The organism is Nocardia cerradoensis NBRC 101014, from assembly GCF_000308535.1.
GTDB classification, from domain to species: Bacteria; Actinomycetota; Actinomycetes; order Mycobacteriales; family Mycobacteriaceae; genus Nocardia; species Nocardia cerradoensis.
Window position 1 is genome coordinate 1 of sequence record NZ_BAFW01000030.1, and the last position, 44,828, is coordinate 44,828.

Annotated in this window: 23 protein-coding genes and 1 pseudogene; 21 read left to right on the forward strand and 3 right to left on the reverse strand. The window is 69.8% G+C overall.

Going from position 1 to position 44,828, the window contains the following annotated elements:
• Both ON23_RS35745 and ON23_RS04295 read left to right on the forward strand, forming a co-directional pair.
• A pseudogene (locus ON23_RS35745) lies at nt 1-1,582 on the forward strand (hypothetical protein); the annotation flags it as partial.
• 10 nt (nt 1,583-1,592) lie between these two features.
• Nucleotides 1,593-2,381: an ESX secretion-associated protein EspG gene (locus tag ON23_RS04295; protein WP_051041974.1), complete on the forward strand. Its 789-nt coding sequence runs from the start codon at nt 1,593-1,595 to the stop codon at nt 2,379-2,381.
• 9 nt (nt 2,382-2,390) lie between these two features.
• On the opposite strand, the gene dtd is transcribed toward ON23_RS04295, so the two are convergent.
• Complete coding sequence (gene dtd, locus ON23_RS04300) at nt 2,391-2,834, reverse strand: D-aminoacyl-tRNA deacylase (RefSeq protein WP_039776518.1); 444 nt, start codon at nt 2,832-2,834, stop codon at nt 2,391-2,393.
• 163 nt (nt 2,835-2,997) lie between these two features.
• Between dtd and ON23_RS04305 the strand changes: the two genes are divergently transcribed.
• The 15 genes from ON23_RS04305 (at nt 2,998) to ON23_RS04375 (ending at nt 34,282) form a co-directional block, all read left to right on the forward strand.
• Nucleotides 2,998-3,318 carry a WXG100 family type VII secretion target gene (locus ON23_RS04305; protein ID WP_143859969.1) on the forward strand — a complete coding sequence of 107 codons (321 nt, stop codon included), beginning with the start codon at nt 2,998-3,000 and terminating at the stop codon, nt 3,316-3,318.
• Between the two features lie 25 nt (nt 3,319-3,343).
• Nucleotides 3,344-3,844 carry a YbaB/EbfC family nucleoid-associated protein gene (locus tag ON23_RS04310; RefSeq protein ID WP_039776521.1) on the forward strand — a complete coding sequence of 167 codons (501 nt, stop codon included), beginning with the start codon at nt 3,344-3,346 and terminating at the stop codon, nt 3,842-3,844.
• Between the two features lie 15 nt (nt 3,845-3,859).
• Nucleotides 3,860-24,172 (forward strand): WXG100-like domain-containing protein, encoded by a 20,313-nt coding sequence (locus ON23_RS04315; RefSeq protein WP_039776522.1) that lies wholly within the window; start codon nt 3,860-3,862, stop codon nt 24,170-24,172.
• Between the two features lie 100 nt (nt 24,173-24,272).
• Complete coding sequence (locus ON23_RS04320) at nt 24,273-25,877, forward strand: hypothetical protein (protein WP_223273396.1); 1,605 nt, start codon at nt 24,273-24,275, stop codon at nt 25,875-25,877.
• Nucleotides 25,878-26,073: 196 nt separating this feature from the next.
• The gene (locus ON23_RS37715; protein WP_039776523.1) at nt 26,074-28,029 is read left to right on the forward strand and encodes a hypothetical protein; all 1,956 of its coding nucleotides are present in this window, start codon (nt 26,074-26,076) and stop codon (nt 28,027-28,029) included.
• A complete protein-coding gene (locus tag ON23_RS04330; RefSeq protein WP_051041977.1) occupies nt 28,026-28,838 on the forward strand; it encodes an ESX secretion-associated protein EspG in 813 nt (270 codons plus the stop codon). The genes ON23_RS37715 and ON23_RS04330 overlap by 4 nt, the downstream gene beginning before the upstream one ends.
• Before the next feature lie 45 nt (nt 28,839-28,883).
• A complete protein-coding gene (locus ON23_RS04335; protein WP_039776524.1) occupies nt 28,884-29,204 on the forward strand; it encodes a hypothetical protein in 321 nt (106 codons plus the stop codon).
• On the forward strand, nt 29,198-29,584 hold the full coding sequence (locus ON23_RS04340; RefSeq protein ID WP_223273395.1) for a YbaB/EbfC family nucleoid-associated protein: 387 nt from the start codon (nt 29,198-29,200) through the stop codon (nt 29,582-29,584). The genes ON23_RS04335 and ON23_RS04340 overlap by 7 nt, the downstream gene beginning before the upstream one ends.
• A gap of 124 nt (nt 29,585-29,708) precedes the next feature.
• Nucleotides 29,709-30,023, forward strand: a complete 315-nt coding sequence (locus ON23_RS04345; RefSeq protein ID WP_030513423.1) for a type VII secretion target — start codon at nt 29,709-29,711, stop codon at nt 30,021-30,023.
• Entirely contained in the window at nt 30,020-31,405 is a 1,386-nt protein-coding gene (locus tag ON23_RS04350; protein WP_157170159.1) for a hypothetical protein, read from the forward strand. Before ON23_RS04345 ends, ON23_RS04350 begins: the two co-directional genes overlap by 4 nt.
• 9 nt (nt 31,406-31,414) lie before the next feature.
• Nucleotides 31,415-31,711 carry a PE family protein gene (locus ON23_RS04355; protein ID WP_039776526.1) on the forward strand — a complete coding sequence of 99 codons (297 nt, stop codon included), beginning with the start codon at nt 31,415-31,417 and terminating at the stop codon, nt 31,709-31,711.
• A gap of 15 nt (nt 31,712-31,726) precedes the next feature.
• The gene (locus ON23_RS04360; RefSeq protein WP_039776527.1) at nt 31,727-32,695 is read left to right on the forward strand and encodes a PPE domain-containing protein; all 969 of its coding nucleotides are present in this window, start codon (nt 31,727-31,729) and stop codon (nt 32,693-32,695) included.
• A gap of 8 nt (nt 32,696-32,703) precedes the next feature.
• Nucleotides 32,704-33,492, forward strand: coding sequence for an ESX secretion-associated protein EspG (locus ON23_RS04365; protein WP_039776528.1), 789 nt, complete (start codon nt 32,704-32,706; stop codon nt 33,490-33,492).
• 93 nt (nt 33,493-33,585) lie between these two features.
• Entirely contained in the window at nt 33,586-33,921 is a 336-nt protein-coding gene (locus tag ON23_RS04370; RefSeq protein ID WP_030513428.1) for a WXG100 family type VII secretion target, read from the forward strand.
• A 49-nt stretch (nt 33,922-33,970) separates the two neighbouring features.
• Nucleotides 33,971-34,282, forward strand: coding sequence for a WXG100 family type VII secretion target (locus ON23_RS04375; RefSeq protein WP_030513429.1), 312 nt, complete (start codon nt 33,971-33,973; stop codon nt 34,280-34,282).
• 74 nt (nt 34,283-34,356) lie between these two features.
• Here the strand turns inward: ON23_RS04375 and eccE are convergent, their stop codons facing one another.
• Nucleotides 34,357-36,114, reverse strand: coding sequence for a type VII secretion protein EccE (gene eccE, locus ON23_RS04380; RefSeq protein ID WP_051041979.1), 1,758 nt, complete (start codon nt 36,112-36,114; stop codon nt 34,357-34,359).
• Between the two features lie 117 nt (nt 36,115-36,231).
• Here eccE and eccB point away from each other — a divergent pair, with 117 nt between their 5' ends.
• Nucleotides 36,232-37,743, forward strand: coding sequence for a type VII secretion protein EccB (eccB, locus tag ON23_RS04385; protein WP_039776529.1), 1,512 nt, complete (start codon nt 36,232-36,234; stop codon nt 37,741-37,743).
• Nucleotides 37,744-37,791: 48 nt separating this feature from the next.
• Here the strand turns inward: eccB and eccA are convergent, their stop codons facing one another.
• Nucleotides 37,792-39,609: a type VII secretion AAA-ATPase EccA gene (gene eccA / locus ON23_RS04390; RefSeq protein WP_039776530.1), complete on the reverse strand. Its 1,818-nt coding sequence runs from the start codon at nt 39,607-39,609 to the stop codon at nt 37,792-37,794.
• Nucleotides 39,610-39,738: 129 nt separating this feature from the next.
• On the opposite strand from eccA, the gene eccD reads away from it, so the two are divergent.
• The 3 genes from eccD to eccCa all read left to right on the forward strand — a co-directional run.
• The gene (eccD, locus tag ON23_RS04395; RefSeq protein WP_039776531.1) at nt 39,739-41,208 is read left to right on the forward strand and encodes a type VII secretion integral membrane protein EccD; all 1,470 of its coding nucleotides are present in this window, start codon (nt 39,739-39,741) and stop codon (nt 41,206-41,208) included.
• Nucleotides 41,209-41,215: 7 nt separating this feature from the next.
• Nucleotides 41,216-42,709 (forward strand): type VII secretion-associated serine protease mycosin, encoded by a 1,494-nt coding sequence (mycP, locus tag ON23_RS04400; protein ID WP_083903692.1) that lies wholly within the window; start codon nt 41,216-41,218, stop codon nt 42,707-42,709.
• A 2-nt stretch (nt 42,710-42,711) separates the two neighbouring features.
• On the forward strand, nt 42,712-44,828 hold a 2,117-nt coding region (gene eccCa, locus ON23_RS04405), incomplete at its 3' end, for a type VII secretion protein EccCa (RefSeq protein ID WP_039776532.1).

The window sequence follows — 44,828 nt, forward strand, 5'->3', positions numbered from 1 at the left end:
TTCGGGTTCGGGGAGTGGTTCCGGCTACGGGGGCGGCTACGACAGTGGTTCGGGCTATGACAGTGGTTCCGGTTACGGCAGCGGCTCCGGCTACGGCAGCGGCCAGGGCTATGGAAGTGGCCAGGGTGATGGCAGCGGCCAAGGTTATGGGAGTGGCGAGGGTTACGGGGGCGGCGCGGACTACGGCAGCGGTTCCGACTACACGGGCTCGGGCTACGGAGGCGGCACGGGCGGCGGCTACGGCGGCGGATCCGGGGCGAGTTCGGGTTCCGGCCGGACGAGCAAGAGTTCACAGATCCCGAGCAACTACGACAGCATGCCGGGTAGCGGCGAGTCCAACCAGCAACTCCCGAATCTGAGCGACCTGCTCAATTCCGCCGGTCTCGGTGACACCGGGGGCTCCTCCGGCGGCAGTTCCGGTCCCAGCAGTACGCCGTACTCGGGTCCGAGCGGCAGCGGCACCGGTTCGTCGACCGGCACCGGATCCACCTCGGGGACGGGTTCGTCGGCGATTCCGTCGAATCTCGGCAAGACTCAGCAATCCGGGGCCGGTGCGGCCAAGAACGGCCAACAGCAACTGCCGTCGCTCGACGATCTCCTGTCCGGGCTTGCGGGAGAACAGAATACGGAAGCCGGAACCGGCACCACCGGCGACCGCCTCGGCCAGACGGTGCCGTCCTTCGGCGATTCGGCGACGACGGGAAGTTCGAACCCGCTGCAATCGCTACTCGGCGGCACAGGTACGACGAATCCGCTCGAATCGCTGCTCGGCGGGACCGCGGGGAGCTCCAACCCGCTCGAATCGCTGCTCTCGGGTGGCGAACAGGCGCTGAACCAGCTCGGGCAGACCGCTCACGACAGCCTGACCGGTCTGGGACAACTGCTGTCCGGCATTCCCGGATTCGATCAATTGCTGGCGAGCAATCCGGAGCTGAGTCATCTTCTGGCCGGTATCCCCGGTCTGGACCAGTTGGTGTCGGGCTCGACAGGGTTGGACCAGCTGCTATCCGGCAATCCGGATCTGAGTCATCTGCTCTCGGGCATTCCCGGTCTGGATCAACTGTTGTCGGGCACGGGCGCCACCGATCCGCTGCACTCGCTGGCGGAACGGCTGCGCGACCTCAGCCACACGCCGGGGATGGAGGGTCTGTCGGATATCGCGGCACAGCTCGACCCCGGTGGCGGAGGCGACAGCGCCGGTGGCGGAGGCGAGAGCGCCGGTGGCGGAGGCGCCGATGCCGGCGGGGGAGCAGGCGGTGGAGTCGGCGACGGTACCGGACCCGACGATGTCACGCCGCCTCGGCAACTCGACCAACCGCGGCAACCGGACAAGTTCCCGCGCGCATCGCTGCCGGCCGACGTCTCCTCCTACGGTGGGGGGCACCACGATTCGTACGACCAGCAGGCCGGCCAGCCCGGACAACCCGGTCAGCCGGGTATGGCGGGAACCCCGGCCTCGAGTGCGGGCAATTCCGGACCGCAGGGCCAGCATCGGCGCCCGAAGTATCTGACCTCCACGGACTGGCTGGACGACGCGATGGGCGACACCCCGTTCCGGGTCAAGCCGGTGATCGAACCATGAACGAGGACATGTGAACAGGTGGACTCTGACGGACCTGGAATACAAGGTGTTGTGCGACACCCGATTCTTCGGTCTGGTGCCGTCGATGTTCAGCATCACCAGCCGCATTCCGTATCTGGACGACTATGAACGCGAATGGCGCCGCACCCGAGCGGATTTGGAGAACCGCGGCGACAGCGCCTTCGAAGCGATCGTGGACACCATGGTGCTGCCGGAGGTGCTGGTCGGCGGGGAGGCATGGGAGGACTCGGATTTCGACAATCCGGCCAAGCGCGTGCGCTTCTACGCCGGGCGGCTCGGTTCCCGCGGGTTCGTGGTCGTTCAGTTGCCGGGTGAAACCCTCAAACATGCCGGAGGTTTCACCATTACCGCCTGTGATCCGCGGGCACTCGGTGAGACGGTCGTCGGTCTGCTGCCGGCGGCCGAACCGGGTCGGCGCGGACCGATCGAGATCGAGATCGGCGAAAGCGCGGCCCGGCCCACGGGCGGCGGTTCCATGGTCGCCGACGACGATGACGACTATCGCGGCCTCACCAGCGCGGCCTTCTTCGACATTCCCGCGACGCATACCGGAACCGTCCGATTGACGCAGGGCAGATCGAAATTCGGTCCGCGCGGGCGCATCTCGGTCGCCCGGCTGTGGCGGGACCTGCCCGGCGACGGTCGCTACGTGATTCCCCTGGAGGAACCGGCGCCGGTGGCTGTCGGGATGGGTTCGGCGGGGCTGATCGACTGGATCGATACCGAGGCCGAACACATCGTGCAGCGGATGAACGACTATCAGGAGGTGGACGAGTGAGCGCGGCGCTCACGCCTCGAGCAGCAGCGTGACCGGTCCGTCGTTCACCAGCGACACCTGCATGTGTGCCCCGAAGCGGCCCGTCGTGACGGTGGCGCCGAGGTCGCGCAGTGCGGTGGCGAATTCGTCGACGAGGGGTTCGGCGACGGATCCGGGCGCCGCGGCCGACCAGGAGGGCCGGCGGCCCTTCGCGGTATCGGCGTAGAGGGTGAACTGGCTGACCACCAGAATCGGCGCACCGAGATCGGCGGCCGAGCGCTCGCCCTCCAGAATGCGCAGACGAAACAGTTTGTCCGCCAAGCTTTTCGCGAGCGCGGCGGTGTCGGTGCCGGTGACACCCACGAGGGCGAGCAGGCCGTGTGGCACTCCCATCGCGGGCGGGTCGATCTGCCCCACCACCTCGTCGTCGACGGTGACCCGGGCCGAGCTGACGCGCTGTACCAGGATTCGCATGCCTCCATCATCGGATACCGGGCGCCGAGGCGGGTTTCGCGGTGGCTTCCGGGAGCGGCCACCGGGTGTTCACGTCGGCGCCACTGACGATTTTCCCGCGACTGCCATCGTCGAAGTCCAGCGTCGACGGGCGCCGGCCGGCAGTGCGATGGAGGGACGGACGATGGCGGACGAGATCGAGGTCGAGGTGGCGAAACTCCGCACGGCCGCCGGCAAGACGCAGGACGTGCGCGACCACATCGAACAGGTGCTGACGCGATTGCAGGGCAAGACCACCGCGTACGGAAACTGCTGGGGGGACGACAGTCTGGGCAAGCAGTTCGCCGGAACCGGCAGCGGCGACGGCTACCTCGCCGCGCACGACAACATGGTCACCGGCGCGCGCAACTTCTCCACCGCCTTCCAGAAGTTCTCCGACGGCCAGAACGACAGCGCCACCTACCTGGAGACCATGGAGCACGGCAACACCTACGGCTTCAAGTGATCGAGCGGCCGCGGATCGGGTGCCCATGACGAACGAGCATATGAAGGCCGAGCTGGCGGGAATCATCGGCGAGGCCAAACAGCAACTGCGCGTGATCGCCGAAATCCAGCGCGACCGTGCGGAATTGACCGGCACCGCATCGGTGCGCAAGAACCGGGTCACGGTCAGCGTGAATGCCGACGGCACCGTCATCGAGACCAGATTCGGCGCCGGAATCGAGGATCTGAGCTACTCCGAGATCGCGCGGGCGGTGACCGAGGCGGCCCAGCAGGCGTCGAAGAACCTGGCGCAGCGGCAACGCGAATTGATGGCGCCGCTGCAGGAACGCAGGGCCCGGTTGCCCAAGCTCACGGATCTGATCGAGGGCATGCCGGATATGCGGCTGCCGACGCCGCCGGAACCCTCACTGGCGCCGCCGGATTCGCCCGAGCGTACGGCTGCCTACGGCGAGGACGAGCTCCGGTTCGCGGATGCGGAGACCTACCCGGTCGAACCGGAAGGCCGGGTCACCGACTCCAGTTGGTGACCCGGGTAACGGCGCATGATCGAGTTCCCCAGCTGGCTCGAGTGGCTGGGTGCGGCCATCGGAATGGAATGGCCGCACGGCAACGAAGACGATATGTGGGCGCTGGCGGGCGACTGGCACACCGCCGCCGGCGAGCTGCGCGAAATTCTGAGCCTGATGGACGACGCCAAGTCCGCGACGCTGGCCGCCTATCCGTCCGGCGACGGCCGGCAGCAGATGATCGACACGTTCGACAGCATGCGCCACGGCAAGGATTCGCTGGAGGCGCTGGCGGGATACTTCGATCAGGTCGGCGATTCGGTCTACGGCGGCGGTACGCAGATCGAATACACCAAGCTGATGTTCTATTCGACGCTGGTGATCACCGCCGCCGATATCGCCGCGGTGTGGATCTTCCCGCCGACCGCGCCCGCGGAGGAAGCCGGCATCATCGTGGCGACCCGCGTCGCGGTGCGCATGATGATGCGCCGGGTGCTCGACGCGATGGCGGGATGGGCGGGCCGGCTGGCCGAGAATGCCTTGGTGCGCTTCATGTTCCGGCATGTGCTGCTGAATGCGGCCCTCGGCGCGCTCCAGGATTTCGCGGTGCAGCAGTGGCAGGTGTGGGAGGGGCATCGCAAGAGCATCGACTGGCAGCAACTCGAGGTCACCACCTTCGCCGCGGGTGTCGGTGGCGCGGCCGGGGGCGCCTTCGGCGAGGCGATGGGCAAGAAGTTCGGCAACGCCTTCCGTAACGAGGTCGGCGATGTCACCTCGAAGTGGGGCGTCAATCTGACCCGCGCGGGGATCGGTGCCGGATCGGGCCTGGTCAACTCGGTGGCGGCCTTCGGCGGCTCGGTCGGCTGGCAGTTCGCCTCCGATCTGGCACACGGTGATCTGGACACCGCGCTGAAGAACCTGAAGAACACCCATGTCGACTGGCGCATGTTCAGCGCCGGTGCGATCACGGGCGGGGCGTCGGCGCTGAATCACAATTTCGCGCACAGTCATTTCGAGAATTCACCGTTCTGGAAGTTGAACGCGCCGCGCGCCGATCTGGGCAATATCGGGGATCTGCACGGCTTCACCCACGACGGCACCGTGCCGAACGCGCACGTCGATCTGGTGAACGGCAACGGTGCTGTGCCACACGGTGATCCGACCGGTGGCGAGCGGGGAACTTCCGGGCCGGTGCGCGGTGGGCCGGTGACCAATGGTCACGACAGTCACGCGGGTGCGCCGACGACGACGGCGGGCACCCACGAACGTCCGGCAGCCGAGGCGGGTGGGGCGACGGAACAGGCTGCGCCACAGGGTCGTCCGGATGCCACGCAGGCCGGACCGCCGGCTTCCGTGTCGGACCGCTCCGGTGCGGAAGGCTCGAGTTCGCCGTCCGAATCCGCGACCTCCGGCGGACCGGTATCCGACTCGTCTCCGACTCCCGTGGCTCACAACGAAACACCGGGCGGCGCACACGATTCCACGACCACGGACACGGCGGCAGTCCAGAGCGGCGGTCCGCACGAAACCGCCGCGCCGGCAACGCCACCCGGTTCCGAATCGGCTCACCATGTGTCGGACGCCGGGTCAGCCGGAAGCGAAACGGCCGCCGGCCCTGCCGCGTCGTCCGGCCCTGCCGAGTCGGCGAGTTCCGCCGCCGCGGCGGGTCCGGCTGCGTCTGCCTCGGCCGAACCGGCGAGCCCTGCGGCTGGATCCGGTCCGGCGGCGTCTTCCGGCCCGAGTGCGTCGCCGGGTCCGAGCGCGACGTCGGGATCGAGCGCGACGTCGGGATCGAGCGCGACGTCGGGATCGAGCGCGACGTCGGGATCGAGCGCGACGTCGGGTCCCAGTGCGTCGTCGGGCCCGAGCGCGTCGAGCCCGGGAGCCTCGACAGGTTCCGGTGCGACAACCGGCGCATCGACGGGATCCACCTCCGCTTCCGGCGCCTCGCCGATCGACGCCCGCGGACCCGCGTCCGGCGGTGCCGAGACTCCCCGGCCCGGCGAGGTGCGCACTCCGGACGCCCGAACCGCCACCGACGGACGCGCCGCCTCCGATCTCGGTCGCGGTTCCGCCACCGACGCCCGGCCGCAGGGACGAGCCGGTGCCGCCGACGCGTCCGCGGCCCGCCCCGCCGCCGATCCGCGCGTACAGGCCAAGGTCGGCGACTCCGAGGGCCCGCGCGCCGCCGGCCGAGCCGGTGCTAGCGAGGGCGAGCGAGTCACCGCCAAACCGGACCGCGCGGACACCGCCCAGCCGCGAGACCGCGGAGAAACCACCCAGCCGCGCGACCGTGGGGAGACCGCCCAGCCACGGGACCGTGCCGGCGCCGGACCGCGCGCGGACCAGGGGCGCGGTACCGAACCGGCGCGCGGCACCGGCGAACGCCCCGAAACCACCCGCACGCCAACCAAACCCGAGCAACCCGCCGCGCAACGACCGGACCGAGCAGCAGCCCGCGACGAGATCCGAGCCCCCGACAACGAGTCCACGGCGCTGCGGGACCCGGAAGCGGCCGGAACACGCGACGAGGTCGGGACGCGTGACGAGGTCGAGACGCGTGGCGATGTCGGACCCCGTGACGAGGCCGGGACGCGCGACGAAGCCGCTGCCGGTGACGATGCCGCGACTCATGGCGAGGTCGGGACGCGAGGTGAGGCCGCAAACCGCGACGAGGTCGGGACACACGATGAACTCGGAATGCGTGACGAGGTCGGAGCGCGTGATGAACCCGGAACGCGTGACGACGTCGACACCCGCGACGAGACGACCGTGGGTGACGAGGCCGGGGCGCGGCGTGCCGACGAACCGGGGTCCGCTGAACATGATGCGGCACAGGAGGATCGGACCGCGCGTTCCGACGATCCGGCGGAGCAGTCCGCCGATCCCGCGCGCAGAGACGGCCAAGATCCGCGCGATTCGGCCGAGCCCGCACAACGGAACACCGAGCGGCGCGAGGCCGACACGTCGACACCGCGCGATCGGGACGAGGCGGTGCAGCGGGATCCCGAGCAGCGCGGCACCGACACGTCGACCCCGCGTGATACGGACAGCGCCGAGCCTCGGGCGTCCGAGCATGCCGGTCCGGGGGATGCCGAACATGTCGGTCCGCGTGATTCGCTCGCGCACGACGAACGTGTCCCGTCCCGCGAGTCCGACCGGGCCGGCCGAAGCGCAGACGAGCCCGTTATCGCCCGCGACGCCGACTCCTCGGTCCCCCGGGATGCCGATACCGCTGTTCCTCGCGACGCCGACTCGTCGGTCCCCCGGCATGCGGATACCGCTGTTCCTCGCGATGCCGACTCGTCGGTACCCCGCGACGCCGACTCGTCGGTACCCCACGACGCCGATGCGTCCGCACCACGCGATGTGGATGCGGGCCCGTCGAACCGCACGGACGAGCCGGGGGTGCGACACGATACAGCCGGCGACGCGGCGGGCACACCGCGCGACGACACCGTCGATCCGTCGCGAGACCAGTCCCACTCGGACCACTCGCGCGCGGAACATGATGGTGCGCAGGATAAATCGTTCGAGCCGGGTGGGCCGCGCCGGCGTCCGGCGGCCGATGCGAACCACGACGGTACGGTGCGCAAGCCGGTCCGCGACGAGACCGGCGAAGACGGCGCCCGGCACGACCGCGACGAGGCCGACGGCGCCCGGCCCGAAGATCAGCTGGTGCCGGGTGCTCCGCCCATGCCGGCGCCGGTCGGCGATCATCAGCCGGTGCGGTCCGGGCGGAGCGAGCAGCCCGAGCACACCGGTGCACCCGAAGCGGGGAAACCGGCCACTCCTCGTCCGGAGCCGACCCGCGGTCGCTGTGCCGAATTGGCGCTGAAGCTGATTCGCGATCTCACCGGCAGCAAGACGATCCGGCTGCCCGAGCGGGCGGTCGGGCCGGAAGGTATGACCGCCGCGCAGGTGCAGGCGGACGCCGGTGGCCGGATGGTGAAGGTCGGCGACCACGACGCGATCGCGCGGCGCCTCTCCCGGATGCGCAAGGGTGCGTCGGCACTGGTGGTCGACGGCTATCATGCCGGTCCGGGCCGCCGAGTCGTCGGTGCGCACGCCTACGTCATGGTCCACGAGGGCGGCGGGCGGATCGTGGTGCGCGATCCGAGTACGGGCGTGGTGACCGACCACCCGGCGAGCGTGCCGGCAGATCTGCACGACACCCACATGATTCTGTTCGACCACCGTGGGCGTCCCATCCATCCGCTCATCCCGGAACATCGCGAAGCCCTTGCGCGCCAGCAGGATCCGTCCGCCGTGCGGATTCGGCAGGCGCTCGACGACAATGTCGGCCGCGTCCACGAACTGCTGCTTCGAACATCCACCGGCAGAAGGATTCTCGGCGAACTCACCGATCGCCGCTATCGCGAGCACATCGATCAGGGATCGCACAGCGACGGCAGATCCGGTTCGTTCCGGCGCCGCGACATCACGGCGGTGCTGTACGCCGAGGGACGCGGCCAGATCGCCCAGGCACTCACTCTCGCGCACGAGAGCGTGCACGCCGAGCGTTATCTGAACGGCGAATCGCCCGCCGATCGGCCCCTCGAGCTGTCGCGCGACGACTATGTGCGGGAGATGGTGCACGAGGAGGCGATGGCCTCCGGACGCCGATTCCAGTTGGCGGCGGAGTTGCGCGAACTCGGCTACGACATCGCCGAACACCCCGCCGAGGTCGCGTACCGCCATGCCTACGAGCGCGCGCTGCGCGGACTCGACGGCCCGGGCGCGCACGAGATCGCGCACGAGGTGGCGGTCGATCATCTGCGCAACTACCTCGAACATATCCCGCCCAACGACAGCGGCCGGACCTACGCCGATCACTACCGCGATATCTGGGATCGCGCGCACGACGGCGCCCGCACGCCGACCGATCGGAGCATCCGCTACGTGCCGGACGATCCGGTGGTCCGCGACCGCATCCGCTCGGCCGCGCTCGAACGGCATATCGCCACCGTGCGGTTGAACGAGCATGCGCAGGAGCTGGCCCACGTCGCCGACCGGGTTGCCGATCGCATCCCCTACGACCCGACGATGCGCCGGGATATGCTGCAGCACTTGATTTCCGATCAGCTGCGCAGTATCGGCCGTGAACTCGGGCGCGACGGACTGCAGCCCGAGCGCCGCGCCGAGTTGCAGCGGCTGGCCCACGATCTGCGCCGGATGTCGGATCTCGTCGATCGCCATCACAACGCCCTGGCCGAGGTCGACCGGCTGCGGGCGAGCGCCGCGGCGGACGTCGCGCGGCGGCTGCTCGGCGACATGATCGCCGATGCCCCGGGTGCCGAATTGTTCGGTGATCACTTCGCGGTGATTCCCGGTGAGCCGGAACGGATCATGGTCGCCGCGGCCCCCGGTGATCACGAGCGGGTCATGCGGGCGGCGCCGCCCGAGATCGTGGAGCGATTGGCCCGCCCGGGGGTCGAGGCCGAACACCTGAACGTCGATACCCGTCACAACGGCGAGATCCGCTACGAGCGGGTCGACCAGCCGGAGCCCGCCCGGGACGAACCCGCCGAACCCGTCGAGCCGCAGGACCTCGCGGCCCAGGCTTCCGAGGCGATCGTCGCCGAGCTGGAGCGCAAACTGGCGGAGGTGCCGGTGGGTGCCTGGGCGGTCGACACGCTGCGCGCCCGCGGCGTGACCATCGAACACGACTCCGGCGGCGGTCATCGCTACGAGCCCGCCCGCAACCGGCTCACCCTCGACATCGGCGGCACCGACGGCGAGCAGATGGCCGCCCTGGTCCATGCCGCCATCCATGCCGAGCGGGCGCACGATCGCAGCACCGGCGACGGGGTGCTCGACCGCGACCGGATGTCGCGCGACGACTACGTCTCGCACATGCTGGACGAGGAAACCGCCGCGCACGCAATGGAATACAACGCGCTCGCCCAGCTGCGCGAGGCGGGCCACGACATCGCGACCAGCCCGCTCGAGCGGATCTACCGCGACGCGTTCACCGCGGCTCGCGAACGGGCGGCCGCGCGGGACGATCTGCCGGGCGATGCGGTGGAGCGGGCCGCCGAACTGGACCGGATCGCGAACCGGGCCGGCGTCGACGCGATCCGCCCGGCCATGGGTGATCACGCGCCCGACGGCGGTGCGAGTTACGCGCGCGGTTACGGCGAAGCATGGGATTCCGCGCATCCGGCCCGCGAGGATGCGCCCACCGAGCAGCCGCCTCGCCCGCCGGCCGGTCCGCCCGAGCCGCGCGAAGGAGGCGGGGCCGGCTATGCCAACCACTACGGCGGCGACACCGCCTACGGCATCAAGGGATGGGTGACCGAGAGCGGCGTGCTGCACGTGGAGGTGCGCGTCGGCCCCGATACCCCGTCCGGGCGCGAGATGTTCCGGGACCTGATGAACGAACTCGGCGACCGCGTCGAGGCGATCCAGGCCGAATGGTTCGACGGCGGCGCGCTCACCGACAATCTGGACAGCTTCAACGCGGGAGTGCAGGAGGGGCTCACGCCGGAGGAGGCCGCGCGCCGAACCTTCACCGGCACCCTCGCCGAGGAGCTGGGCTACACCGAGGTCACCTTCGGGGATCCGGATCTGCCGGGTGACTCCGGGCTCGAGGGACGGTTGGGCGAGAACACCGGCGTCACAGTGCTTTTCCGGCATCCCGAAGGGGTCGACGGCGCACCGCACGTGGACAGTCCGGAGCTGCCCGACGGTGCCGGTGGTGCGGGTCGCCCGCCCGGTGAGACGCCCACGCCGGGTGCGGCCCCCGGTGAGCCACCGCGGCGAGGTGAGGTCGTCGTGGCCGTCGACGGTGAACACGTGCGGTTGCGGCTGGGCGCCGACGGCGGCGGCCGGTGGCGGGTCGAATCCGTCGAGCCGGTCCGCGAAGGCGAACGGGCGCCCGGCGGCGAGGTCGAGCCGGCGAAACCTGGCCGGCTGCGTTCGCTGTGGCAGCGGTTCACCGGCGGGTACGAGGGGCACTATCCGAAATATCCGTCGGGCAGCGGTCAGGACGGCAAATATCAGACCGAGATGACCGAGGATTTCGGGCATCTGTTCGATATCCACGCGCTCGAGACCCTCGGCGACCACGACATCAGCATCAATTACGCGCGATTGCTGAAAGAGTCGTTCACGCTCTGGATCAACCGGGAGCACGCGCCGCTGCTGAACCACCTCACCGCTCGGATGGATCTGCAAGCGGGCGAACATATTCCGATGCACGCCCGCGACGGGCGGGAGTACGCGTACTGGAACGAGGACGCGGACCCGGCCGAGGTCGCGGCGATGCACAGGTATCTGCGCGATATCGGCCTCGGCCATCTGGTCGACGAATCGCAGCCGCACGACCTACCCGGCGGTGCCGCGCCGCACGTCGAATCCGAAGCGCCGCAGAACAATCCGGCCGACGATTTGCGTGCCGCCGCCGATCGTCTGGGCATCGATCTGTCCGATATCAGCCCGGAAACGCTGCGCCGCGCACTCGATACCGTCGAATACCAGAATCTACGCCGGGCCGCCGTCGTCGAGGCCCTGCGCGACGCGGCCCATCGCTACAACGCCGAACACGCCGATATCCCGTACCGGCCGCAGTCGATCACCGACCACAATCCGCTCGGGCGGTTCCTCAAGGAAGTGATCATCGCCCAGGGCGACGATCCCGGCCTGCTGAACTGGCGTGGCGTGAACAACGGCGCCGAGTCGGGCCGCGACTTCGACGTGCTCAACGTCGAGAACCCGGACGAGCGCATCGAATACGACCCCGACGACGAGTCGGGCCGCGACCAGGGTCTGCGAACGTATTTCGAGAATGCGCTGCGGCGCGACCAGATTCGCGACGAACGCGCGACCTGGGCCGACCTGCTCGCCGCCGAACTGTCCCGCCTCGAACCGGAACAACTCGACCGCGCATTGAACGACCTGCGGGACGGAGTGCACGAACGTGCCGGGGAAATCCGCGATTTCGCCGACCAGGTGGCGCAATTCCGGGAACGCTTCCCCGCCAACAATGTCCGGGAGCTGCCGCCGGAGCGAGCGGGCGAGCCGGGCCGGTTGGTGATCCTCGACGTGCACGGCGACCACGAGCAGACGCTCGCCGGCGCGCTCGATCGTCTTCCCGGGCTCGCCGCGCGCCTCGACAACGGTGAGGTGCGGGCGGAGAAGTGGACCGTCGTCGTCGACGCGAACAATCAGGCGCACATCCGTCACCTCGGCGATATCGAGGGGCGGGCGATCTCGGTGGACGTCGAGGGCAGGCATCTGGACGGACTGCTGATCCGCGACGCCGACGGCGACTGGCACGTCACCCAGCCGCCCGCCGAGCCGGCCCCGGTCGCGCCGCACGCCCGCACGCCGGAGGAAATCCGTTCCGTGCGAGACGATCTCGCGCGTGCGCTCGGTCTGGACCCCGAGCAGATCACGCCCGAACTCATCGAACACGAACTGCGCGCCAACGACCTGCGCGCCCTGCAGATCGAGGCGCTGCTGGACCATGCGCGCAGCAGCGACGCCATCGAGTCCTTCCACGATCTGGCCAACGCGCGCGACCGGCTCGCGCAGACCAGCGGTATCGACGACGCGCAACACGCGACACCGGAGCGGGTCGCCGACTCGATCGCCGACCGCGGCACCCGCAACGCACTGCGTAAACAGCAGGTCGAGCAGCTGGTCGAGTACTACGACAAACTGGCGAGTTATCTGAAGGGGCGCGGCGAGGATCCGGCTCACCTGGTCGAGGCCCGCGACAACCTCGTGCGCGCTCTGGGCGGCGAACCGGAGGACGTCTTCCCGAAGAAGTACTCGAAGGAACTCGACTATCAGCGCAATCCGCAGGGAATCGACCCCGGCGAGTTGACTTCGCTGATCCGCGGGCGCCTCCGTGACCCCGGCACCGCCGCGGCGCTCACCGATTTCATCCGGACCCTGGCGGACGCCGACCCGTTCACGAACGGATTGCGTTTCGATCCCGCGACCGATCCGCGGGTGTTCGACGGTGAAGTGCCGATGCACGATCCGGAGGCGCTGACCCATCTGCGCGAGGTCATCGGCGACGGGCAGCGGCTGTTCGGCACGCCCGACCCGGATCAGCCGGTCGCGTCCGGATCGCGGCCGAATCGCGATTGGGCCCGGCTGCTCGGCCACGACCTCACCGACGCCACCCCGGAACAGTACGTGCGGGCCTACGAGGCCTACCGCGACGGCAAGATCGAGAAGCACGAGCGGCTCACCCCGGCGCAGCGGGAGCAGGTGCAGCGCGAACTGCGTGACGAGGTGCGGCAGCGGGCCGCCGATCTGCGCGCGCTGGCGGAACTGAACGACCGCTACCACCAGGCGGTCGCCGACCTGCCGGAGAATCGGCAGGCGACCATCGATCGGATCAGCCGGGAATGGGCGGCGGCGTGGACCGAGCGCGAACGGGCCCGCAGCTATATCGAGGACCATGCCTACGAACTGCACGTGACGCCGGAGGAATTACTGTCCGACGACCTGAAAGACGGCTCGGCCCTGCACGATCTGTTCGGCGAACTCGGGTCACGCACCGTCCGGGGTGAGAATCTCGCCGACTATCGACGGCGGTTCGAGGAGTTCTCGCGCAGGCACGAAGCGCTGTTCGACGCGACACGCAGATTCCACGACAACGATGTGCGGGTCGCGGATCTGGACGCGGAACTGCGCGCCGCCGTGGAACGCGATGTGGAACTGTCCGAAGGCGACGACGGGGACGACGGCGCGGCCGCTGCCCCGCCGCAAGGACCACCGTCGAAGCCGCCCAGCTCACCGGGGCAGGGTGCGCAACCGCCCGAGCCCGAGGGTGGGGACCCCGATGGTGCCGATTCCGGTGCCACCGCACCTCCGCGCCTCGAATCGCCCACCGAGTGGGGCATGCGGATGCGCGCGGAGAATGCGAGCTGGGACGCGCGCATGGCGGCCCGCCATGCCGTGCGCATGCGCGAACTCGCCGACGAGATGGTCGCGCGCGATCCGGAAGGTCCGGAAGGCGCCCGGTCCTGGGCCGCTCGGATGCGCGCCGACCAAGCGGAATGGGAAGCGCGGCAAGCCGCCGAGCACGCCGACTGGCTGTGGAAGATCGTCGGCGACCACCGCGGACCCACCGAACCGGCACCATCGCCTGCCGGACCCAGCGAGCCGAAACCCGATGGGGCCGAAACGGAATCGTCGACCGTCTCGCCGAAGCCGGACACCACCGAGCCGCGCCCTGAGGCCGCGCCGGAGCCCGGCTTACAACCGCCCGTCCATCCCGACGTTCCGCCGGAACTGCGGGATGTGGTGGAGCGTGCGGTGGCGGACTTCCCCGACGTGTTCGAACGCCCGCGCACAGTGAACGAGTTGCACGAGCGGTTGCGTGCCAGTACGTCGTTCGATGATCTGCTGGCGCTTCGGGAATTGACCCACCTGCACAACGGCACCGAGGCGCCACCGGTGTCGCGGGAAAATCTGGAATCGTTCCTGCGCGAGATCTGGGACGCCCGCGCCGAGATCGACAGCTACCTCGACGTCTACGCACGCTACGCCGAACGCGCCGGCGACGTGTCGGTCGAGAATCCGCAAGGCTACGTGCGCGGGCTGCTCAGGATCCTCTCGGAACGCCAAGGTGTGGGCCGGGTGGCCGTCAATCAGGCTCGCGGCTTCCTGATGGCCGGTGACGTCGAGCCGGCGCCCGAACACGTCGGTTTCGTTCACTTCCGGCGCGTGGGTTCCGACGGCGAGCACAACTTCCGCGTGTACGTCGACGCCAACAACGATGCCGCGCCGGAACTGATGCGTCGCATCGTTCACGAGATCGTCGACGATCCGGAGAACTTCCCCGGTGTTCCGGTCGCCAAGATCGGTGGTCCGCTGGAACCCCGGGCCGACGGCTTGGTGATCTACGTCCAGGACCGGGCCGCCGCGCGCCGGGTGGTCGAATGGCTGCGCGAGTTCCAGGCCGCACACCCGGATGTCGTCGGCTGGGATGTGCCGGCCATGACGCGGCAGGTGCTGCCGGGTGTGGGCATCGGCGCGGATCCGCCGGGCGAGTTGCGGCGCAACCACAGTTTCGGGTCACTTCGAAGCACGCTCATCCGCGAAGCCCTCGATGCCCACCGGACCGGGACGTTCGAGGACTTCCGCGCCGAGGTGCTGGACCGCTTCCGCGCCCGCGGAATCGATATCGACCGCCCGCACATCCACGCCGGTGACGAATCGGGCGAAACGCTGCTCGACCCGCCCGCGCGGAACGCCGAGGAAGCCGCAGCGCCACAACGGGACGGCGTGCTGGATACCCCGACGCCGGAGCAGGAGAGTGTGTCTGCCGCGGAGCCGGCGAAGCCCGACACAGGGACCGAGGCGGAGAAGTCCGAGCCGGGGGCCGAGAAACGCGAGCAGCCGTCGGATGCGGGGCAGACGAAGCAACCGGCGGGGCCGGTACCGGAGACGCAGCAGACGCCGGGGAGCGGAGAACCGCAGGAGGGAGCGGCGAGAGAAGGCGCACAACCTGACCTGATCGACGCCGCGCTCGCCCGGCAGGATGCCGCACACGACGAATTGCGCCGGATCGCAGCGGAACTCGGCCTCCCCGATCGCGGCACTGCGCGCGATCTGGAGGCGGCGATCCTCCGCCGGATCGAGGAGGAGTCGGCCGAACATCAGGCCACCATCACCCGCGACGATCTGCGTCCGGACCAGTGGGCGGCCGCCCGCGATCGGGCCCAGGAGCGGCTGAACGACCTGTATCGCTTGCGCCGCGAGATGATGCGCGCCGCCCGGGACTACCAGGCCGCCCGGATCGAGGAACGGCAACTGCGGGCCGCGAACCCCCAGCGCGCACCGGAATCCGGCGAGCGAGCGTCTGCCGACGGTCGCCGCCCTGCGCCCGACGACGGCAACACCGACGCGCCGGGAGCGGAAGGTTCCGTCGCGAACCGTGGCGAGCAGCGGACGGCCGGTGAGGACGGTGCGGCTGCGAACCGTGACGCCCGAAACACGTCCGATGAAGGTGCTGTGGCGAAACCCGGTGACCAACCGGCGGCTGGTGATGAATCGGTCGCGAAGCCCGGCGAGCAGCAACTGCCGGCCGTCGACGAGCGGTCCGCGACCGAACCCGGAGGCGAGGGCGAGGAGCCGGGTGCCGATTCCGGTGGCGACGGCACGGGTGGCTCGCCCGCGAAGCCGGGCGGCGACCGGCCCGGTGGCGCGGCGCCGCAGGCCGAGGCGGAACCCGGCGCGAAACCCGCACCCGATGCCGCCGGTGGTGGGACCGACGGTGGCGCCGGTGGTAAGCCTCCGACGGGTGGAGGTTCGGACGACGGCAGCCCGCCCAAGGGCGAGGGCGACGGTCCGGAAAACCTTCCGGTGCAACAGAATTCGGATACCCTGCCGTTCCCGCGTCAGTCGGACCCGCCCGCGCCGCACGGTGGCGAACGGCCCGCGCGTGAGACGTGGGACCAGAACGGTCCGCAACGAGAGCATCGTCCGGTGACGCGTGCCTTGCGTAAGGCGCTGCGGGATCTGGCGGATGCCGGCGCCACGCGGGCCCGCGCCTGGACGCGAATGACCGCGCGTGCTCATGATCTCGGCTTGCGGCCGGAGGAGATGCGGCGCGAGATCCTGCGCGAGGCGATCGCCCGCACCGCCGATGCGGCCGGCACCGCGCCCGCGATCCGCCGCGAATTGCGTGATCTGCTGGGCGATCTCGATCGCGGCGCACCTCGGCTCGAGGTGGATCGGCGCGCCGTGCGCCTGGGTGTGCCGCTGCCGTCCGACCATCAGGTCGCCGATGCGATCCGCGATCGGCTGGCACCGCCGGCCCAGCGGCGTGCCGAACTGTCCATCGAACTCAACGATCGGCGCACCGTCGACCCGGGCCGGCTCGAGCGGCTCGCCCGCGAATTCGGCGTCGATCCGGAGGGGCTGTCGCGACCGGAACTGCAACGTGCGGTCCGGGATGCGGTGAACGACCATCGCGATCCGATCTCCGAGCGGCAGCGCCGCGCGACCGTCGAGCTGGTGGACCGGTATCGCACGGCGGCGGCGAACGAATCCGCTCGCCGGGCCGCCGCCCAGCATGCCGCCGAACGCGAAATACTGCGGCTGCGAGCCGGTTTCGACGATCGCGGCCCGCGAATCTCCGGCGTCTCCTATCGCCGCTTCCGTTTCGACGCCCCCACCCACATGCGGGTGGACGGCGCGCCGGGCGAGCGCGGCCGATGGGTCGGTGTCGGCGCGGGCCGCGATCCGGAGCTCCGGTTGCCAGCGCGGGAGCGGGTCCGGCATGCGGCCGAGGGGTTCGACGCCGTCTACTACCGGCTCGAACTGGACCACAACGGCCGGATCTGGGTGAGCGAGCACCGTCCGGCGTCGACGGAACCCGTTGCCACGCGGCCGGATCCGGCGCGCCGACCCGGTGACTGGATCGCCGGCGGCGACGAGCACGAGCACGAGCCGAGCACCCGGGCGTTGCGCAGACAGCTGCGCGACCTCGGCGCGGAACTGGGCCGGCGAAACGATCAGGTGGACAAGAACTTCGCCAAGATCGTGCAGCTCGCCGAACATCTGGGCATCGACGACGCCTGGCGGATGCGGCCACGCGAGCTGGCCGGCGCGGTGCGCGATCTGATCGTCCAGCGCCGGGCGCGGGCCGACGAACTGTGGAACCGCGCGGACATCCCACGGGCCGATCTGCAGAAGTTCTTCGAGGACCGCCGCGCCGAGGAAGCACGGGCCGAGGAGACCGAATCGCTCGGCAAGGCTCTGCTGGGGCTGTTGCGGGTGCACGATCAGACGTTGGTGGCCGCGCGCGACCGGGTGGCGGCCGACGCCGCGCTACTCGCTGCGCGCGATGTGCTGGCCGGCCACGACGGCATAGCGCTGGATGCGAACGGGCGCCCCGTCGACCCGGCGAATCCGAAATCGGCAGTGGCGCGGCTGGTTCCGGGGCGCGACGGCGCACCGGACCGGCTCGTGGTGGTCGCACCCGGCGCGAATCCGGATCATGTCCTGGATCCCGCTGTCCGCCGCGCAGTGCTCGGCGACGACGGCGAATTCGTATTCCAGCAGGTCCGCGTGGCGGCCGACGGCCGCGTTCGGATCGACGACATGCACCGGCCGCCACCGGAACTCGACGGCGGCGCGCGCCGACCGGCCGAACTCGAGTCGCGACGGACCGGAACCGAGCCGCACTCGCCGGAATCCGCCGAGCCACGCGCGGACGGCGCCCGACCGGCGGAGACCGCGCCGGTGGCCGACCCGCAGGCCGCACTCGACGCCAAGGTGCGCGAACGTGCCCATGTGGCAGCCGATCTCGAGTTCTGGCGCACCAAGGTCGACCATCGCGCCGACCCGTTCGGCGATGTGGATCTGAGCCGCAACCGCTGGTCGGAAACCCTGCGTCAGTTGCGCGCGGACACCGGGCGCTACGTCAGCGACAGCGCGGGCCCGGACAGTCCCGACGTCGCCCGGCACGAGCAGCTCAATCCGGAACAGGAGCGCGAACAGACCGACCACGCCGACAAACTGGCCGAGGCACTGGACCGGCTGTTCCATTTCGAGGACCGGCTCGACGCCATCGACCGCGAGATCCACGATCTCGAACAGCGGGGTGCCCGTCACGACGCGTCGCAGGCCGAGGCGGTCCGCGACGAACTCGGCCGGGTTGCCGACGACCATCGCGCGGCGGTGCAGCGGGCGAAACCGTTGCGCCGCATCAGGGATGAGTTGTCCCGGCTCCTCGACGACCCCGCGCAGCGCACGCCGGCGAATCTGCGCCGGCTCGCCGACGCCGAGGAAGCGGTGGAGCGCGCAGAACACGAGATCGACCGCTTCAACGACGAGCGGGTCGCTCTCACCGGTGCGTGGCCCGATGCCGTCGCCGACCACTGGCGGGCCGCGGTGGGTACGGATGAGCCCCCGGCATTGCGCCGGATCAGCGAGAACGTGTGGGTGGACCACGGTCGTGCACCCGCCGACGACGGCACCGGCGGTCGCCCGGCCCGCTTCATCGTCGTCGCCGGACGTGCCGGATTCGACCATCCGGACGTTCCGGTGCGTGCCGGCGATCCGGCCGGGCCGCGCCGCCCCGCCGACGATCGATTCGACGCTCCGCTGTTGGATGCGCTGGCCCGGCATCCCGATCTGGCTCCGCTGCTGAAGGATCCGGCCACCACCATCGATCGGCTGACGGTCACGGGTGAACTGGCCGGTGGCGATCGCGACGGTGCCGGTCAGATCCGCGCGCGGGTCGAGACCATGGCGCCGGTGGAGATCGAGCGCACGGGACTGCCGCCGCACGGCCGCCTAGGTGAGGACACCCTGCCGTTCGCCGGCGACACGATGGTGCGCTGGCGCGGCGCCGACGGACGGTGGCACGACACCAGAGAGGGCCAGGCTCGCGGTTTCCGCGCCTACCAGCCGGAACTGCCGCGCGGCACCAAGCTGGACAAATACTGGCAGAAGGAGGTCGACGGCTGGCGGCTGCCGCCCAAGGGGTGGGCGGCCTTCGGCGGTACGGACAACTCGCACATCCCGTACCGGCAGCGCGAGGAGAAGATGCCGGACGGGTTCAGCGGCACACTCGGCGCCGAACCGTTCCAGAACATGGTGGAGCCGTTGGTACTTCGGCTCCTCACCGATCACTGGCCGGAACTCAGCTACGAGCAGATCCTGACGTTGAGCGAAGCCGGCCGCGCCGAACTGTGGTGGCATCAGGGACCCGGACCGAAACCGGAACCGCCGCCGGGCTGGGACGAGGAGGCCCATCACGGCATGCCGCTCGACGGCGCGCTCTACACCATCGGCAAGCGGTGGGTGCAGCTCTACGACATGGCCCGCAAGCACCCCTGGGTGCTGGGTCCGCTGCAACGCCGGCCGGAGATCGGGGAGTGGGTGCGCGGGCACACCACCTGGCTGCCCGACGGCGCGTTCGATCCGGATCATCCGGTGCTGCGCAAGATCCCGGTCGTGCGCTCGTTCCGTGGCTGGAAGGGCTGGCGGGCCGGCCCGCGGATCGATCTGCAGCCGCCGCATCGGCCGTGGTCGGCCGCCGATCACGTGCCGCCTCGCGACCGGGTGGAGTGGTCGACACCGCGTCAGGATCGCGATGTCGCGCGCTGGGATGCGGTGCAGCGCTGGGCCGATCGCGTGATCGGACGATTCGCCGACGATACCGGCAACGCCGATGTGCACCGGATCGTCGACCTGCTGACCCGGGCCCGCGATCCGCTGCTGGACCCCGCCGATCCCGGCGGTGCCCGGCTGGAGGCGCTGAATTTGGCGCGGCATCCGGACGGCACTGCGCTCACCCGCGCGGAACTGACCGAGCGCATCCAGTTGGTCAAGGACCACCTCATGCGCAACGAGATGTGGGTGCGCGACCACGCCGATCCGACGGGCCGGATGGTCAAGAAGACCTACGACCGGCTCCCGCACGTGGCCGACGCCTGGCTGCGGCTCACCGGCGAAGGCGACGGCGACGGCCGGACCACGCCGTACAACGAAGACCTCTTGCTGCTCGACGACGCCTACGTCGAGGCCGAGTACCTCGCCGGCCACGACGACGCCACCTGGCACGACGCCGACCTCGAGGCGGCCCGGTACGGCTACGACTGGGACACCAACCGGCGCCGCCTGAGCGGACATCTCGTGATCCGCGACGGCGTGCCCGTCCATCCCGACGAACTGCCGCCCGATGCGCCCGAGCACGACCGCGACAAGACATTGCGGATGTCGCGGATTCCGTACGCGGTCGACGCACCCGCGCCCGACCCGTCGTGGCTCTCGCCGCGCGAACGCCGCGCCGCCGAGATACTCGACGAAACCGGTGCGCGGCAACGCTTCCCGGGTCTGCCGCGCGATCCGGTCGCGGCACTGAAGGAATTGGCGGCGCGCGATGCGGGACCGCTGCGCGCCCTGCCCGCCCCCGGTGCCCGAGACCCGCTGCTGGATCTGCTGCTGCGCGCCGGCCGCGTGGAACAGCTCGCCGACGCCGCCGACCCCGGCGAGCGCTTCGTCTGGGCCGAACGCCTGGGCGAACCCGAAGCCGCGGTCGAGCCGAGGCAACTGCCCGACACCCTCCGGCGGCTGCGCGGCGATATCACCCGCCGATTGGACAACCTCGACGCGGCCGGGCCCGACGAGCGGGCGGGTGAGCCGAATCGGACCCGCCCCGCCCTCGACGGTACGGACGCACCGCGAACCGCCCTTGGTGACGGTGCAGAAGAGACGGAAGGTTCCGGCACCGACGAACATGACGCGACCGGACGTGGCACCGGCGAGCGCGGTCTGAACGAGCCCTTCGCAGACGAGCGGGACGCGGACGGACGTGGCGTGGACGAGCCCGGCGGGGATGAATCCGGCGCGGGCGAGCGCGGCGGGGACGAGCGCGGGGCGGATGAACCCGGCGTAGACGAGCGCGGGGCGGATGAGCGTGGCGGGGAGGAACCCGGCGCAGACGAGCGCGACACCGGCGAACCTGGCCTGGACGAGGGGGATACGGGCGCGAGCGGTGCGAAACCGGACCGTCCGGATCGTCCCGGTTCGGATTCCGGTGGTGCGGTGGCAGCGCATCCGGACGAAGTGCCGCGATCCGGTGACGGTCCGCTGCGGCAACCGGGGCCGATGCGCCCACACGAATTGTCCTCGGGTCGAACCGAAGTCGAGCGCCTGGCGACTGAACGTGCCCGCCTCGCCGATGATCTGGGCCGGTTGCGAGCCGAGCGTGACGCCGCCACCGGCAGCGAACGGGAGCGCGCCGCGCGAGCCTACGAGGAGACACGTGCCCGGGTCTTCGCACTCACCGAGCGGATCACCGATGCGGCCGGCCCCGATTTCCTCGCCGGGCAGGGCGCGCGGCAGGTGACGAACCGCGTCGGGCTCATCGAGGGCGACCAACCGACCGTGATCGTGCTGGGCCTGCGCTCCGACGGTGCCGGTGGTTCTCCCCACCACGCCGAACTCGATGCCGCCGCCGACGCCCACCCGCAACTGGCCCAGGCGCTGGCCCATCCGCACGTGGAGATCCGCCACATCCGCCTGACCGTCGATTCCCAGGGCCGGGCCTTCGTCGCTCCCCTGGAAGCGCCGACCCGCGACGCGACTCCGCCGCAATCTGGCCCCGAAACCCCACCGCACGCGGCGGATGCGAATACCGACAGCAGTCCGTCCGCGGCGGAGAACCCTGCTGCCGCCCCGCAGCGACAGGTTCGCAACCAACAGGCACCACTCGCCGATCCCGCGGGCGGAGAAGCCGGGGCGGAGCAGCCCGATGTCGCGAAAAATGCGAGCGGCCAGACGGTTACGCCGAACCTCGCTGCCGACGATGGGCGTCGCGAAACTTCGGAAGGTACTCGGAGCGGGCCGAAGGGGTCCGACGACAGTGGAGAGCGTCCGGTGCGCGCCGGGGATTCTTCGGAAGGTGAAGGGGGCGAGCGGAATACGGATCCCGAGTCGGCCGGCGACGGCGACTCCCGGGAATCCGGACAGAAGGGAGATCCGCAGAGGGACCGGGCGGAGGAATCAGGCCCTGCGCAACCGCGCGGCGGTGGCCGGCGCGAGCCCGGATCGGACGGAGACGGAACGGATTCCGAGTCCGGAGATGATGGTCGCGCGGGTACCGGCCGACGGGCGGGGCAGCAACCGCCGGACGGTGGCGAGCCCGATCGCGCGGACACAGCGAACCCGCGCGCCCGCGATCCGCGCAAGCCGTACATCACGCCGGTCCCGCACGTCCCGCACCACGCTGAATTCGAGTGGCCGGACTACACCCCGAAGCCCATCGATGTCCACCTCCCACCCGCGCCGATCCCCACCCCGCCACCGCATCAGCCCCCGCCCCATCAGCCTCCGCCCCCTCATCAGCCGCCACGGCAACAGCCGCCACCCCATCAGCCGCCGCGAAAGCCCGGCCGGGGACAACCCGGCGTAGGCCGCCACGACCCCGACGGTGGCCACCACGGTCACGACCCCGATCACCACGGTGATCACCGCGGGCACGACCACGGCCGTGATCACGGCCATCACGACCACGACGATCACGGTCACCACGATCACGACGGGGACGGTCACCACCATGACCACGGGCACGGTCCCGGCGGCCATGGTCACCACGACCACCATGGGCATGATCACGGCGATCACGGTCATGGCGATCACGATGGTCGCGGGCGTCACGACCACGGTGGTCACGGCGATCCCGATCACGATGGTCGCGGGCATCACGACCACGGCAATCCTGGCGATCACGATCATGACGGTCGCGGGCGTCACGACCACGGTGGTCACGGCGATCACCACCGTGACGGTCAAGGTCATCACCACCATGACGGCCACGATCACGCTCACGGCTACCGCCCGGGGGGCCCGCAGCACCACGACCACCATTGGGACGTGAATCCAGCTGGAACCGTTCACAACCCGTTCGGTGCGCCGCTGGGCGCCGTGCAACCGTCTGTCGAACCGACTTTGCCGCAGCAACTTCCGTCGTGGCCGGCCCTCGACCCGAATGCGTTCGCCGGCAGTTCACCCGCGGCGATTCTCCCGGTTCACGGCGCGCCATGGGATGGCGGTGCAGATCAGTACGGCACCGGGAATGGTCGTGGCGCCGGGTACGGCCCGGGCGCCGGAAACGAGGGCGGCCACGGCAACGGGTCCAACCCGGTACCCGGGAACGGGAACGGGAACGACCCGGGGTCCGGGAACGAGAACAGCCATGGCGCCGGGTACGACTCGGGATTCGGAAACGGGAACTCCCATGATCGGCGATTCTCCGTGGATCGCCCGTTCTCCCTCGACGATTCCGTGGCAAGCACCACAGGACGCGCTGTAACGCAACCGGATTCGGCCACGCAAGCGCTGAACACGTTGCCCCCGAACGGTTTCCCGTCGTTCGTCCCGCCGATGCCGAATGGCGGCCACCCGGCCCCCGCCTCCGCTCCGGCGCGCCACCCCATCCACGCCACCGCTTCGCCGGGCCCCACTCCACCGCGAATCCTGGTGCAGGAGTTCAACGGACATCGTTGTGCGGAGGTCGATCCGCTCACCGGGTCACTGCACGAGACGGCCGAACCGATGGGCCCGTTCAGCGGGGTGTACGGCGATCTGGACGGTGTGGAGTTCGTCTTCTTCCGCACCGACGATCGGTTGTTCCTGCGCGTCGCGGGGCAGTTGATCGATGCCGACGATCTGGCGGTCATCGTGCACTGGCAGCGCGCCGGGCGCCGGCATACCGAGTTCACGGTGACCCGGGCGGGCCTGGCGGTGTGCACGGTGCGCTACCGCCGGCGTAAACCGGAACTCGACCTCGGCTTGTGGATTCGCGATGTGCTCGACAATCCCGCCCGCCGTACGCAGATCTTCGCCGAAGTCCGGGGTGTGCGGTGAAAAGCGCAGCACCGCACACTGTTACCGAGCATCGCACCGATGAGGATGTCCGCACCCGGCCGCGCCGGACGGTGGACGCGAACGAGGAGAACACCGCGACGTGACCCGCCCCGATGACCACACCCCGGATTCGCAACCGGAATCGGATCCGGATGCCACACCGGCGTCGGCCCGACCGGACAGCACACAGGCGGCCTCCGCACCGGATCCCGCACAGGACGACCACGCGGTCCCTGCCTCCGACGACGAACCGGACGTCGGCTTCACCCTGGGCGGCGGTGTACCCGACTCCAGCGCGGCGGCAGTGGATCCGGAGGCTCGCGCCCGGGAATTGGCGCACGCGATCGCCCGCGAATTGGCGGCGGCCGCACCCGAGGGTTGGCACGAGCTGACCGCCGTCTTCGCCATCACGGTGGTGGTCGGCGGCGGTGAGGTCGTCTTCACCGACGATCAGGACCGCATGCTGCGCGCCGATCCGCCCGAGTCGGTCCTGGAGCTGGTGCGCGAGCACCGCGATCTGTCGGCGGCCTTCGCCAGCGGTCCGTGGTGGCGCCTGTTCGTCCGGTTGGACCGGGCGGGACATCTCCAGGTGGACTACGACTACGGCGACGAACCGTTCCCCGACGATCAACTGCTGGCGCCGGAGGCATATCTGGCCGATCTGCAGGCGTATCCGCGCGATCGGGTGCCGGTCTGGCTGGGCGCATACATCGGGCACGGCGACCGGCAGTCCCGCCCGCCGGCGGTCGCGGCCCGGCAGGCTCGCGCCGATCGTGCCGCGGGTGTGGTGCCCGTGGTGTCGGACGACGACTTTCCCGATCTGTCCACACTGTGGAGCCGGTGGGCGGTGATGGCGGCCGCCTTCGTCGCCGCCGGATCGCAGTGGGGGCCGCGCGTATTGCCCTCGCTGGGCTGGTTCGAGGGCGCCCGGCGCGGCGGCAGCACGCTGTATCTCCTGCCCGGCGGCCGGGCCGTGCTCTCCGGCGGTGTGTGGGAGGCGCCGGCGCTCGATGCCGCCTACAACGGTGGCGCACCGCTACCGGGCCTGTATGCCGGTGCGCCGGAATGGGTCTCGAATTCGGTGCTCAATCCGCGTTTCGGCGACGGGTTGCTGTCGTTCTGCTACTGGTTCGAGGACGGGCGGTGGTATCGCGGTGAGTCGCCGTCGGCCGATCACCTCAGCGACGCGCTGCCGGGCGTGTGGACCTCGGCCACGGTGGCGCAGGTGATCGGTGGCCTGATCGACGGCGACGACGACGAATTGCGCTCCGCGGTGGACACTCTGGTCGCCGCGGCCGAGGCGAATGTGGTCACCCGCGAAACCCTGGTCGCCGTCTTCGGCGACGACGGCGGCTTCGATATCGACGGCGCTTTCAACCAGCTCACGCTGGCCGGTGCGACGCCGACGGGTCCGGCGCCGCTGCCCGAGCCCGAGGCGCTCGAGCGGGTGCGTGGTCATCTCGGCGAGGCCGGGATCGATACGGACGGATATCCGCTGGATCGTCTGCACGCGGATCGGATCTCGGTGGGCTGGATGGTGTACGTGCCCGCCGGACCCGACGAGGTGGCGATCGGGCGGGCCGTGTTCTACGTCGCCGACGACGGTGTGCTGGAACAGTCCTCGTCCTCGATCGCGCCGTCGGTGTATGTCGAGGGTTTCGAACAGCGGTTCCGGGAGCGGCGCGGCGCACTGCGGGCCGGATGACACTCGCCGCCGGTGTTTCACCCCGCGTTCAACCGCCGTTGCCGCCGGTGTTGCTCGCAGGTCGCAGCATGTTCGAAAGATAATGCGGGACTTGCTATTCGGCGTATCGGCCGGGATGGGGGACGACCTCCCCCCGGTATCGCCGACGGGGTGAACGCGCAGCGTCCGCTGGTACCGAATTCGAGGAGCACGACCGATGGCGCCCGATCCGACTACGCCCGTCGCTACGGGTAATCCGTGGCCGGCGTTGAGTGACTACACGAAGAACCACACGTCCGGCAAGGATGCGTTGAAGTTCGAGCCGGACGTGGCCCTGGAGGTGGCAGCGGCCGCGGAGAGCACGATCGCCGCGCTGAAGACGTTGCAGCTCTACACCGACGACCTCACCGCCGGCTCGCCGGTGTCGAATCTTGCGTCGGGGACCGCGCTGGGCAAGAAGTTCGGTACGGAGGCCACCGATCTGAAGACGGTCTTCGAGGACCACAAGACGATCCTCGGCCAGATGATCGACACGTTCATCGCGGCCGGCAAGGCCTACGGCAAGATGGACGGCTTCAACTCCGCGCTGCTGGACAACGTCAGCGGTAAACCGGACTACATGTGGGACGCCGACGGCCTGGACCCGATGGGTGATCCGCCGAAAGTGCCGGGAACCACCGACGATATGAAGAATCCCGTCAACGCGATGGACAACAAGGCCGGATTGCAGTCGTTCCAGTCCTCGACCATCAGCCCCGAAGCGCCCGACTACATGAGCTGGTACGACCTGTTCCAGGTCGGCAACTACATCCGGGTGAACAAGGTGGCCGAGAATCTCGCCAACCACGCGGGCACCTGGTGGTGGATGGCGACCGAGGTGAACAAGGTGTACTCGGATCTGCTCAACAAGATCGACTCGGTGACCGTCGACAAGTGGAGCGGGCCGGGTAAGGAGACCGCGGTGGCGGCGGTGCAGGCCTACGGCAAGAGCATCCCGGGGCTGTCCACCGCGATCAGGGGCACCGGTGACCTGCTTGTCTACAGCTCGGGGTGGTTGAACGAGACCCAATACAGCATGCCGCCGAACAACGATGCCGACGCGAAGACGCAGCAGCAGTGGATCCAAACCGTTCGCGAAAGTTTCCGGCGCACCTACGTCTTCGGGATGAACCAGTCCTCGTCGCACGTCCCGGTACTGCCCGCGGCCGCCGCGGCATTCGGCCAGATACCCGCCAATCCGTACAACCCGACCGGGCAGAACCCACCGGGCAGCCAGAATCCCCCGGGCAGTCAGAACCCGCCCGGTAGTCAGAAACCGCCGGGCGGCAGCACCCCACCCGGCGGCTCGACCCCGCCGGGCGGGACGACTCCGGGCGGCGGCACACCCAACGACGCACAGGCCAAGGCCGCGCAGGAGGCGGCGGCCCGGCAGCAGCGGGAGGCGTTGGCGCAGCAGCAGAAACAGGCCGCGGATTTCGAGAAGCAGCAGAAGGAAGCCCAGCAGCAGCAACAGAAGGAACAGCAGCAGCAACAGCAACAACAGGAACAGCAACAGAAGCAGCAGGAACAACTGCAGAAGCAGCAGGAGCAGCAGCAGGCGGCCGCCCAGCAACAGCAGCAACAGCAGCAGGTCATGTCCGCTGTCCAGCAGCTGATGTCGGCCGCACAGCAGGGCGCGCAGCAGTTGATGCAGGCGTTCCAGCAGGTTGCCCAGACCCTGACGCAGCAACAGCAGCAGGACGCCCTGGCCAAGGCCGGGCTGGGCGATATTCCGGGGCTGAATATTCCGGGTATGGATGGTTCGGATCCGCTTTCTGCCCTGGCCGGCGCCGGAGGCGGTGCGGGCGGCGGCGGTGGCGGTGTGCCCGGCGGCGGTGCCGGGGTGCCGGGAATGCCCGCACTCAGTCGCGATCTGGCGCAGGCCTCCAAGTTGTTCCCGCGGGCGAGCACGCTCAGCACGGCGTTGAGTGCCAACACCGTCGACTCCGCGACCGGCCGGGCGGGCGCGGCGCCGATGGCCGGCACTCCCGGATCGCCGGGGGCGGCCGGGGCGGGCGCGCAGAACCAGCAGGGCAAGGAGCACAAGCGGCCCGCCTATCTGGATTCGGTCGAGCATCTCGAGGACGCGCTCGGCGATGCGCCCGTGGTCGTGAAACCGGTCGTCGAGAAATGACTCGCAGCTGGAGCTTCACCGATCTCGAATTCGTCGTCCTGTGGCGGCATTTCGGTGACGAGGGGCCGCCGCGTCCATTCGTCTACACCACCGACATTCCGCTGGAGGACGACTTCCAGCGCGAATGCACGCGCCTGCGTGACCGGATGCTGGCACGGCCCGACCACACCCTGTTCGACGCGGTGCGCGACTGCACCCGGCCCGATCTCGCCGTCCTGGTCACGGGCTTCGACGGCCACGACCCCCATCGCGGCGAGGGAGCGGTCCGCCTGCTGGCCGCCCGGCGCGAGGACCGCGGCTACCTGCTCACCCAGCTGCCCGGACGCACCCTGTTGCACGCCGGGGGCTTCACGATGGTGCAGTGCGATCCGCTGCGGCTGGCCGATATGGTCGCGGATGCGCTGCCGCCGGTCGACGCCGGCGCCTCCGGGCACATCCTGCTGCCGCCCGATCCGGAATCGGTGGCCGGCGCCGCCGAAGCGCACTACGTAGCGGCCGACAGCGCGGGCGGCGCCCCGCAACTGTGGGACAGCTACGACGAACCCGCCGACGCCGCCGGGCAGCGCTTCCTCGATATCGTCCCGGAACGCTCCGGGACGATCGAAATCGCCCAGGGCGTCTCACGTTTCGGCCCGCGTGGTCGTACCGTCCGCCATCTCGACTGGCGCGACCTGTCCGGCGACGGCCGCTATGTGATCCAGGCGGGCCCGCCGCGCACCGCCACCGGCGTGGACCGGCAGGGGCTGATCGCCGCCGTCAACGCCGAGATCATCACCGTCATCCGCGCGATCAAGGACGAGCGCGTCTGACCGCGGCCGAACGAGCCGATTGCCGACCGACGAACGAGGAGCACGATGTCCACCGCGACAACCAGATCGGGCGCGATAGCGGTCGAGACCACCGAACAGGGTCTGCCGCTGCGCATTTCGATCGAAGCGAGCGAATTGCGCCGTGACCCCGCCGAATTGGCGGACGAACTGCTGCGGCTGTGCTCGCGCGCGGCCGATCGGGCCGGACTCGCGCGGCGACGCCAACTCGCCGAGGCCGGGGTGAGCGGCGATCTGCTCGCCTTGACCGGACTGCCCACGGCGGAGCAGGTCGAACGGCAGGAACTGATCGACGAGCAGGAATACGACACGGAGCCGCAGAGCTGGCTGAGGTCGGTGGAGTGGTAGCCCACGACGCCGGAGACGACACGAACGAGGGGGAGCCGATGCCGAATCCGCCCGACCCGACCGGTGTTTCGGTGATGGACGAGTTGGTCGCCCGCACGGAGCGGCAGCTGGAACGCATGCGCGACCTCGGCGACCGGATGGCGGCGGTGCGCGCCCGCGAAACGTCACCGGACGGTGCCGTCACGGTGGAGGTGGACGGTAACGGCGCCTTGCTCGATCTCATCTTCTCACCGCTGGTGAATCGACTCACCCCGGCGGAATTCGAGCAGGTGGTAGTGTCCACCGCGCGCAGCGCCGCCGCCCGGGCGTTCGCGCAACGCGGTGAACTGGTCGCCGCATTCAACGAGGAGAACGGCGCGGGGACGCGCGAGATTCACTGACGCGTAACGCGTTCTTAAGCTGCGCGCGTGCCAATCTACGTCGTCGCCTGTTGCAATTGCTCGGTAGATGTTCGATCCGCCGGTTACGTGAGCGCGAATCGGCTTACCGGGCAGGGGCTTTCAGATGGGCGAGTTGGTAGCAGTACCCGAGGCGATCCGTCGCTACGGGGACACGGCGGCCGCGATGGCCACCGAAACACTCTCCGCGGGCACCGTGAACCAGGCGGTGGCGATCGCCGCGGCCGTTCCGGTCTTCGGGTTGATCGGCCAGGACTTTCTCGCGACATACGCGCTGGCACAGGCCAATCACCTGAGTTCGGTCGTGGAGCTGGCGACCGTGCACGCCGGAACCGCGGTGACCGCACATCAGAGTGCCGCCACCTACGCGACGACCGACCAGGACAACGCCGACCTGCTCGGCGGAATCGGTCGCGCGTGATGGAACCGGGCCTGGACCGGTCGATCGTCGACCTGTTGCGCCAGAGCGCCATGGGGTCGATCGTGGACCGGCCGGTCAACGACGTACTGCGGGAAATGGGGCTGCCGGCCCTGCCCCAGCTGCCGCCGGCGCCACCGCTGCCGCAGCTACCGCCGCTGCCGGTGCTCGACCTGCACGCGCTGACCAAACCGATCACGGATCTGGCCAGCAGTTTCGGGACCGGCAAACTCGGCTCCGGCCCGGGCGCGGATCCGACGCAGGTGCTCTCCCAGGTGTCGGCCGTGTTGCAGACCGTCGTTCAGCTGGGCACCACGGCGATACAGACGGCGATGTCGCTGTGGCAGGGCGCTGGCGCGTTGTCGGCGGCGGCCAAATCGACCCAGGCGGCCGCCGACGGAACCGCGGTGGCGGGGCAGGGTGCGCAGATGTCGCTCGGCACCACGGCCGCGGCCGGCAGCGTCTTCACCGGCAATGCGTTGATGACGGGCATCACCTCGCAATATCTGACCACGCTCGCGGCGGCGGCCCCGTTCATCGTGACCCCGCCGGGGCAGGTGTTCGTGCTGGCGATGTCGGCGCAGACGCTGGCCGAGGCGCTCGCCGTGGTCACCAAGACGCGAGTCGAATTGACCGCGCACAGCGCGAAAATGGCGCACACCGGACAGAAGGTCAAGATCACCAATGTGCCGCACGGGGTGTCGAATGTCGCCGCGCAGCGGGTGCCGGTGCCGCAGTCCTCGTTGAAGTCCGTGGCCGGTACCACATCGCGGCTCAGCGCTACCCCGTCCGGCATGTCGCCGGCCACCGGCGCGGCGAGTTCGGGCGGCGCCGCGGGCAATGCGACGCAATACGTTTCGCAGGCACTGCAGATGGTGCAATCGTTGTCGGCCGTCGGCGGGGCGGGCGCGCAGGCGGCCACGAATCTCACCGGCCGCGCCGCGAAACCGATCGCGGCGCCGGTTCCGCCGTCGGGCGGGGCTCCGGCCGCCACCGGATCCGGAGCCGGCACGCCCGGCGGAATCGGCGCACCGGCCGCCGGCGCACCCGAGATGTCGTCGCCGCTGCAGGCCGCGCGCACCCCGTCGATCATGACGGAGGCGGCCGTCACCGCGAGCACCGAGTCCGCGATCGCCTCGACCGGCACGACCGGCGGGCCGGGCATGATGCCGATGACGCCGGGAGCGGGTGCCGCCGGAATCGCCCGCGCAGCTTCGGATTCCGGCAGCGCGAGCGAGGCGGTGCGCGGCCAGCTCGTGACGGCCGCCCACGGTAACGACGTCGTGGGCGATATCGCCGGAGTCTCCCTTCCCGTGGTCGGCGCCGCCGATGCGGTCACCACCACCCCGGACACCGAGCCACCGGACAAAGCTCTCACCCTCTAGGAGTTCGCGATGGAATTCGATCCCGTAGTCGCGGCGCGCACCGCCGCCGATCTCGACGCACTCGCCGACCGTCTGGAGGCGGGCCTGCAGGCCGACGCTCCGGCGCTGTCGGTCGCCGCTCCCGGTGTCGACGAGGTGTCGCGGCGCGCGGCGACGACGCTCACGGAGGTCGGCGCGTCGTTCGGCTCGTCCGGCAACCTCGGCGTGCAGGAGCTGCGCAAACTGGCCGCCACCCTGCGGGCGCAGTCGCGCGGACTGTCCCGGATGGACAGCGACAACGCCGCCGACCTCGGCGCCACGGCCTGATCGGGGCACGACGACATGGTCGAACCGCCGGGTGACGGCTTCACCGGGGTGGTCTGGGAAGCCAGGCCCACCGAGCGGCTGGCGCGGGAGCTGACGACGGGTCCGGGCTCGGTGCCGATGGCCGAGGCCGCTTCCGCCTGGGGACGCCTGGCCGCGAATTTCGGTGCCGCCGTGCTGGATTACGACCGGATAGTCTCCGACATCCGCGGCCACTGGCAGTCCGACCGCAGTGACGAGGTGCTGGAGCGTATCGCGCGGATGCGCGATTGGCTGCTCGACGCCGCGACCGCCGCCGGGCGCAACGCCACCCACGCCGCCGAACAGGCCGCGGCATACGAGGTGGCCCGGCTGGCGATGCCGCATATCGCGGAGATCGCGGCGCTGGAACAGGCGATGCACACCGTGCAGGCCATCGGGGCCGCGATGGGCGCGCCGCTGGTCGGCGCCGCCGCGGACATCAGCACCGATCAGGATGTCGCCAAAGCCGGTGCGGCCCGGGTGATGCGCACCTACGAGGCCGCCACCGAACCGCTCGCGCTGCCGTGGCAGCAGCTCGAGCCGCCGGTGCTGGCCACCGGCGACGCCCTCGCTGGGGAGCAGGCGGCCGCCGCGGTGGCCGCCGAATCGGCGCCCGCGATGCCCGCGATCGCCGGTATGCCCGCCATGCCGAACCCGGCCGCCTTCGAGATGCCGCGCACCCTCACCGGTACCCGCGTCCAGACCGTCGCCCGCGCCGCGCAGACGACCGAATTCACCGCGCTGCAGTCCTCGCCCACGCAGACCGGCACGGCAGCCGGCCAAGCGGTCCCCGCCGCGGCCGGTCCCGCCGCCGCGCAGTCCCAGGAGGAACGCACCGCCCGGGCCGGGATGGCGGACGCCCCCGGCGTCGGTGAATTCGAGCTCGAGGCCGGATTCGCCGCCGCGCCAGCGGTTCTCGGTGGAGTCGAGGCGTCGCCCGCGACCGGAACCGCGAGTCCCGCGTAAGGAGAGTTATGGCGACCCTGACCAACGACGCCGTCCTGGCCGTCGCCGAGTTGCTCGGCGTGCAGACGTTGCCGCTGGTGCTCGAGGTCGGTCCGCGGCAGGACTCGATCGACGCCTTCACCGCTGCGCGAACCGAGGCGCTGCGCGGGCTGCGCGGTGCCGGACTCGTGGACCGCTACGACGACGTCGACCCGGAACTCGGTGCGGCCCTGACGATTCTGGCCCAGCCCGAATGCGAACTCGCGGCACGGATCGGCACCGCGGCCGGTGTGCGCCGGGTGTCGGTGGTGCGGCGCGGCGCGGGGCACGCGGTCGCTGTCCGCACCGGTGACGAGATCGACGTCCGCACCATTTGGGCCGACGAGGACGGTGCGGCGCTGGCCCGCCCGATCCTGGACTTACTCGGTCCCGCCGAACCCGCGGATATCGCGAGCTTCAGCGCTGCCACCGACGAGCTCGCGCAGCGCCTCGACAATGCCACGGCGGCAACCGAATTCGCCGAGGCGCTGCACGGCCTGGACGTGACCGAACGCGCGGCGATCGAATTCGGCATGGCGCTGTCACGGTGCCACGCGCACGCCGAGATCGTCGCCTACGTCCACGCCGACGGCATCACCACCCGATCCTCCGGCGCCGTGGCGGTGTACGACACCGCTCGGGGCCGGATCGCGGCCAGCCCGGGCGCCGCATCCGACCAGCGGATGTGGACCACCTTCACGCCGGGATCCGATCACCGCGTCGCACAGGCGATTACGGCGCTGATCGGCACCTTGCCCGGGGGAAGGTGGATGCCCTAGCTCGCGAAATCCCGTGCCAGTGACCACCTGTACTACCGAACCGCATGACCGGAAAACGCCGCATTACCGGAAAACACAGAGAGGGGCCCGACGATGGCCGGACAGCAAATCAGTAACGATGCAGCGAGTACTTCGCAGGCGCAGACCGATATGGCCAACTCGGTCGATCGTATCCGCGCCACCATCGCCCGCGTGACCGAGGCGGTCGACTCCGCCAAGCGCGGCTGGCAGGGCGACGCGTTCTCGGCGTGCAACAAGGCCGCCCAGGACTGGGACGAGGAAGCGGCCAAGCTGAACCAGATCCTCAACGAGATGACCGAGGAAGTCGGCCACGGTAACAAGACCTACACCGGCCTGGAGAGCGAGAACGAGAACGAGTTCCGTCAGCTCATCTCGCAGACCGGCGGTCTGACCAACCTCGGCGTCTGAGGCGAATCCAGCACAACCGTTCCACCGCACACGTACGAAAGGTAGCGACATGCTTTACGAAAGAACAGTTCTCCAGGAGCTTTCCGACCTGCTGAACGGCTTCCACAAGGACCTGCAGTCCGAGGCGAGCAACCTGCAGGACTGCGCGGCCAAGCTGGCCCAGGCCTGGGAGGGCAACGCCGGTCTCGAGGCGTTCCAGCAGTCGAAGCAGAAGTGGGACCAGCAGTTCGGTGACATCAACGGCGACAGCGACCCCAGCACCGCCATGGGCAAGGTGTCGGCGCTGTCCAAGGCCGTCGCCGCCGCGATGAACAACGCGACCGCCGCGGACAAGGTCGTCGCCAACGGCTTCGGCGGCTGATTCAGCCACAGCCGCAGCGGTTTTCACCACGAAGGTCCCGCCCGATGTCCCAGATCGGGCGGGACCTTCGCCGTTCAGGCCGGGACCGGCGGATTCGCCCCCACGTATCGCAGTTCCTCGGGTGTGGCGACCATGTACACGCTGGTCTCCCCGCTCTCGGTGCGCACGGTGACCATATTCGCGGTCACGGGGTCCTCGATCAGGGTGACATCGGGTTCGAAGCCGTCGGCCACCGGTCCGTGCTGGCGCAGCACCATCACGGTGGCATCGGAGTGGTGCCCGCTCGGCGCGATCCCGTCGAAGACCACCATGGTCGCGAACCGATACGAACTGGCCTGCTGGGAACCGGCCGACCAGGTCGCGAGCGTGAGCGCCTGCGGCATATCGACATAGCCGACCATCGGCCGCCATTCGTCGTGCCGATTGGTGTGCACCACCACACTGGCGCCCAACGCGATGGCGCGCAGGATCACCTGTTTGGCGACCAGCGGTGAGCCGATCACCTCGACCCGGCGCACGTGCCGGCTCACCAGCGGCAGCGCCACGCCCTGGCCCGAAGTGTCGGCGCCGATGAGCTGTCCGCATCCGGCGATCGGCATCGGCACCCGATCCAGGGCGTCCGGCGGTCCGAGGTAGCTGTCCAGCGGCAGCGCCGGCACTCCGGTGCCCAGCGGCAGGCTGAAAAGCAGTGCGCGCCGCTGCTTTCCGGGCAACGGAATCAATCCGGCGGAGCGCACCCGGCACGGCGCGTCGCGGGTCGCGAAGCGTGCGGTGGCCGTCACGGCGATCGACGGATCGGTGGTCGCGGCGGTCCCGGGGGCGGGCACCCGCTGCAGCCGCACGGTGATCGTGGAGGTCACCGTCGGTGTCGACCACACTTCGGCGATGCCGCGCGAACCCAGGGCCTCGGGAGTCATGCGGTAGGTGGTGTGGTGAAAACCGTTGTGGATCAGACTGTCCGTGGTCTCCTCGAACTCCTCCGGCGCCGCACCGAGGGTCAGCTGGGCGACCGCCTGGTTCATCTCGGTCGCCGAGAGCGCGACCGCCGACAGACCGCGCGCGGCGAGCCGATTGGCCACCCGCCGCGTGGCCACGACCGCCGACCGCAAGGTGCCCTCCGCCCCGCCTCCACGCCGATCCACGGCGGCCGCGTTGGCCAGCGGATCGAGCCGCAGGACGACCCAGACGGTCCGATGCGCCACAGCCGGCAGCGGTCCGAGGATGCTCTCGTAGGCGCGGGCCACCGCACCGGTGCCGGCACTGCGCGATCCGGTGCTGATCACATCGATGGCGGCCAGCCGGATGTCGAACTGATCGAGACAGCGGGCGATCTCGGCGAGCGGCAGCATATCGTCGCCGAGCAGTCCGCTGGGGCTGAGCCGGGTCACCGTCCGCGGCTGTGCGTCGATCCGCAACATGGTGATGAGCCGGTCACCGTCCCAGCGCATTCCGTAACTTCCGCCTTCGGCCAGTGGAACATTGAATGGCGAATGTTGAACGGCGGTGGAACGATTCCGGAACAATTGCCAACGAAAGGTAATTCCACGCGCCAGGGATTGTGCGAGAGAAGCACCGCGAATCGGCGTGAGCGCGACGATCGTCACCGCTGCGGCAACGACGACCGGAACCCACCACAACGGAGTGAAAACCCGTGCCACGAACGCGCCCACAGCTGCCGTGACCAGCACCGGAAGCATCAGACGCAGGGGGAGCAGGTGAAAGAGCCAGAATTCCGTCGAGCGCAATTGCGGTGCGTTCGAGTGGCTTTCGGTGGCATCGGATGAATCGTCGTCGGACGGTGTGGATTTATCTCCGCGCGCGGTGGAGTTCATGCGCACATAATGGACCGAACTCGTTCGGCTTCGCTAGTCTGTCGAAGCGCGGCCGGAGACGGTTCGCGCACTCGAATCGGGTCATCGGAATCAGCTAGTGGGTATCGGGAGGCGGTTGTGCCGGCGCAGTTGACCACCCGTGCCCAAGTCAACGGTTACCGGTTCCTGCTCAAGCGCTACGAACACGCCCTGGTGCGGCGCGACGTGCGGATGCTGCACGACCCCATGCGCACCCAGTTCCGCTCGCTGGTGATCGGCGCGGTGCTGGGCCTGCTGGGTGTGGCCGGTGCCGCGATCCTGGCCTTCCTGCACCCGCAGGGATCCGTGGGTGATTCGAAGATCGTGATGGGCAAGGACTCCGGCGCGCTCTACGTCCTCGTGGACGGAACCCTGCATCCGGTGCTCAACCTGGCCTCGGCGCGTCTGATCACCGGCGCCGCCGCCTCCCCGGCCTCGGTCAAGGACAGCAAACTGACGCAGCCGCGCGGTCCGCTGCTGGGCATTCCCGGCGCGCCCGGTGCGCTGTCCGGATCGGGCGATCCCCGGCGGTCCACCTGGACGATGTGCGACAACCTGCTGCCGCCCGCGACGGGGGGCGGCGCCGCCGCGACGGGGCCGCTCACCACCGTGATCGCCGGACCGCTGGACAATCCGGCCGGCGGTACCCACGCGGTGCCGGTGCGCGCGGATCAGGCGCTGCTGGCCACCCACGGCGGCAAGACCTTTCTCGTCTACGACGGTAAGCGGGCCGAGATCGATCCCGCCGATTCCGTTCTGATCCGCTCGCTCGGATTGCGGGATCAGCGCCCGCGCCCCATCGGCGGCGCGCTGCTCGATGCCACCGAACCTGTTCCGCCGCTGACGGTTCCGGAGATCCGGGGGCACGGTGCACCGGGCCCGGGCAAGCTGTCGGATGTGCCGGTGGGCGGTGTGATCCGGGTCCACGGTGTGGACGCCGACGAGTTGTACGTGGTCCTCGCCGACGGCGTGCAACGGGTCACGCCGTTCGCCGCGGGCCTGATCCGCGACGCGAACTCGCAAGGTATGAACGAGATCTCGACCGTACCGCCGGACCGCATCGTCGGTATTCCGGTCCTGCACCGGCTGCCGATCGACGATTTCCCGCAGCAGGTTCCGGCCGTACTCGCGCCCGATGCGGATCCGGTGGCCTGCGTGTCGTGGACCCGTGCCGCCGACGACGCGCGCGCCACGGTGACGCTGCTGGCCGGGCGCGCGCTGCCGCTGCCCGCGGATGCGGAGCCGGTCGTCCCGGCGACCGCGGACGGCGCCGGCGATCGGATCGACGGCGTCTATCTGCGCCCGGGCACGGGGGAGTTCGTGCGGTCGGTCGGCGCGGAGCCGGGAGCGGTGAGCAACGGGCCGCTGTTCTACGTGGGCGACAACGGGATTCGATACGGCATCCCGGATGCCGACACCGCCAAGGTCCTCGGAATGCCGAAGACTCCGAAGCCGGCGCCGAAACCGATCGTGGAGGCCTTGTCGGCGGGTCCGGCGCTGACCCGGCAGGACGCTCTGATGAGTCACGACAGCCTGCCGCAGTGCCCGGATGCGGGCCCGAGCGCTACGGCCTGCGCCCGGCCGATCCCGCCGCCGGGCAAGAACAACTGAGCGCCACCGGCCGCCCGGCAGGACGAACGGTAGCGATTACCTTGCGGCTCAGCGTAATCCGCCGAGCACGCCTTCCAGCGCCTTGGCCATGTCGGCGCCCTCGATCCGCATCAGCACGGTCTCGTCCACCGCGGACAGATCGATGGATTCGTCGGTGGCCAAACGGTATTCGCGCTCCTCCTCGGCGGCCTCGATCACATTGCGGATGAACCGGCCGTTACCGGCGAGGTCCACCGCACGCCGCTGCTCGCCGCTCTGGTCGGTCACCTGGCGCTCGTACAGCTCCCGGCACGCGGCCTGGAGCAGTTCCAGCGCATCCTCGGAGACCTCCGAATCCCGTTTGCTCGCAATGAACTGACCGATCCGGCCCAGTTCCTCGGGTGTGTAGGACTCGAACTTCACGCGCTTGGCGAAGCGGGACGCCAGACCGTCGTTGGAGGCGAGGAACCGGTCGATCTCGCCGTCGTAGCCGGCGATGATGACGATCAGCCGATCGCGGTCGTTCTCCATCCGGGCCAGCAGGGTGTCCACCGCCTCGCGGCCGAAGGCGTCACCACCGGAGAGACCGGTCTGAATGAGTGTGTAAGCCTCGTCGACGAACAGCACTCCGTCCATCGCGGAATCGATCAATTTGTTTGTTTTTATCGCGGTGCTTCCCAAATGTTCACCGACGAAATCCGAACGCTTTACCTCGACCAGTCGATCGGTTTTCAACAAACCCAACCCACAGTAAATTTTCGCCACCACTCGGGCAATCGTCGTCTTACCGGTTCCTGGCGGGCCGGTGAACGCAAGGTGTTGTCCGCGTGGCGCGCTGGACATACCTTTCTCGGCTCGAATTTTCGCCAATTGCGCGGTGGCCTGGAGTTTCGCCACCTGAGTTTTCACCGCGGCCAGGCCGATCTGCTCGTCCAACTCGGCGCGGGCGACCTCCAGCAGGCGCTTGGCCCGGTCGCCGCGCTCCTCGGTCTCGACCTGTTCGGCGGTCGGCGCCGAGGCCGGATCCCAGCGGTCGGTCCGCGCGTCGATCAGCTCCTTCGAGGTCACCGTGAGGCGGTACTTGCGATCGCGCATGGCCTGGGTGTTCGCGGCGAAGTCCGGCGCCTCCGAGAACACCTTCTCGAACAGGGCCTGGGCCTCGTCCTCGCGGCCCATCTCGCGCAGGCACAACCCGCGGCAGAACCGGGCGGTGGTGGCGGCGGCCGGAATCGGGCCGTTCTCGGCGGCCTCCATCCGGCGGATCGCCTCGCCGAACAGGCCCAGCTGCGCACAGGCCGTGCCGACCATCACGTGCGCGCCCGCGGCCAGGTAGGAGTCCTGCCAGTCCGCCGAACCGGCCAGCACCGTCATCACATCAGGCCAGCGCTGCGTCGTGTAGTGCAGCAGCCCGCGAACGTACTGGCAGATCCGGTCGTCGAGGTCCTGATCGGGCTGCGACAGCAGGCCCGCGCGATGCCGGGCCAGTTCGTCGAGCACCTGCTCGGCCTCGTCGTAATCGCCGGCGGAGATGAGCTGGGTCGCCTGCGCCAGCCAGATCTCGGTGTACCCGGCCAGCGGATAGTCGATGTACTGACCCACCACGAACCGGCCCGCCAGCTGCCGCGGCGCCAGACCGAGCCGGCGCTGCTCCCGGTAGAGGGTGGAGCCGCTGGTCTTGTAGAGGTTGAACACCACCTCGGGAGTGATCTCCCCGGCCGCGGCCCGGCCCAGCCAAGCGTCGCACATGCCCGGATCCCATTCGGTGGCGCGCTGGAATGCGAGCTTCGCATATTCGAGATCGGGCGTGGATTCCTGGCCGTCGATAGCGATACCCAATGACAATACGCCGGCATCGAAGGCGCGTTGTGCTTGGCGGTTGCCGGTCATACGGACAGTCCCCTAAACGCGTGAATGTGCTAATTCTCGCTCAGCATACCGGCTGCCGTGACAGCCGATCTCGGTTAAGTTTGGAACGTCGCAATACAGCGACGAAAATCGTAGGGAGTTCTGTAATCCGTGACCGAGTCGTCGAGCAGCGGCGTGGGGGCCGTTGACCCGGAATTGTGCCGAGTGTCGGTGATCGGCGGAAATACTCAACTCGATGTGGGCCTGCCCGCGACCGTGCCGGTCGCGGCGTACATCACCGACCTGGTCGAGCTGATCGATTCCCGCAATCCCGACCTGACCGAACACGACGAGGGCGCGCCCGTGCGCGCACAGCACTGGACGCTGGCGCGGATCGGCCGCGACCCCATCCCGCCGCACCAATCGCTCACCGACGCAGAGGTTTTCGACGGCGAGTTGCTGGTGTTGCGCTCGGTGACCGCCAAGGAGGCGCCCGCCCTCTTCGACGATGTGATCGACGCCGTCTCGCGGCTCACCGCCGAATCGGGAAACGCCTGGTCACCGACGGCGGCGCGGCGAATGGGATTGGGCGCCGGGCTGATCGCGGTCCTCGTCGCGGTGGCGGTGCTGGTGTCCGGTAAGGGCACCGGCAGCTGGAACGGATTCATCGCGCTGGGCGCGGGTGTGCTCGCCGCCGGTGCCGCCGTGATCGTCGCACGCCGCTATCCGGCCGAGCGCACGACGGCGATCGTGTTGTCGCTGTTCGCGATCGCGCTGCTCGGCGCGAGCGCGGGCCTGCTCACCCCGGGACGGGTGGGGTCGCCACACCTGCTGTTCTCGGCGGTCGCGGCACTGGTCGTGGCGCTGGCACTGTATTCGATGACCCGCGCCGGATCGCTCGTGGTCGCCGCGGTGGTCACCGATGCCGCGGTGCTCGCGGTCGCCGCGGCCGTACGGATGGTGTGGGACTTCGACATCGCGAAGATCGCCGTCGGCGTGCTGATCTCCGGTCTGGTGCTGATCACGATGGCTCCCCGGGCCGCTGTGGCCGCGGCGCGCCTGCCGGTTCCCCCGGTACCGACCGCGGGCGGTGCCATCGACCCCACCGATCACGAACCCCGCCCGACGATCGCCGACATCGGTGTCATCGGCGCGACGGCACTGCCCTCGGCGGCGGGGCTGGAGCGCCGCGCCCGGGCGGCCAACCAGTACCAGTCCGGAATTCTCGTGGGCGCCACGCTCGCAGCGGGTTTCGGGGCGATCCTGGGCGCCGATCCGCTGGGCGAGGCGCGCTGGCAGGGGCTGCTGCTGGCGGCGATCACCGCGGTGGTGCTGTGCCTGCGCGGCCGGGCGTACGCGGATCTCACCCAGGCGTCGACGATGATCGCCGGCGGGGCCGTGGTGGCACTCGTCGTCATCGCCGGTGCCGCTGTGGCGCAGGAGGATCGGCGCGCCGTCGGTGCGGGACTGTTGCTGATCGTCGCCGCGGCGGTGGTCGGCTTCGGTGTGCTCGGACCGCGCGCGGACGTGTCGCCGGTGCTGCGACGGGCGATCGAGATCTTCGAGTACCTGCTGATCATCGCCATCGTGCCGCTGTCGCTGTGGCTGATGGACGTCTACTCGGCCGCGCGGAACATCTGATCGGGCGATGATCGTGCTGCGCTACGGAAACGATTGTCCGATAGCGGGTTTCGTCCGCCCGGCCACGCGCCGGCTGCGCGTGGCCGCTGCCGCGGCGGTACTCGGCGCATCGCTGCTCGGCGGTGGTCCGGCGGCCGCGGTCGCCCCGCCGGCGATCGACGAGGGCGCGCTCGGGCAGGCGCTGGCCGTCAACGCCAAGAACGGCCCGCCGGACCAGACCGAGAAGCGCGCGGTCTGCGCCGAACCGTATCTGACCGGTGCGATTCCGCGGGATCCGCCACTGCCGCAGCGGATTCTCGATCTGGACCGCGCGTGGAAGTTCAGTCGCGGCGCCGGGCAGAAGGTCGCTGTGATCGATACCGGTGTCAACCGCCATCCACGCCTGCCGGATCTGCAGCCCGGTGGCGACTTCGTCACCGCCGGCGACGGCACCGAGGATTGCGACGGCCACGGTACTCTCGTCGCCGGATTGATCGCCGCGCGTCCGAGCCCCGCCGACGCGTTCTCCGGGGTCGCCCCGGACGCGCAGATCCTGGCCATCCGGCAGTTGAGCCTGCAGTACGAGGCGAAGAACCGCAACAACGACGAGACCGGCAAGGTCGCCGCCGGTGGATACGGTGACGTGCTGACGATGGCGGCCGCCGTGGTACGCGCGGTCGATATGGGCGCCACGGTGATCAACATCTCCGAAGTGTCGTGCACCCCAGCGGGTTCCGAGACCGCCGACGGCGCACTGGGTGCGGCGGTGAAATACGCCGCCGACCGCAATGTCGTCGTGGTCGCCGCGGCCGGCAATCTCGATCAGGCCGCCTGCTCGGCGCAGAACGACACCAGCGGCTGGAACGGAGTGCGCACCGTCATCAGTCCGGCCTGGTTCTCCTCGTACGTGCTCTCGGTCGCCTCGACCGATCCGGACGGAGCGACCTCGCCGTTCTCGATCCACGGCCCGTGGGTGGGTGTCGCCGCGCCCGGCCGCGCGATCATCTCGCTCGACAGCAAGCCGGGCGGAACCGGCCTGGTCGACACCGAACACGGCGACGAGGGACCGCTGACCATCGACGGCACCAGCTTCTCCGCGGCGTTCGTCTCGGGCCTGGCGGCCCTGGTACGCAGCAGATTTCCGGATCTGAGCGCGGCGCAGGTGATCGACCGGATCGAGCGGACCGCGCACAATCCCGGCGCGGGCCGCGACGATCGGGTCGGATTCGGGCTCATCGATCCGCTGGCGGCCCTCACCGCGCAGCTGCCGCCACCGTCCGGACAAGCCGCGCAGGTGCCGCGAGCCATCGCGCCGCCCGACCCGGATCGCGGCCCCGACCCACTGCCGCGCCGGGTGGCGATCATCGGCTCCGGCGCGCTGCTGGCGCTGCTGGCCGTCGGCTGGGCCGCCGCCCTGCCGTATCGGCGCAGGCGGCCCGAACCGGCCGCCGCCGATCCGGCCGCCGGATACCTTTCCGCCACCCCGGCTCCCGCCGGGACCGACTCGCCTCGAGGAGAGTAGGCATGTCCACCGACGGATTCGTGCGCCGACCGCGGATCGCCCCGCCGCGGGCACCCGGCGGCGAGGTGGCGCTGACCGCCCCACCGGAGATTCCGCGGCCGGTGCCGCCCGCGCTGCTGATGCGGCTCATGCCCGTGGTCATGGTGGTCGCGGTGGTCGGCATGATCGCGATGATGGTGATGATGGGGCGCAATCTGCTCGCCAACCCCTTCATGCTGATGTTCCCGATGATGATGCTGATGTCGATGGTCGGCATGATGGCGGGCATGCGCGGCTCGGGCGGCCCCAAGCGCGCCGCCGAACTGAACGAGGAACGCAAGGATTACTTCCGCTACCTCGACCAGGTCCGCCGCGATGTCCGCAAAACCGGTGGCGCACAGCTGCAATCGCTGATCTGGAGTCATCCGGAACCGGCCGACCTGCGCGCGGTGGCCGGGACCCGCCGGATGTGGGAACGCCGGCCCAACGACCCGGATTTCGGGCATGTGCGCGTCGGTGTCGGCAGTCACCGGCTGGCCACCAAACTGGCCCGCCCCGAAACCGGCCCGCTCGAGGACCTCGAGCCGGTGTCCACGGTCGCGTTGCGTCGCTTCGTGCGCACCCATTCGGTGGTGCACGGCCTGCCCACGGCCCTGTCGTTGCGGGCGTTCCCGGCGATCAACATCGAGGGACGCCCGGACGAGACGCGCATGCTGGTGCGCGCCATGCTGATGGAATACGTGACCTTCCACGGCCCCGACCACGCCGCGGTCGCGATCATCTGCGCCGACCCGGATGCCGAGGCCTGGTCGTGGGCGAAATGGCTTCCGCACCTGCAACATCCGGTCGACCGCGACGGTATGGGCGCGGCCCGGATGATGTACCGGTCGCTGGCCGAACTGGAGACGTCCATGGCCGCCGAACTGCTCGAGCGCGGCCGGTTCATGCGCAACGCGCAGCCCACCGCCGGGCGCATCCACCTGCTGGTGATCATCGACGACGGCTACGTCAGCGGAACCGAGCGGATCGTCAGCGATGCCGGACTGGATTCGGTGACCGTGCTCGACCTGACCGCACCGCAGGCCGGACTCGCGGTGCGCCGCGGTCTGCAGCTGGTGGTCGCCGACGGCACCGTCGCCGCGAGATCCGCCGCGGGCGTGGAGCAGTTCGCCGCTTCCGACCCGGTGACCATCGCCGAAGCACAGACCCTGGCGCGGGCGCTGGCCCGTTACCGGGTCGCCACCGCGGCCCAGATCGTGAGCCTCGGCGACGAATCGCGAGCCGTGCCCGGCCTGATGGAACTGCTGAAGATTCCCGACGCCGCGCAGATCGATCCGGCGTCGGTGTGGCGCCCGCGCAACGATCGCGAGCGGCTGCGGGTGCCGATCGGCATCACTCCCGACGGTACGCCGGTCGAGATCGACATCAAGGAGTCGGCCGAGAACGGTATGGGACCGCACGGATTGTGCATCGGCGCAACGGGTTCGGGTAAGTCCGAATTCCTGCGGACCCTGGTGCTGTCCATGGTGACGACCCATTCGCCGGATCAGCTGAACATGGTGCTGGTCGACTTCAAGGGCGGCGCGACCTTCCTCGGACTGGAATCGCTCGCGCACGTCGCCGCGGTGATCACCAATCTCGAGGAGGAGATCGCCCTCGTCGATCGTATGAAGGACGCGCTGTCGGGCGAGATGACCCGGCGCCAGGAACTGCTCCGCTCGGCCGGCAACTTCGCCAACGTCACCGAATACGAGCGGGCCCGCGCGGCCGGGGCGGCTCTCGATCCACTGCCGGCGCTGTTCATCATCGTCGACGAGTTCTCCGAACTGCTCTCGCAGAAGCCAGATTTCGCGGATCTGTTCGTCATGATCGGCCGCCTGGGCCGCTCGCTGCGCGTGCATCTGCTGCTGGCCTCGCAGCGGCTCGAGGAGAACAAATTGCGCGGCCTCGACTCCCACCTGTCCTACCGGATCGGCCTGCGCACCTTCTCCGCCAACGAATCACGCGCGGTCCTCGGCATCACCGACGCCTACCACCTGCCGAGTGTGCCGGGTTCGGGCTACCTCAAGAGCGATGCCGACGATCCGCTGCGGTTCAACGCCTGCTACGTCTCCGGCGCCTACGAATCACCCGCGGGGAA

Coding starts and splice junctions, on each gene's coding strand:
- dtd (WP_039776518.1), bottom strand. CDS start 2,834: ATGCGAATCCTGGTACAGCGCGTCAGCTCGGCCCGGGTCACCGTCGAC.
- ON23_RS04305 (WP_143859969.1), top strand. CDS start 2,998: ATGGCGGACGAGATCGAGGTCGAGGTGGCGAAACTCCGCACGGCCGCC.
- ON23_RS04310 (WP_039776521.1), top strand. CDS start 3,344: ATGACGAACGAGCATATGAAGGCCGAGCTGGCGGGAATCATCGGCGAG.
- ON23_RS04315 (WP_039776522.1), top strand. CDS start 3,860: ATGATCGAGTTCCCCAGCTGGCTCGAGTGGCTGGGTGCGGCCATCGGA.
- ON23_RS37715 (WP_039776523.1), top strand. CDS start 26,074: ATGGCGCCCGATCCGACTACGCCCGTCGCTACGGGTAATCCGTGGCCG.
- ON23_RS04330 (WP_051041977.1), top strand. CDS start 28,026: ATGACTCGCAGCTGGAGCTTCACCGATCTCGAATTCGTCGTCCTGTGG.
- ON23_RS04335 (WP_039776524.1), top strand. CDS start 28,884: ATGTCCACCGCGACAACCAGATCGGGCGCGATAGCGGTCGAGACCACC.
- ON23_RS04345 (WP_030513423.1), top strand. CDS start 29,709: ATGGGCGAGTTGGTAGCAGTACCCGAGGCGATCCGTCGCTACGGGGAC.
- ON23_RS04355 (WP_039776526.1), top strand. CDS start 31,415: ATGGAATTCGATCCCGTAGTCGCGGCGCGCACCGCCGCCGATCTCGAC.
- ON23_RS04360 (WP_039776527.1), top strand. CDS start 31,727: ATGGTCGAACCGCCGGGTGACGGCTTCACCGGGGTGGTCTGGGAAGCC.
- ON23_RS04365 (WP_039776528.1), top strand. CDS start 32,704: ATGGCGACCCTGACCAACGACGCCGTCCTGGCCGTCGCCGAGTTGCTC.
- ON23_RS04370 (WP_030513428.1), top strand. CDS start 33,586: ATGGCCGGACAGCAAATCAGTAACGATGCAGCGAGTACTTCGCAGGCG.
- ON23_RS04375 (WP_030513429.1), top strand. CDS start 33,971: ATGCTTTACGAAAGAACAGTTCTCCAGGAGCTTTCCGACCTGCTGAAC.
- eccE (WP_051041979.1), bottom strand. CDS start 36,114: ATGAACTCCACCGCGCGCGGAGATAAATCCACACCGTCCGACGACGAT.
- eccA (WP_039776530.1), bottom strand. CDS start 39,609: ATGACCGGCAACCGCCAAGCACAACGCGCCTTCGATGCCGGCGTATTG.
- mycP (WP_083903692.1), top strand. CDS start 41,216: ATGATCGTGCTGCGCTACGGAAACGATTGTCCGATAGCGGGTTTCGTC.